This window comes from Kribbella sp. VKM Ac-2566, assembly GCF_004366005.1.
GTDB classification, from domain to species: domain Bacteria; phylum Actinomycetota; class Actinomycetes; order Propionibacteriales; family Kribbellaceae; genus Kribbella; species Kribbella pratensis.
Genome location: NZ_SODT01000016.1, coordinates 135812 through 193084, shown reverse-complemented (window position 1 = coordinate 193084; position 57273 = coordinate 135812). Strand labels below are relative to the sequence as shown.

General features: G+C 68.2%; 56 protein-coding genes (2 of these 56 only partly in view). 26 read left to right on the top strand and 30 right to left on the bottom strand.

Going from position 1 to position 57273, the window contains the following annotated elements; genetic code table 11:
• Window positions 1-1046, bottom strand: the start of a protein-coding gene (locus EV647_RS40685) for a glycoside hydrolase family 3 protein (RefSeq protein ID WP_134012880.1). The gene continues 1906 nt to the left of window position 1, outside the view; only the first 1046 of its 2952 coding nucleotides appear in the window; it begins with the start codon at window positions 1044-1046; the stop codon falls past the left edge of the window.
• A gap of 400 nt (window positions 1047-1446) precedes the next feature.
• Here EV647_RS40685 and EV647_RS40680 point away from each other — a divergent pair, with 400 nt between their 5' ends.
• The 6 genes from EV647_RS40680 (at window position 1447) to EV647_RS40655 (ending at window position 8502) form a co-directional block, all read left to right on the top strand.
• Window positions 1447-3567 carry an ABC transporter substrate-binding protein gene (locus EV647_RS40680; protein WP_166680570.1) on the top strand — a complete coding sequence of 707 codons (2121 nt, stop codon included), beginning with the start codon at window positions 1447-1449 and terminating at the stop codon, window positions 3565-3567.
• A 43-nt stretch (window positions 3568-3610) separates the two neighbouring features.
• Window positions 3611-4597, top strand: a complete 987-nt coding sequence (locus EV647_RS40675; protein WP_134012876.1) for an ABC transporter permease — start codon at window positions 3611-3613, stop codon at window positions 4595-4597.
• A gap of 6 nt (window positions 4598-4603) precedes the next feature.
• On the top strand, window positions 4604-5728 hold the full coding sequence (locus tag EV647_RS40670) for an ABC transporter permease (protein ID WP_134012874.1): 1125 nt from the start codon (window positions 4604-4606) through the stop codon (window positions 5726-5728).
• Between the two features lie 214 nt (window positions 5729-5942).
• On the top strand, window positions 5943-6890 hold the full coding sequence (locus tag EV647_RS40665; RefSeq protein ID WP_238177639.1) for an ABC transporter ATP-binding protein: 948 nt from the start codon (window positions 5943-5945) through the stop codon (window positions 6888-6890).
• A complete protein-coding gene (locus EV647_RS40660) occupies window positions 6887-7921 on the top strand; it encodes an ABC transporter ATP-binding protein (protein WP_134012872.1) in 1035 nt (344 codons plus the stop codon). Before EV647_RS40665 ends, EV647_RS40660 begins: the two co-directional genes overlap by 4 nt.
• 50 nt (window positions 7922-7971) lie before the next feature.
• Window positions 7972-8502, top strand: coding sequence for a hypothetical protein (locus EV647_RS40655; RefSeq protein ID WP_134012870.1), 531 nt, complete (start codon window positions 7972-7974; stop codon window positions 8500-8502).
• Here the strand turns inward: EV647_RS40655 and EV647_RS40650 are convergent.
• Window positions 8499-9539, bottom strand: coding sequence for a LacI family DNA-binding transcriptional regulator (locus tag EV647_RS40650; protein WP_134012868.1), 1041 nt, complete (start codon window positions 9537-9539; stop codon window positions 8499-8501). The two genes, EV647_RS40655 and EV647_RS40650, sit on opposite strands and share 4 nt — an antisense overlap.
• A gap of 111 nt (window positions 9540-9650) precedes the next feature.
• Here EV647_RS40650 and EV647_RS40645 point away from each other — a divergent pair, with 111 nt between their 5' ends.
• Window positions 9651-10679, top strand: a complete 1029-nt coding sequence (locus tag EV647_RS40645; protein ID WP_134012866.1) for a glycoside hydrolase family 43 protein — start codon at window positions 9651-9653, stop codon at window positions 10677-10679.
• A 2-nt stretch (window positions 10680-10681) separates the two neighbouring features.
• Here EV647_RS40645 and EV647_RS40640 read toward each other — a convergent pair whose 3' ends face one another.
• A complete protein-coding gene (locus EV647_RS40640) occupies window positions 10682-10963 on the bottom strand; it encodes a hypothetical protein (protein ID WP_134012864.1) in 282 nt (93 codons plus the stop codon).
• A gap of 317 nt (window positions 10964-11280) precedes the next feature.
• Here EV647_RS40640 and EV647_RS43285 point away from each other — a divergent pair, with 317 nt between their 5' ends.
• Window positions 11281-11676: a hypothetical protein gene (locus tag EV647_RS43285; protein ID WP_238177638.1), complete on the top strand. Its 396-nt coding sequence runs from the start codon at window positions 11281-11283 to the stop codon at window positions 11674-11676.
• A gap of 113 nt (window positions 11677-11789) precedes the next feature.
• Here the strand turns inward: EV647_RS43285 and EV647_RS40630 are convergent, their stop codons facing one another.
• Together EV647_RS40630 and EV647_RS40625 are read right to left on the bottom strand one after the other, a co-directional pair.
• Window positions 11790-13004: an acyl-CoA dehydrogenase family protein gene (locus EV647_RS40630; protein ID WP_134012862.1), complete on the bottom strand. Its 1215-nt coding sequence runs from the start codon at window positions 13002-13004 to the stop codon at window positions 11790-11792.
• Window positions 13004-14308 (bottom strand): acyl-CoA dehydrogenase family protein, encoded by a 1305-nt coding sequence (locus EV647_RS40625; protein WP_134012860.1) that lies wholly within the window; start codon window positions 14306-14308, stop codon window positions 13004-13006. The genes EV647_RS40630 and EV647_RS40625 overlap by 1 nt, the downstream gene beginning before the upstream one ends.
• Before the next feature lie 85 nt (window positions 14309-14393).
• Between EV647_RS40625 and EV647_RS40620 the strand changes: the two genes are divergently transcribed.
• The 4 genes from EV647_RS40620 to EV647_RS40605 are packed head-to-tail and all read left to right on the top strand — an operon-like array spanning window position 14394 to window position 18482.
• Complete coding sequence (locus tag EV647_RS40620) at window positions 14394-15380, top strand: LacI family DNA-binding transcriptional regulator (RefSeq protein WP_134012857.1); 987 nt, start codon at window positions 14394-14396, stop codon at window positions 15378-15380.
• A gap of 60 nt (window positions 15381-15440) precedes the next feature.
• Complete coding sequence (locus EV647_RS40615) at window positions 15441-16442, top strand: alcohol dehydrogenase catalytic domain-containing protein (RefSeq protein ID WP_134012853.1); 1002 nt, start codon at window positions 15441-15443, stop codon at window positions 16440-16442.
• Window positions 16439-17404 carry a Gfo/Idh/MocA family protein gene (locus EV647_RS40610; RefSeq protein WP_134012851.1) on the top strand — a complete coding sequence of 322 codons (966 nt, stop codon included), beginning with the start codon at window positions 16439-16441 and terminating at the stop codon, window positions 17402-17404. Before EV647_RS40615 ends, EV647_RS40610 begins: the two co-directional genes overlap by 4 nt.
• A 13-nt stretch (window positions 17405-17417) precedes the next feature.
• Window positions 17418-18482: a bifunctional 2-polyprenyl-6-hydroxyphenol methylase/3-demethylubiquinol 3-O-methyltransferase UbiG gene (locus EV647_RS40605; protein ID WP_134012849.1), complete on the top strand. Its 1065-nt coding sequence runs from the start codon at window positions 17418-17420 to the stop codon at window positions 18480-18482.
• Here EV647_RS40605 and EV647_RS40600 read toward each other — a convergent pair.
• From EV647_RS40600 to EV647_RS40565, 8 genes are all read right to left on the bottom strand, one after another.
• The gene (locus EV647_RS40600) at window positions 18472-19716 is read right to left on the bottom strand and encodes an RNA polymerase sigma factor (protein WP_134012847.1); all 1245 of its coding nucleotides are present in this window, start codon (window positions 19714-19716) and stop codon (window positions 18472-18474) included. The genes EV647_RS40605 and EV647_RS40600 overlap by 11 nt on opposite strands.
• A gap of 123 nt (window positions 19717-19839) precedes the next feature.
• The gene (locus EV647_RS40595; protein WP_134012846.1) at window positions 19840-20247 is read right to left on the bottom strand and encodes a TIGR03668 family PPOX class F420-dependent oxidoreductase; all 408 of its coding nucleotides are present in this window, start codon (window positions 20245-20247) and stop codon (window positions 19840-19842) included.
• Window positions 20244-21836, bottom strand: coding sequence for an NAD(P)/FAD-dependent oxidoreductase (locus EV647_RS40590; RefSeq protein WP_134012844.1), 1593 nt, complete (start codon window positions 21834-21836; stop codon window positions 20244-20246). Before EV647_RS40590 ends, EV647_RS40595 begins: the two co-directional genes overlap by 4 nt.
• Before the next feature lie 9 nt (window positions 21837-21845).
• A complete protein-coding gene (locus EV647_RS40585) occupies window positions 21846-22673 on the bottom strand; it encodes a CoA ester lyase (protein WP_134012842.1) in 828 nt (275 codons plus the stop codon).
• A gap of 1 nt (window position 22674) precedes the next feature.
• Window positions 22675-23862, bottom strand: a complete 1188-nt coding sequence (locus EV647_RS40580; protein ID WP_134012840.1) for a CaiB/BaiF CoA-transferase family protein — start codon at window positions 23860-23862, stop codon at window positions 22675-22677.
• Window positions 23859-25847 carry an SUMF1/EgtB/PvdO family nonheme iron enzyme gene (locus EV647_RS40575; RefSeq protein WP_134012838.1) on the bottom strand — a complete coding sequence of 663 codons (1989 nt, stop codon included), beginning with the start codon at window positions 25845-25847 and terminating at the stop codon, window positions 23859-23861. The genes EV647_RS40580 and EV647_RS40575 overlap by 4 nt, the downstream gene beginning before the upstream one ends.
• On the bottom strand, window positions 25844-26746 hold the full coding sequence (locus EV647_RS40570) for a ribokinase (RefSeq protein ID WP_134012836.1): 903 nt from the start codon (window positions 26744-26746) through the stop codon (window positions 25844-25846). Before EV647_RS40570 ends, EV647_RS40575 begins: the two co-directional genes overlap by 4 nt.
• The gene (locus EV647_RS40565) at window positions 26736-28034 is read right to left on the bottom strand and encodes an ADP-ribosylglycohydrolase family protein (RefSeq protein ID WP_134012834.1); all 1299 of its coding nucleotides are present in this window, start codon (window positions 28032-28034) and stop codon (window positions 26736-26738) included. Before EV647_RS40565 ends, EV647_RS40570 begins: the two co-directional genes overlap by 11 nt.
• An 80-nt stretch (window positions 28035-28114) precedes the next feature.
• On the opposite strand from EV647_RS40565, the gene EV647_RS40560 reads away from it, so the two are divergent.
• Both EV647_RS40560 and EV647_RS40555 read left to right on the top strand, forming a co-directional pair.
• Complete coding sequence (locus EV647_RS40560) at window positions 28115-29680, top strand: alkaline phosphatase (RefSeq protein ID WP_134012832.1); 1566 nt, start codon at window positions 28115-28117, stop codon at window positions 29678-29680.
• 12 nt (window positions 29681-29692) lie between these two features.
• The gene (locus tag EV647_RS40555; RefSeq protein WP_134012830.1) at window positions 29693-30499 is read left to right on the top strand and encodes a discoidin domain-containing protein; all 807 of its coding nucleotides are present in this window, start codon (window positions 29693-29695) and stop codon (window positions 30497-30499) included.
• Window positions 30500-30502: 3 nt separating this feature from the next.
• Here the strand turns inward: EV647_RS40555 and EV647_RS40550 are convergent, their stop codons facing one another.
• The 8 genes from EV647_RS40550 to EV647_RS40515 form a co-directional block, all read right to left on the bottom strand.
• Window positions 30503-31636 carry an ADP-ribosylglycohydrolase family protein gene (locus EV647_RS40550; RefSeq protein ID WP_134012828.1) on the bottom strand — a complete coding sequence of 378 codons (1134 nt, stop codon included), beginning with the start codon at window positions 31634-31636 and terminating at the stop codon, window positions 30503-30505.
• Entirely contained in the window at window positions 31636-32913 is a 1278-nt protein-coding gene (locus EV647_RS40545) for a sugar ABC transporter substrate-binding protein (protein ID WP_134012826.1), read from the bottom strand. The genes EV647_RS40550 and EV647_RS40545 overlap by 1 nt, the downstream gene beginning before the upstream one ends.
• Window positions 32914-32921: 8 nt before the next feature.
• Window positions 32922-33755 (bottom strand): carbohydrate ABC transporter permease, encoded by an 834-nt coding sequence (locus tag EV647_RS40540; protein ID WP_133788554.1) that lies wholly within the window; start codon window positions 33753-33755, stop codon window positions 32922-32924.
• Window positions 33752-34672, bottom strand: coding sequence for a carbohydrate ABC transporter permease (locus EV647_RS40535; protein ID WP_134012824.1), 921 nt, complete (start codon window positions 34670-34672; stop codon window positions 33752-33754). Before EV647_RS40535 ends, EV647_RS40540 begins: the two co-directional genes overlap by 4 nt.
• Complete coding sequence (locus EV647_RS40530; RefSeq protein WP_134012822.1) at window positions 34669-35736, bottom strand: LacI family DNA-binding transcriptional regulator; 1068 nt, start codon at window positions 35734-35736, stop codon at window positions 34669-34671. Before EV647_RS40530 ends, EV647_RS40535 begins: the two co-directional genes overlap by 4 nt.
• A 216-nt stretch (window positions 35737-35952) precedes the next feature.
• Window positions 35953-36903, bottom strand: coding sequence for a TrkA family potassium uptake protein (locus EV647_RS40525; protein ID WP_134012820.1), 951 nt, complete (start codon window positions 36901-36903; stop codon window positions 35953-35955).
• The gene (locus EV647_RS40520) at window positions 36875-37987 is read right to left on the bottom strand and encodes a GNAT family N-acetyltransferase (protein WP_134012818.1); all 1113 of its coding nucleotides are present in this window, start codon (window positions 37985-37987) and stop codon (window positions 36875-36877) included. Before EV647_RS40520 ends, EV647_RS40525 begins: the two co-directional genes overlap by 29 nt.
• An 82-nt stretch (window positions 37988-38069) precedes the next feature.
• Window positions 38070-38471, bottom strand: a complete 402-nt coding sequence (locus EV647_RS40515) for a hypothetical protein (protein WP_238175781.1) — start codon at window positions 38469-38471, stop codon at window positions 38070-38072.
• Window positions 38472-38538: 67 nt separating this feature from the next.
• On the opposite strand from EV647_RS40515, the gene EV647_RS40510 reads away from it, so the two are divergent.
• The 3 genes from EV647_RS40510 (at window position 38539) to EV647_RS40500 (ending at window position 42863) form a co-directional block, all read left to right on the top strand.
• Complete coding sequence (locus tag EV647_RS40510) at window positions 38539-39144, top strand: hypothetical protein (protein ID WP_134012816.1); 606 nt, start codon at window positions 38539-38541, stop codon at window positions 39142-39144.
• 327 nt (window positions 39145-39471) lie between these two features.
• Window positions 39472-40209: an ABC transporter ATP-binding protein gene (locus EV647_RS40505; RefSeq protein WP_134012814.1), complete on the top strand. Its 738-nt coding sequence runs from the start codon at window positions 39472-39474 to the stop codon at window positions 40207-40209.
• Window positions 40206-42863, top strand: a complete 2658-nt coding sequence (locus tag EV647_RS40500; RefSeq protein WP_134012812.1) for an ABC transporter permease — start codon at window positions 40206-40208, stop codon at window positions 42861-42863. The genes EV647_RS40505 and EV647_RS40500 overlap by 4 nt, the downstream gene beginning before the upstream one ends.
• A 140-nt stretch (window positions 42864-43003) precedes the next feature.
• Here the strand turns inward: EV647_RS40500 and EV647_RS42395 are convergent, their stop codons facing one another.
• Window positions 43004-43141: a hypothetical protein gene (locus tag EV647_RS42395; RefSeq protein ID WP_166680553.1), complete on the bottom strand. Its 138-nt coding sequence runs from the start codon at window positions 43139-43141 to the stop codon at window positions 43004-43006.
• 41 nt (window positions 43142-43182) lie between these two features.
• Between EV647_RS42395 and EV647_RS40495 the strand changes: the two genes are divergently transcribed.
• Window positions 43183-43623 (top strand): hypothetical protein, encoded by a 441-nt coding sequence (locus EV647_RS40495; RefSeq protein WP_134012810.1) that lies wholly within the window; start codon window positions 43183-43185, stop codon window positions 43621-43623.
• A gap of 113 nt (window positions 43624-43736) precedes the next feature.
• Window positions 43737-45515 carry a glycerophosphodiester phosphodiesterase family protein gene (locus EV647_RS40490; protein WP_134012808.1) on the top strand — a complete coding sequence of 593 codons (1779 nt, stop codon included), beginning with the start codon at window positions 43737-43739 and terminating at the stop codon, window positions 45513-45515.
• On the opposite strand, the gene EV647_RS40485 is transcribed toward EV647_RS40490, so the two are convergent.
• Window positions 45469-46569 (bottom strand): glutamate--cysteine ligase, encoded by a 1101-nt coding sequence (locus EV647_RS40485; RefSeq protein ID WP_134012806.1) that lies wholly within the window; start codon window positions 46567-46569, stop codon window positions 45469-45471. The genes EV647_RS40490 and EV647_RS40485 overlap by 47 nt on opposite strands.
• Window positions 46570-46611: 42 nt before the next feature.
• Here EV647_RS40485 and EV647_RS40480 point away from each other — a divergent pair, with 42 nt between their 5' ends.
• Together EV647_RS40480 and EV647_RS40475 are read left to right on the top strand one after the other, a co-directional pair.
• The gene (locus EV647_RS40480; RefSeq protein ID WP_134012804.1) at window positions 46612-47349 is read left to right on the top strand and encodes a HipA family kinase; all 738 of its coding nucleotides are present in this window, start codon (window positions 46612-46614) and stop codon (window positions 47347-47349) included.
• Window positions 47346-47720, top strand: coding sequence for a DUF3037 domain-containing protein (locus EV647_RS40475; protein ID WP_133788543.1), 375 nt, complete (start codon window positions 47346-47348; stop codon window positions 47718-47720). Before EV647_RS40480 ends, EV647_RS40475 begins: the two co-directional genes overlap by 4 nt.
• On the opposite strand, the gene pgm is transcribed toward EV647_RS40475, so the two are convergent.
• Genes pgm through EV647_RS40445 form a run of 6 tightly spaced genes read right to left on the bottom strand, consistent with a single transcriptional unit; the run spans window position 47717 to window position 53618 of the window.
• Complete coding sequence (pgm, locus tag EV647_RS40470; protein ID WP_134012802.1) at window positions 47717-49339, bottom strand: phosphoglucomutase (alpha-D-glucose-1,6-bisphosphate-dependent); 1623 nt, start codon at window positions 49337-49339, stop codon at window positions 47717-47719. The two genes, EV647_RS40475 and pgm, sit on opposite strands and share 4 nt — an antisense overlap.
• A 23-nt stretch (window positions 49340-49362) precedes the next feature.
• Complete coding sequence (locus EV647_RS40465; RefSeq protein WP_134013267.1) at window positions 49363-50832, bottom strand: fused MFS/spermidine synthase; 1470 nt, start codon at window positions 50830-50832, stop codon at window positions 49363-49365.
• Window positions 50833-50859: 27 nt separating this feature from the next.
• Window positions 50860-51216 carry an MmcQ/YjbR family DNA-binding protein gene (locus EV647_RS40460; RefSeq protein ID WP_134012800.1) on the bottom strand — a complete coding sequence of 119 codons (357 nt, stop codon included), beginning with the start codon at window positions 51214-51216 and terminating at the stop codon, window positions 50860-50862.
• A gap of 17 nt (window positions 51217-51233) precedes the next feature.
• Window positions 51234-51899, bottom strand: coding sequence for a response regulator transcription factor (locus tag EV647_RS40455; protein ID WP_134012798.1), 666 nt, complete (start codon window positions 51897-51899; stop codon window positions 51234-51236).
• On the bottom strand, window positions 51874-53043 hold the full coding sequence (locus EV647_RS40450) for a sensor histidine kinase (protein ID WP_134012796.1): 1170 nt from the start codon (window positions 53041-53043) through the stop codon (window positions 51874-51876). Before EV647_RS40450 ends, EV647_RS40455 begins: the two co-directional genes overlap by 26 nt.
• A 26-nt stretch (window positions 53044-53069) precedes the next feature.
• Window positions 53070-53618, bottom strand: coding sequence for a hypothetical protein (locus tag EV647_RS40445; RefSeq protein WP_134012794.1), 549 nt, complete (start codon window positions 53616-53618; stop codon window positions 53070-53072).
• A gap of 233 nt (window positions 53619-53851) precedes the next feature.
• Between EV647_RS40445 and EV647_RS40440 the strand changes: the two genes are divergently transcribed.
• Together EV647_RS40440 and EV647_RS40435 are read left to right on the top strand one after the other, a co-directional pair.
• Window positions 53852-54385, top strand: coding sequence for a hypothetical protein (locus tag EV647_RS40440; protein WP_238175783.1), 534 nt, complete (start codon window positions 53852-53854; stop codon window positions 54383-54385).
• Between the two features lie 110 nt (window positions 54386-54495).
• The gene (locus tag EV647_RS40435) at window positions 54496-54984 is read left to right on the top strand and encodes a hypothetical protein (RefSeq protein ID WP_134012790.1); all 489 of its coding nucleotides are present in this window, start codon (window positions 54496-54498) and stop codon (window positions 54982-54984) included.
• 77 nt (window positions 54985-55061) lie between these two features.
• Here the strand turns inward: EV647_RS40435 and EV647_RS40430 are convergent, their stop codons facing one another.
• The gene (locus EV647_RS40430) at window positions 55062-55613 is read right to left on the bottom strand and encodes a YceI family protein (RefSeq protein ID WP_134012788.1); all 552 of its coding nucleotides are present in this window, start codon (window positions 55611-55613) and stop codon (window positions 55062-55064) included.
• A 223-nt stretch (window positions 55614-55836) separates the two neighbouring features.
• On the opposite strand from EV647_RS40430, the gene EV647_RS40425 reads away from it, so the two are divergent.
• From EV647_RS40425 to EV647_RS40415, 3 genes are all read left to right on the top strand, one after another.
• Window positions 55837-56325 (top strand): FBP domain-containing protein, encoded by a 489-nt coding sequence (locus EV647_RS40425; RefSeq protein WP_133788534.1) that lies wholly within the window; start codon window positions 55837-55839, stop codon window positions 56323-56325.
• A 58-nt stretch (window positions 56326-56383) separates the two neighbouring features.
• On the top strand, window positions 56384-56638 hold the full coding sequence (locus EV647_RS40420; protein ID WP_134012786.1) for a hypothetical protein: 255 nt from the start codon (window positions 56384-56386) through the stop codon (window positions 56636-56638).
• 190 nt (window positions 56639-56828) lie between these two features.
• Window positions 56829-57273, top strand: the 5' portion of a protein-coding gene (locus EV647_RS40415; protein ID WP_134012784.1) for an orotate phosphoribosyltransferase. The gene runs 80 nt beyond the window's last position; the window shows 445 of its 525 coding nt (coding positions 1-445); its start codon is at window positions 56829-56831; the stop codon falls past the right edge of the window.

Sequence of the window (57273 nt, the reverse complement as noted above, 5' to 3'; positions counted from 1 at the left end):
CGCCCGGCCGGGTCGAACTCGCCCAGCCGGAAGCGGATCGACAGCAAGTGCTCGACCGGCTTGTCGATGTCCGCTTCGGTGAGCAGACCCTTGGCCAGCGCTTCCTTCACCGCGGCGACGGTCGGACCGCCGCTGGTGTCGTTCTCGGTGAAACTGTCGAGGCCTGCCTTGATCGCCGCGGCAGCGCCCTCTGCAGCGGTCGGGTAGTACTGCTGCAGACCACTGACGTTGCCTGCGCCCGAGGCGTCGCCGACGATCATCAGATCGTCGGCTGACCAGGAGCGCACTGTCTCTCCGAGTTCGGGTGACACGTGGGTCGGCCTGCCATTCAGAAGGTTGTACGACGCCATCACGCCGGTGGCGGCCCCCGCGGTAAGGGCCGGCTGGAACGCCTTGTACTCGTACTCGTGCAGCACTCGGGGCCGGACACTCGCCGACACGCGGGCACGGTCCGTCTCGACGTTGTAAGAGGCGAAGTGCTTCAGCGTCGGAGCCGTCTTGAGATAGCGCGGGTCGTCGCCTTCCAGGCCGCGGCCGTACGCCGTCGCGATCTCACTCGTCAACAAAGGATCCTCGGCGTAGCCCTCCTCGTTACGACCCCACCTCGGGTCACGCAACTGGTTCACCACCGGCGCCCACAGGTTCAGCCCGTTCTTCGCCGGGTCGAGCTTGTTGAAGGCCCTCGCCTCATCTCCGACCGCTGAACCGACCCGCCTGATCAGGTTCGGGTCCCAGGTGCTGCCGAGCCCGACAGCCTGGGGGAAGACAGTCGCCTTTCCCAGCCAGGCAACCCCGTGCAGCGCCTCGGTACCGGTCTTGAAGGAAGCGATGCCCAGTCTCGGTATCGCGGGCTGGTACTGGTGCAGCAGCGAGATCTTCTCGTCCAGCGTCAGGCGGCTGGTCAGGTCGTCCAACCGGACTTTCAGCGGCAGGTCGGGATTCCGGAACTCCGGAAGGGGCTCGGCCCGCGCGGACTGCCCCACCAGGAACGCGGGGACGAGCAGCAGCGCCGCGAGGGCGCCCCGGACTCGATGGCGATAGGTCATGGCGGTTCCCTTTCGGCGGTTATCGAAGCGCTTCGACTATCGAGTGAAGAAGCCGGGCCGTCAAGAGCGTGCAACCCTGGTTGCCCATCACGGGCGCTCGCTGCGGCCGCCATCCCCACGCGCGGCAGACTCGGCCTGCGGGAGTCCCCGACTCGCTGGCTTCTGTGGACCGCGGGCGTTGCTGCACGCGGACCTCCCTGCGTGGCTGCGCTGGACCGACCTCCATCGGAACTCAGTGGTGATCGATCACAGTTTGCGTATTGACCCAAAAGGTGAACGATCACTACTCTCAACACAACCGGCTGCGGTTAGCGCTTTCCCAGCGCAGATCGCCCCCAGTGCGGACCCATACCACCACTTGCGTCTCGCCCCGACGCCCTTAAGTCCAGGGAGTTCGTCCATGAGTCAGATCAGTCGACGCCACTTGCTGCGCACCGCTGCCGCAGCCGCCGGCGGCGCGATGCTCGTCGGCTGTACGAGCGGCCGCTCCGACCAGCCCGCCTCGACCTCCGCCGGCGGGGGCTCGGACAAGAAGGGCGACGCGACCGAGGCACTGAAGCGGCCGGCTCAGCTTCAGGAGTCGCCCGCGCTGAAGGGCAAGAATCTGCCGCCTGTCGAGCAGCGCGTCCCCACGAATCCCTACGTCATCCCTCACCGCTGGACGGGTGACGGCAAGTACGGGGGGAAGCTGAACATGCTCGCGTTCGGCAGCACAGGCGCTGCGAACGCCAACTCGATCGCGGAGTTCTTCTACGGCAACTCGCCGCTGCGTTTCCTCAACGACGGCCTGAATGTCGGCCCAGGACTGGCCGATCGATGGAGCTCCAACAAGGACACGTCTGAGTGGACCGTGCACTTCCGCGAGGGCCTCAAATGGTCCGACGGCACCCCCTTCACCGTGGACGACGTCCTCTTCTGGTGGGAGGACATGGTCCTCCCTGGCCACAACGCGCAGACGCCGCCGCCGTCGAACATCTCGGGCAAGGGCACCCCGGTGAAGATGACCAAGGTGGACGACCAGACGCTGAAGTTCAGCTGGGACACCCCGCAGCCACTCTTCCCCGAGCAGCTGGCCACCTACGTCAACGGAGGTCTGGGCAAGAACGGCCCCACCTGGGTGCTGCCCAAGCACTACCTGAAGCAGTACCACCCGAAGTACAACCCGAAGGTATCCAAGGACTGGGACACGCCCGGCGGTTTGTGGGAACAGAAGGCCGATTGGAAGCGCAACCCCGAGTGCCCCACGCTCGCCGGGTACCGGTGCAAGTCTTTCGACAACAACACCGGGATCGTTCTCGAGCGCAACCCGTACTACTGGGTCGTCAACACCAACGGTGACCAACTGCCCTACATCGACGAGATCAGCTTCTCGATGCAGACCAACGCCGAGGCGCTCAAGCTCAAGATCCAGCAGGGCTCGGTCGACTACTGCCAAGGCTTCTTCAACCAGCTCAGCCTCGCCGACGTGTCGACACTCTCGCGGAACAAGGACAGCGGGCACTACGACATTCTGCTGTGGAACAGCGGAGACGGCACCGGCTCGATCTTCTTCTTCAACTACGACTACGTGGCCAAGGACGAAAAGTACGGCAAGCTCATCCGCGACAAGCGCTTCCGCCAGGCCGTCTCGCTCGGCTGGGACCGCAAGGCCACCCGCAAGAGCCTGTACTTCGACCAAGGCGAGCTCACCACCGGAACCATTGGGCCTGGTACTGCCGAGTTCCATGCGCAGCCCGACGGCGAGAAGCTGTACCAGCAATGGCGCGATTCCTACCTCGGGCCCGATCCCGAGAAGGCGAAAGCACTGCTGGCAGAGATCGGCTTGAAGGACACCGATGGCGACGGCTACGTGGAGTTCCCCGACGGCGCGCCCCTGACGATCCAGGTCCCCTACTCGGCCGACATCGCCAAACCGGAGGCCGACAAGGACGAGCAACTCGTCGCTGACATGAAGAAGATCGGGCTGCGGATGAAGCGTGTTCCCGTGTCACCGGCCGCCTTCGGCGACCAGTGGACGAGCGGGCAGCTGATGTCGCACACCAACTGGGGCAACGCGAATGGCACGTCGATCATGGTGGTCCCGAACTGGCTGGTCCCGGTGAACACCCAGTACTGGGCGCCGCTCGAGGCCGCCTGGTACGCCAACAGCGCGAGCGGCAAGAACAAGGAGGAGCTGGACCTCGCGCCGATCAAGCGGCATCCAGCGCGCATGGAGCCCGAGCCCGGCGACCCGGTGGCGAAGCTCACCACCCTGTACAAGCAGGCCAAGGTCGAGGCCGATCCGGTCAAGCGCAACCAACTGGTGTGGCAGATGTTCAAGATCCACATCGAAGACGGGCCGTTCTTCATGGGTTCGACAGCCAATTTTCCCGAGGTGATCGTGAAGAACCGCGATCTTGCCAATGTCCCGGTCACGAAGAACCTCGCCCTCGGCGGCATCACCGGTCCATGGCACATCCCGGCACCGGCCACCTACGACCCCGAGTGCTGGTACTGGACGAACCCGGAGAAGCACTCGTGAGCGCATCCTGTGCTCGGCATGCCGTTGTCCCCGGGAGGGCCGCATGCTGAGCGTGGTCGCTCGCCGTGGTCTGTACATGTTGGTGACGCTCGCCGTCGTGTCCGTACTCAGTTTCGCCATCATCGCCGCTCCACCCGGCAGTGCGCTGTCGCAGAAGATTTCTCAGCTGCAGTCGCAAGGCGGCGAGGTGACCGAGGCGCAGATCGTCGCACTGAAGGAGCAGTACGGCGTCGACGACTCCTGGTTCACCCAGTACGGGAAGTGGATCACCGGATTTTGGCACGGCGACTTCGGGTTCTCCTTCACCCTCAACGAACCCGTCAGTTCCGTGATCTGGAGCCGACTCGCACTGTCCGTGCTGCTCAGCATCGGCGCATTGCTCATTGCCTGGGGCCTGTCGATCCCACTCGGGGTCTACTCCGCCACCCATCGGCATACGCTGCCCGACAGCGTCATCACCGTGATCCAGTTCATTGGCGTCGCCATCCCAGAGTTCCTCTTCGCACTCGTCGTCATGAGCCTTGCAGCCCATTACCTCGGCACCGACGTCGGCGGACTCTTCTCCAACGATTACGCAGATGCTCCGTGGGGCTGGGGCAAGTTCGTCGATCTGCTCGGACATCTGTGGGTTCCGCTCATTGTGATCGCGGCCGGATCGACTGCCTGGCTGACCCGCGTCATGCGCGCCAATCTGCTCGACGTCCTCAACAACCAGTACGTGCAGACCGCGCGTGCCAAGGGGGTGGCAGAGCGCCAGGTGATCTGGAAACACGCGGTGCGCAACTCGCTGCACCCGCTGGTGATGACCTTCGGTACGACGTTCCCGGTGCTGATCTCCGGCGAAGCGATCGTGTCGATCGTCCTGAACCTGCCGACGATCGGGCCGCTGCTGGTCAACTCCTTGCTGAACAAGGACATGTACGTCGCGGGCACCATCCTGCTCCTGCTCTCGGCGCTGCTGGTGATCGGCAACTTCGTCGCCGACCTCCTGCTCACCGTGGTCGACCCGCGCATCCGGTTCGGAGAGTGATCGGACATGACAACCACCCCAGCTCCGGTCATTGAGACGTCTCCCCCTTCGGCACCCGCCGACCCCGGCAGCGGCGCGGCCACCCTGCCGCAGTGGCGCCTCATGGCGCGCCGCTTCCGCAAGAACCGCCTCGCCGTGGCCAGTGCAATCGTCCTCGTAGTGCTCTACGCGTGCGCGATCCTGGCCCCATTCCTGTCTCCTAACTCCTACGACCAGCAGGACGCCGACCTGAAGAACGCGTCCCCAACTTCGATCACCTGGTCCGGCGGACCAGCGATCTGCAGCCGCCAGCAGCAGTTGGATACCGAGACGTTCAGCTACAAATACCGCAGCGACTGTGGGCAGTCCGTACCTCTGCGGTTCTTCGGCGAGGGGTACCACTACAAGCTGTTCGGTCTGATCCCGACCAACCGGCACCTGGTGACGGTGGACAAGCCCAACACATTGCTGCTCTGGGGCGCGGACAGCGCCGGCCGGGACGTCTTCGCCCGTTCGATGCAGGGCGCCAGGGTGTCGCTCACCATCGGCCTGCTCGGTGTTGCCGTAGGCACCTTCCTCGGCGCGACGGTGGGCACGATATCGGGGTACTTCCGCGGAGCCGTCGACACCGTGCTGCAGAGGTTCATCGAACTGTTGACGTCGCTGCCGACGCTGCCGCTGTGGCTGGCGCTGGCCGCGATCCTGCCCCAGGACATGTCTGTCACCGGCCGGTACTTCCTGATCACCCTCATCCTGTCACTGGTCGGCTGGGCAGGCCTGGCGCGGCAGATTCGCGGCAAGGTGATGTCGTACGCGGCCAGCGACTATGTCGCCGCCGCTCGCATCGCCGGCTCCTCCAGCGCCCGGATCGTTTTCCGGCATCTGATACCGAACGCATCCAGTCACATCGTCGCCACGGCGATGCTGGCCGTCCCGGCCACGATCATCTCCGAGACGTCGCTGTCGTTCCTTGGTGTCGGCATGTTGCCACCCGCGGTCAGTTGGGGGGTTCTGCTCTCGGACGCGCAGAGCGTCTCGACGGTGCAGCAGTACCCGTGGCTGCTGATCCCGGCCGCCTTGGTGGTGATCGCGGTGATTTGCTTCCAGCTGATCGGTGACGGGCTGCGCGACGCCGTCGATCCCTACGGATAAGGGGATGCCGACGAGAATCCGAACGAACGAAGCCCGACGGACCCCAACGGAGCCGGAGAACCTCACGATGAGTCAGTTGTACGCGGCAGGCGAGGACGTACACGGCACCGCCCGACACGAGGAGTCGCACCTCGACAGCAGTCCGGTGCTGTCGGTCTGTGATCTGGAGGTACAGTTCCCCACGCCACTCGGCCTGGTACGTGCCCTGAATGGTGTGACGTTCGACGTCCCGCGGGGCAAGGTACTGGGGATCGTTGGCGAGTCCGGCTGCGGCAAGAGCGTGACGGCTCGGGCGGTCCTGCAGATCATCGAGAAGCCGGGGCGCATCACCGGCGGCAGCATCACACTGCGCGGTGAGAGCGAGACGACCGAGATCACCGGACTCGGAGCGGACAGCAAGCGCATGCGTGCGTTGCGCGGCAGCGAGATCGCGATGATCTTCCAGGAGCCGATGAGCTCGCTAAATCCGGTGTACACCATCGGCGCGCAGATCGCCGAGGCCGTACTCATCCATCAGACACCCGACCGCGACGAAGCGCTGCGGCGCGCCGTCGACATGTTGCGCCAGGTGGGCATGCCACACCCAGAGGCGGCCGCGGCGTCCTATCCGCACCAACTGTCCGGCGGCATGCGGCAGCGCGCCATGATCGCCATGGCGCTTTCCTGCAATCCGACACTGCTCATTGCCGACGAGCCGACCACCGCCCTCGACGTCACGACCGAGGCGCAGATCCTCGAACTGATCCGCAACCTGCGCGACCGGGCCGGCATGTCGATCATGTTCATCACCCACAGCATGGGGGTGGTCGCCCAACTGTGCGACGAAGTGATCGTCATGTATCTGGGACGGATCGTGGAACGTGGCAGCGTCGACGACCTCTTTTACGACGCCAAGCATCCCTACACCCGCGCGCTGCTCCGCTCGATACCCCGTATCGGCGGCAACCGCAAAGCTCCGCTGGAGGTGATCGAGGGCTCCGTGCCCGATCCGCACCACCGGCTGGCCGGTTGCCCGTTCCATCCGCGATGCCCGAAGGCGATCCCCGGTCGCTGCGACACAACCGTGCCGGCGCCGAGCACCGCAGGACCGGGACACACAGTGCAGTGCCACCTCTACCAGGCCGACGAGATCGGACACCCCGAGCGGGCGGAGAACGTATGAACGAGCCACTCCTCGAAGTCGCCGGATTACGAAGGTACTTCCCCGTGCGCGGCGGTTTCCTACGCCGTCCCGTCGGCGAGATCAAGGCGGTTGACGGGGTCGATCTCACGGTGAACCGGGGTGAGACCGTCGCCTTGGTCGGCGAGTCCGGCTGTGGCAAATCCACGACCGGCCGGACGATCGTCCGGCTGGAAGAGCCGACCGCCGGCGAGGTCGTGTTCCACCACCCCGAACGCGGTCCCCTGCACTTGGAGTCCGCCAACTCCCGTACGCTGCGTGCAGTTCGCCCCCACCTCCAGATGATCTTCCAGGATCCGTTCGCCTCCCTCGACTCCCGGATGACTGTCAGCAGCATCATCGCCGAACCGCTCGTCATCAATAAGACAGCGACCGGGCAACGGCTGAAGGACCGCGTCGCGGACCTGCTGTCCCTGGTCGGCCTGCGTCCCGAGCACGCGAACCGCTACCCGCATGCCTTCTCCGGCGGCCAGCGTCAGCGCATCGGGATCGCGCGGGCGATCGCTCTCAACCCGGACCTGATCGTTTGCGACGAGGCAGTGTCTGCCCTCGACGTGTCCGTGCAGGCACAGATCCTCAACCTCCTGGAGGAGCTGCAGCGCCGGCTGGGCATCGCCTATCTCTTCATCAGCCACGATCTGGCGGCCGTCGATCATATCGCCGACCGGGTGGTGGTGATGTACGTCGGGCAGATCGTGGAGAGCGGCCCGGTCGAGCAGCTGTACAACGCGCCGAAGCACCCATACACCGAAGCGCTGCTGGCCGCAGTGCCACAGCCCGACCCCCGGGTGCGAACCCGTCCTAAAATTCTGACCGGCGATGTGCCCAGCCCTGCGAATCCGCCCAGCGGCTGCACGTTCCACCCACGCTGCCCCTACGCTCAGCCGATCTGTGCCGCGGAGACCCCGCCGCTGCTGCAGGTCGGCGAGGGTCGCGCCTCGGCCTGCCATTTCGCAGACACGCTGCCGCTCACGGGCGCCGTCGCGGCAATGCCACCGCCCGCCGGTTTGTGATGTTCGGCAAGCGTTCCCGTAATCATCAGTGGGCGTATGACAGGAGTGCCATGTCCGACGACGCACCGCAGTTCACCGGCATTACCCGCTACCACGACCTCGGAGGCCGATTCTCCTTCCGCTACCCCTGGGACTGGTCGACCGAGAGCCTTGATGAGGGCCGGGATGGAGTAATGCTCACGCCCGAGGCGAATGACCCGGGCACGTATGTTGCCGCCTGGGTCAGCAGGCTGCCGACCGTTGTGAGCGCCGACGATCTGCCAGAGCTACGAGACGCCTTCGACTCCGGTCTGGGCAGCCTGCCCGAACTGCATGTCCTTGAGGCCCACGAAGACGCAGTGGGTGGGGCGGTGACAGTGATGCGCACCGTCATGTTTCGCGACGCTGAATACATCCGGCAGCGCTGTATCCGGTCGCTCTGGGCCGGCGAGACTCAACTGGTCTTCGTGTATCAAGGCGCAACGCCTCGTGCGTACGAGTACTGGCTCTCGATGAGCAATTACTGCTGGGCCACGCTCGAGCTCGCCGAAGAGATTTGGTACAGCGCAGATCCGGAGCTGAGCCGACCGCGGCAGTCTTAACGTGACCCGACAGGCGAAGAGTCCGTGCTCTGGCGCGGCGGTGCCGTCGACTCGCGCCAAATGACCTCCGCCACCGGGCCGCTCCAGGGCTCGAGCTCGGGCCCGCCGACGGCTTTGATGAGCCGCAGCGCCGCATTACGCCCCACTCCCTCCAGGTTGATGCGGACGGTAGTGAGCGACGGAGGAAGGAACCGGCACAGCTCGTTGTCGTCCCACCCGGTCACGCTGAGGTCACCGGGCACGTCCAGGCCGCGTTCGTATGCACCACGCACCACCCCGGAGGCGACCACGTCATTTGCGGCAATCACCGCCGTGGGTAGCCGGTCGGCGTCCAGCTGCAGGATGGCCTCCACTCCGGACTCGCCTGACCAGTCACCGTCTGACACCCCGACCGACTCGAGTCCGAACCGGTCGATGGCCTCGAGGTAGGCAACTTTGCGAGCCCGGGCCGAAGCGAACGCTTGGTCGCCGGCGACGTGCAGGAACCGCCGGTGGCCGAGGTTGGCGAGGCGTTCGATCAGCTCGGTGACCGGCGTTGCGTCGGTGAGCTCACCGATGCTCCGCATGGCATCGTCGAACTCAGGCGTGACGACGACGGCGGCACCACTCGGCAAGTTGTGCCCGTTGCCCGCCGCCATCGGCGTCAGCGACAGCACTCCATCCACCTGTCCGGACCCAGCGAGTTCGAGGACACGCTCAGTCAGCGTCGCGGCGGAGCCCTCGACGCTGACGACCTCGACCACGCGTCCTGCCTCGTGGGCTGCGGCAAGGGCGCCGGACAGCAGGCGCGCCTGATTGTAGGTGGTGACGGGCATGACGACGGCGAGTCGGCCGGTACGCCGGGTACGCATCGAGCGGGCCATGAGGTTGGGCCGGTAGCCGAGCTCCTCGACGGCAACATCGATGCGCTCGAGTGTCGCGGGGCGCAGGCCCTGGCGTGACTTCAGATATCGCGAGACGGTCTGGTGAGAGACGCCGGCCAGACGAGCCACCTCCTTGATGGTGGGTCGCCTGGTCGGTGCGGAGTATTCAGTCATGGATAGGTCCCCTCGTGCCTGAGTGCACCCTATTGCCCTACGTGAAAAAGTTCATTACGGTCGTGGCAGCCAAAGTGAACGTTCACTATTCTGTACCACGGGGGAGCCTTCATGCCAGATCCGTCACCGCCCGCCTCAGCGACAGTCGAAGGCGAACCATTCGACGGCTATCTGTTCGCATACTTCACTGGAGAGGACAAACACGACGGCGAGCAGATCTACTTCGCCGCCACACGCAGCCAGGACCCGCGGCTCTGGGACACGCTGAACGGCGGACAACCGGTTCTCACTTCCACGCACGGCGAGAGGGGTTTGCGCGACCCGTTCCTTCTGCGTACGTCCTCCGGTGACCGGTTCTTCCTGCTCGCCACGGACTTGCGAATCTTCGGGAGTGCTGGGTGGCGCGCCGCCAAACGCGTCGGAAGCCTGTGCATCGAGGTATGGGAGTCGTCCGATTTGGTGAATTGGTCGTCGCAACGCCACATTCAGGTCTCCCCTGACACCGCCGGCTGCACATGGGCACCGAAGGCACACTTCGACCCGCAACGCGGCGCCTATGTCGTGTATTGGGCGTCGCGGCTGTATGCCGAAGGCGACACGGACCGCGTCGAGGAGACCCACGAGCGCATGCTGTACGCCACAACCCGCGACTTCCGAACGTTCAGTCCTCCGCAGATCTGGCACGACCCAGGGCATCCTGTGCTCGATGCCACGGTGGTCTTGGACGGCACCACCTACTACCGGTTCACCAAGGATGCACGGGCCCGTGGCTGGTCTGAACCCTGCGGCTCGTTCATCACGCAAGAGAAGTCCACGCGGTTCACCGGCGCCGAGTGGGAACTGGTCGCCGAGTCTGTCGGCCGTGGTGACGCCACGCACCCTGGCGTCAGCGAAGGCGAGGGGCCGACCGTCTTCCGTTCCAACACGGAACAGAAGTGGTACCTGCTCGTCGATGAGTTCCGCGGCCGGGGCTATGTGCCGTTCGAGACTTCTGATCTGGCTGGCGGGGTATGGCGCCACGCCGAGGGATTTCTGCTGCCGCAGGGCGCTCGACACGGAAGCGTCCTGCCGATCACGCGAACTGAACTGGGGCGAGTACGCGCACACTACGGCGCAGACAATGCCCCACTGGGCAGGTGAGGCTATGCCTGCGGTTGCGTCGCGAGTCGCCGTACGACGGCTGCGTCGCCCGCGTCCAGAACGAGTGACTCTCCGGCCTCGACCGCGGGGCCCGAGAGGAGCTCGATGCCCGCACGGTCAAGCGTGCACACTGCCTTCGTGGTGCCGTGGTTGAGGAAGAACAGACAGGTGTCTCGCTCGGTGACCTCGACCTCGCTTGGCACCTGGTGGACGGGACGCACACCGGCACGGTCAAGCACCACGGTCACGACGGTCACCACGGTCGCCAATCCCTCGTCGTCCACTTGTGAGCACGACGAAGGCCGCGATCCCCTTGCGAGTAAGGGTTTCGCTCATCGTTGACACAGCATGGTCAACCCCAGCTGGAAATCAGCTGGTTCGGGTTCGGCAGTCACGTTGAGGACGGTCCGTCGATCAGCCGCGGCCTCCTGGATCGGCTCGAACACGCGCAGCTGCAAGCGCAGAAGTCTTGCGCGCTCAAACGTTGAACTCGGTCTGTGTTTGCGGGCCGAGGAGGCATAGGTGGCGTTTGCGAAGGATCAGTGGACGAGGGCTGTCAAGCAGTCCGATGGGAAGATCAAGCGGGAGCGGGACAAAGATCGTGGGGACTATCGCGATCCGAACGCTCGACGGCGACGTCCAGGAGCATGACCTGATCTTCAGTTGGCCAGACGGTCGACACCTCAACGCGCGTCTTCATCACGAGCTCGTGTGGAAGCCCGCGCTTGCAGCGGTCGGCGTGATCCCGCCGCCGTACAAGGACAACCGTGGCCGCCGGCGATTCAAGACCGACCGTACGACCGGGCTGCACGCGCTCCGACACTACTTCGCCAGCATCACGCTCGCGGACGGGTCAACATCAAGGAGCTTTCCGAGTACCTCGGGCATCACGATCCAGGATTCACGCTGCAGATGTACACGCATATGCTGCCGTCGTCCTACGACCGCGCGCGGCAGGCAGTGGATCGTCGGCTGGAGCGACTTGCTCGGCGGCTGACGGAGCAGTCACGGAGCAGGGACGACCAGGGCCCGGATCTCGACGACATCGATCGAGGTCCCGGCCTGCTCTGAGAGGAAGTCAGAGCAGGCGGGAAGCCGTTGCGAACAAGGCTATTTGAGCTCGGCGGACGTCTTGCCCAACAGCCGGCGAGCGACGATCAGTTGCTGGATTTGCTGGGTTCCTTCGAAGATGTCGAGGATTTTGCTGTCTCGGGACCATTTTTCGAGGAGGTGGTGTTCGGAGTAGCCGAGGGAGCCGGTCAGTTCTACGCAGCGGAGGGTGATGTCGTTGGCGGCGCGCCCGGCTTTTGCTTTGGCCATGGAGGCCTGGAGGGAGTTGGGTTGGCCGTTGTCGGCCATCCAGGCGGCCTGGAGAGTGAGGAGGTAGGCGGCTTCCCAGTCGGCTTCCATGGCGAGGTACGTCGCGGCCGCGGCGGACTGCAGGTGGACGGGGCGGTCGTAGTCGATCTGTACTCCGGCGTCCGACAGCAACTCGCGGGTGAGTTCCAGGGACGCGCGGGCGCAGCCGACAGCCATCGCGGCGACGAGCGGGCGGGTGTTGTCGAAGGTCTGCATGACCCCGGCGAAGCCCTTGTCGATGTCCGCGGATCCCAGCAGATTCTCGCGCGGGACGCGACAGTTCTCGAAGCGAATCGTCGCGGTGTCGGAGGCGCGGATGCCGAGCTTGTGTTCCAGGCGTTCGACGGTCATGCCGGGCGTGTCCTTCATGACCACGAACGACTTGATCGCGGCCCGGCCGAGCGACTTGTCGAGCGTCGCCCAGACGACGACCGCGTCGCAGCGGCCGCCGGCGGTGACGAAGATCTTCTCGCCGTCGAGCACGTAGTCGTCACCGTCGAGCCGCGCGGTGGTCCGGATGCCTGCCGAGTCAGAGCCGCATCCCGGTTCGGTGATCGCCATCGCGGCCCACACGCCGTCGAAGCGCCGCAGCTGTTCGTCCGACGCGACGGACGCGATCGCCGAGTTGCCGAGGCCCTGGCGCGGCATCGACAGCAGCAGCCCGACGTCACCCCAGCACATCTCCATGATCGACAGCACCGACGACAGGTTCGACCCGTTCACGACGCCGTCCACGATGCCGTCCGGGGCGGCAGCGGTACGCCGTACGCCGGAGGCACCCGCGCCGGAACCGGTGCCCGAGGCACCTAATCCGTCGACCATCGCGGCGAGCATGTCCAGCTCGACCGGGTACTCGTGCTCGGCCAGGTCGTAGCGGCGCGAGTTCGGGCGCAGCATCTCGGCCGCGACCTGGTGCGCCTGGTTGACGAAGGCCCTGAACTTGCGAGGAGTCTCGAGGTTGATCATCAGACCAGCACCGCACCTTCCATCACGCCGATCGCCCGCAGGTCGCGGTACCACCGCTCCACCGGATGCTCCTTCACGAACCCGTGCCCGCCGAGCAGCTGTACGCCGTCGGTCCCGATCTGCATGCCCTTCTCGGCGCACAACCGGCGCGCCAACGCCACCTCCCGGGCAAAGGGGAGGCCTTGGGATGCCCGCGATCCGGCCCGGTACGTCACCAGCTTCATGCCCTCGAGCTCGATCCCGATGTTCGCGACCATGAACGCCACCGACTGCCGATGGCTGATCGGCTCGCCGAAAGCGGTCCGTTCGTTGACGTACGGCGTGACGTAGTCGAGCACCGCCCGCGCCGTACCCAGCGACAGCGCGCACCACCCGAGCCGCGACAACCGCACGCACTCGGCATAGTCCTCCACCGATCCGAGCGGGATCGCCGGAACGTCAGCGAGAATGACGCGACTCAGCGACGCGGCCCGCAGACCCATCGACGGCTCGGCCTCGATCGTGACACCGGGATGATCCGGCTCGACCACGAACAACCGCGGCCCGGCGTCGGTCTGCGCGCCGATGACGAACAGCTCCGCCTCGGCGGCCCGCGGAACCAACGACTTCACGCCGTTCAGCAGCCCGCCGGTGCACCGCGTCTGCAGCTCGAAGGGATCGAACAACGGCCGCGGCTCGAGCAGCGCCAGCGCCGCCGCCGGTACGGACGACCCGGTGAAGGCCGGCAGGTACGTCGCCTGCTGCGTCTCGTCGCCCCACAGCGAGATCGCCGTACTCACCGCGGACGGCGCCAGACACGCCACTGCCTGCCCCAGGTCACCGTGCGCGAGTGCCTCGGCGACCAGTACGCCGGTCATCGCGGATCGCTCGGTGACGATGCCGCCGAGCTCCTCCGGGACCTCGATCAGGCTCAGCCCGAGCTCTGCCGACGACTCCAGTACCTCGGGGTCCGTGGTGCACGCCGTGTCCGCGGCGGCGGCAGCGGGACGCAGTACGTCGGCGGCGAACGAGCGCACGACGTCGACCATCATCTGCTGGTCCCCGGTCGGCGTCAGGTCGAACCGCCCGGTCCCCTTCGCCGCAGGCAGCCGGGACGGCGCGGTCAGCTTCGAGGCCGCCGAGAAACGCCGGGACAGCGCGCCCGCCGTCCGGAAACCGGTCTTGGTCGCCTCGAACACCGCCCGCTCGGCCGGCTTGCGCAGCCCGAGCCGGTCGATCGCCCGCCACTGGGCCAGCCGGTTCAGCAGGGCGACCCCGACCCCGATCGCGTCCCGCCGCCCACGCGTCCGCTCCTCGATGCTCATGCCGCTACTGTAAACCGAAGTTACAACCCAGGTCACGCTTTACCCGTTGTAACCTGACGAACCCAGGCTCAGAAGGAGTGCAGCGGTGGCGGTCAGCATGTCCGACGTGGCCCGGCACGCGGGCGTCTCGCAGCGGACCGTCTCGAACGTGGTGAACAACTACGTCCACGTCTCCCCCGCGACCCGGGCACGGGTCCAGGCCAGCCTCGACGCCCTCGGCTACCGCCCGAACACGGCTGCCCGCAGGCTGCGCAGCGGCCGGACCGGCACCGTGACGCTGGCCGTCCCGACTTTTCGCGAGCGGTACTTCGCAGACCTCGCCGAGGCGGTCGTTTCCGCCGCGAGACAGCGCTCCACGACCGTTCTCGTCGAGACCACCGGCGGGCGCCACGAGACCGAACTCGAGCTGCTCCGAGGCGGCGGCGAGGTCCTCACCGACGGCGTGATCATGAGTGCGGTCTCCCTCGGCCGCACCGATCGGCGCAGTACGCACCCGGTGGTCCTGATCGGCGACCGCGAGCCGGGCAGCGCGATCGATCACGTCGGCATCAAGAACCGCGAGGCCGCCCAGGCCGCCGTTACCCATCTCCTCGACACCGGCCGCCGGCGGATCCTCCTGCTCGGCGCGAACCACGGACCCAGGCGCTCGTACCAACTGCGCAGGCAGGGCTACCAGGCGGCATTGAAGAAGTACGGAATCGAACCAGAGCCGGCGCTGGTCGTCGAGTGCGACTGGACGACCGCGGCGGCTGCCGACGCCGTCACCGCGCTGCTCGCCGAGACAGCGCTCCCCGACGGGATCTTCGCGATGAACGACTCCGCCGCTCTCGGTGCCCTCCGCGCCCTGGTCCGCGCCGGAATCGACGTACCGGGTCAGGTCTCGGTGATCGGTTTCGACGACATCGTCGAGGCGAGTCTGTCCACGCCGTCGCTCAGCACGGTCGCACCGCTGCTCGACGACATCGCGAGCATGGCGCTCGACCTGCTCGAGGAACAGTTGGACGAGGATCACGTCCCGCAGCACCGGATGGCCGGCTACGAGCTCCGCGTCCGGGAGAGCACCGGCCGCTGACGCAGCGGTCACCGGCAACCCCTTGTGGGCAGGATTTGCTACGTAGTAAATTCCGGCAGCATGACGCGTACCGCCCTCGCCCCCAAGTTCACCGGGGCCGGCACCATCGAGTTCGCGGACCACGACTACCCGGACCCCGGACCCGGGCAGCTCCTCCTCGCCGTCCAGGCCAACGCCCTCTGCGGCACCGACCGCCACCAGTACTACGACGGCTCGTCAGTCGTTCCCGGACACGAAGCCGCCGGCACCGTCCTGCAGACCGGGGACGGCACCACCACACCCGCCGGCACCCGCGGTGCCGTCTTCCTGATGGACTTCTGCGGCGAATGCCGAAGCTGCAAGTACGACGCGACGAACCAGTGCCTCGCCAAGCGCGCCGACATGGGCTTCACCCACGACGGCGGCTACGGCCCGTACGAACTGGTCCACGAGTCCAACTTCTTCCCGATCACCGACGACATCGAGATCGGCAACGCGACGATGCTGCTCGACGTGATGGGCACCAGCAGCCACGCCCTCGGTCGCGCAGCGCTGGTCCGGCAGGACGTCGAGAGCGTCTACATCGCCGGCGCCGGACCGATCGGGCTCGGGCTGACCGTGATGAGCAAGCTGAAGTACGACGTACCGGTGTACATCTCCGACTTCTCCCGCTGGCGGCTCGAGTTCGCGGAGTCGTTCGGCGCGATCCCGTTGCTCGCCGACGATCTCACCGCGGCCGGCCACCCTGACCTCGCGTTCGACGCGTCCGGCAAGGAGTCCGCCCGCCGCGCGGCGCTCGACATCCTCAGCCCGCGCGGCGCCCTGATCTGCGTCGGCCACGGCGAATCGGTCACGCTCGACGTGTCCGGCGACCTGATCAGCCCCGAGCGTGCTGTCCTCGGCAGCGAGTACTTCCGGTACGACGAGATGCCCGGCAACCTCGCGCTCCTCCAGGAGTATCAGGAGCTCATCGGACGCATGATCAGCCACCGCTTGCCGGTCGCGGACATCGCCGAGGCGTTCCGCCTGTTCATGGCCGGCGAAACGGGCAAGGTCGTAGTCACCCAGGACGGCGCCTCGTGAGGGTCGCGGTGGTCGGCGCCGGCGGCTGGGGCGAGCACCACGCGCGCATCTTCTCCCGGCGCGAGGACACCGACCTGGTGGCGGTCTGCGGCCGCACACCGGCCCGCACCCAGGCACGGGCCGCGAGGTACGGCGCGACGCCGTACACCGATCTCGACGAGATGCTGCGCACCGAGCACCCCGAACTCGTCACGGTCTGCCTGCCGAACGAGGACCACTACGACGTCACGCTGAAGCTCGTGCGTACCGGCGTACCGCTGCTGGTCGAGAAGCCGCTCGTCTTCGACCTCACCGAGGCCGACACCCTGCTCGCCGAAGCCGGCGACCGGTTCTTCGCGATCAACTTCAACCACCGGTACGCCGAACCGGTACAACGCGCGAAGGCCCTCATCGACGCGGGCGAACTGGGCGACCTGATCTTCGCGACCTGGCGCTTCGGCGGCGAAGCGAACCACGGCCGGTCGCCGCACGCCAATCTGATCGAGACCCAGTGCCACGGCTTCGACATGCTCGAACACCTCGTCGGCCCGATCTCCGCGGTCTCCGCGCACCTGACCGACAAGACGTACGGCGCGTTCAGCACGCTCGCGCTCGCGGTCGACTTCGAGAACCGCGCGGTCGGCACGATGCTCGGCACCTACGACTCGTCGTACGCCTACCCCGACACGCAACGTATCGAGATCAACGGCACGAAAGGCCGCCTCGTCATCCACGACACCGTCCGCGCGCTGACGTTCTCCAAGGCCGGCGACCCGGTCGAGCAGCGCTGGCATTCGGCGTACTTCGACGACGAGGCCCGCAACTTCGCCGGCACCTTCGACCGCCACGTCGACGCGCTCCTCACCGCACTCCGTGCCGGCGACCAACCACCCGTGCACGCCCGCGCCGGCCGCCGCGCCCTCGCACTCGCCCACGCGACCATCGAATCCCACGAGACCGGACGGCGGGTCGGCACCGCCTGAGTACGATCCGTTCATGGACCGGACCAACGCACTCGTCGAGCGGATCTTCCGGAACGCCGGAGCGGCGCTCGAGCTCTACTCCATCTACCTCGGCGAGCGGCTGGGCCTGTACCGGTCGCTCGCCCAGCAAGGCCCGGCGACGTCCGTCGAGCTGGCCGAACGCACCGGCACCAACGAGCGCTACATCCGCGAATGGCTGGAGCACCACGCAGCCAGCGGACTCGTCGACGTCGACGACGTCACCGCTGCTCCCACCGTACGGCGCTACACCCTGCCGCCCGAGCACGTGCCTGTGCTCGCTGATCCGGACCACGTCGACTACCACGGCTACAAGGGAGTCGAGCTCGCCCGGGCGGCCCGAATGCTGCCCGACCTCGTCGAGGCGTACCGCACCGGTGACGCGCCGCCGCACCAGCCGTGGGAGCCAGAAGGACGGGCGGAGTTCAACAGGCCGACGTACCTGAACCTCCTCGGCAAACAGTGGCTGCCCGCCATTCCCGAGATCGACGAGCGACTCCGCGCCGACCCACCGGCCCGGGTCGCCGACTTCGCCTGCGGCACCGGCTGGTCGTCGATCGCGATGGCCCGGGCCTATCCGCGCATCACTGTGCACGGTCTCGACCTCGACGAGGACGCCATCGCCGCAGCAACCCGGCATGCACTCGAGGCCGGACTGAGTGACCGCGTCACCTACTCGGTCGCGAACGCCTCCGACGCCTCACAGAGCGGCCGGTTCGATCTGGTCACGGTCCTGGAGGCCCTGCACGACATACCGCGACCCGTCGACGCGCTGCGGAGCGCGCGGCAACTGCTGGCGCCAGGCGGTTCGGTGCTGATCCTCGACGAACTGGTCGAGGACGAGTTCACCGCCCCGGCCTCGGAGCTCGAGCGGTACCACTACGGCTGGAGCCTGATGTCCTGCCTGCCGGATGCGATGGGCGATCCGGAGTCGGCCGCGACCGGTGCGGTGATGCGGCCGGCGACACTCCGCCGGTACGCCACCGAGGCAGGATTCCAGGAGGTGCAGATCCTCCCGTTCCACACCTCGCTGTTTCGCTTCTACCGACTCATCCCGTGAGCGCGTCGGCCTTCGCCTGTAGGTAGCGCTGTTCCGGGAGGCTCGTCGTACGGCGGGCTGCGGCCAGATAATGCTCGTGCGCCTTGGCCGGGTCCCCCGCGCGCTCGTACAGGTGCGCGCGGACCGCGTCCAGCCGATGGGTCTCCGTGATGTTCTTGTCGTCCTCGAGGGTCGCGAGCAGGTCGAGGCCCGCCTGGGGACCCTCGACCTGGGCGAGCGCGATCGCGCGGTTGAGCGTCACCATCGGGTTCGGCGCGAGCTTCTCGAGCAGCAGGTACAGCGCGAGGATCTGCCGCCAGTCGGTCTCGTCGGCGCTCGGCGCCTCCGCATGGACGGCGGCGATCGCGGCCTGCAACTGGTACGACCCGACCGCGCCCTGCTGCAGCGTGTGCAGGATCAGGTCGGCGCCTTCGGTGATCTGCGCGCGGTCCCACAACGACCGGTCCTGCTCGTCGATCGGCACCAGGCCGCCGTCCGCGGTCGTCCGCGCGGCCCGGCGCGAGTCGGTCAGCAGCATCAACGCCAGCAGGCCCGCGACCTCACCGTCGTCGGGCAGCGCGGCGCGCAGCATCCGCGTCAGCCGGATCGCTTCCGCCGTCAGCTCGACCCGTTGCAGGTCCTCGCCTGAGCTGGCCGTGTAGCCCTCGTTGAAGATCAGGTACAGCACCTGCAGTACGACGCGCAGCCGGTCCGCCCGCTCCGACTCGGGCGGCATCACGAACCGGCTGCCGGCTGCCTTGATGCTCTTCTTCGCCCGGCTGATCCGCGGCGCCATCGTCGCCTCCGGCACCATGAACGCGCGCGCGATCTCCGCGGTGGTCAGACCGCCGACCGCCCGCAACGTCAACGCGACCTGCGAGGCCGGCGTCACGGCCGGGTGGCAGCACAGGAACAGCAAGGTCAACGTGTCGTCGGTGTCCGGTGCCTCGTCCACATCGGCTGCTGGCGAAACCAGCTCCTCGGGCCCGGCCATCGCCACGACGTTGTCCTCGCGCCGCCGCCGCGCGTTCTCGCTCCGGAACGCATCGGTGAGCCGCCGCGTCGCGACCGTGATCAGCCAGCCCCGCGGATTCGCCGGTACGCCGTCCACCGGCCACTGCGTCGCCGCCGCCAGCAACGCCTCCTGTACGGCGTCCTCACACAGGTCGAACTGCCCGTGCCGCCGAGCCAGAAAACCCAGCACCTGCGGCGCGAGCTCCCGCAGCAGCCCCTCCACACTCACCCGCGCGTCCACCCCCTGTACCCTACGCGTCGATCTGCAGCACGACAGTACGTATACGCCCACTACGCCGGATCGGCGGACCCGCTGAGCGTGAGGGCCGCCGCGCCGAGCGGACACCTCCTGTCGAGCTGCCGATCAGCTGAACGACCACCCCGACCAGGCTTCGGCTCGGATCACGATCAGCGGGCCCTGCGGCGGGTCGGCGTCGTACTGGGGGTACTTGGCCACCAGCAACTCGACCGCCGCCGGGTGCTCGGGCACCACGCGCGCGACCCCGTCGACCCGGACCCACCACAGGTGCGTCCAGTCCTCGTCGTACTCGTCCACCAGCACGGCGACCTGCTCGTGAGCGGCGATGTTCCGCAGCCGCTTCAGGGCGGTCGTCGACTTCGGCTTCTGATCGATCGCGATGAACAGTTCGTCGCCATGGACGACGTACGTCACCGGCACAATGTGCGGTCGCAGGTCCACGCCCACAGTCGCCAGCCGCCCCACCCGAGCCGCCGCCACCCGAGCCCTACATGCTCCTTCGTCAAGTCTCACCGTTGGAGGTGGCGGAGGGTGGCGGTGGGGAGTTTGCGGGTCAGGGGGCCCAGGAGGGAGGCGTCGCGGAGGGCGGTTCGGGCGGCCAGGTGGCCGCAGGCTCCGTGGACGCCGCCGCCGGGATGGATGGCGGAGCTGCCCAGGTACAGGCCGTCGACGAAGGTGCGGGCGCTGCCGAGGCCGATCGTCGGGCGGAAGATCAGTTGCTGGTGGAGCTGCATCGTGCCGCCGCCGACCGCGCCGAGCCCGAGCGCGGCGTTCCCCGACTCCAGCGTGGACGGACGCTGCAGATCGCGGTCGATGACCAGATCGCCGAAGCCCGGGGCGAACCGCTCGATCGCACGTTCCATCCGGCCGGCCAGCTTCTCCGCCGAGGCGTCGTCGGCGATGCCGCGCGGCAGGTGCGCGTACGCCCAGACGGCCTCGGTTCCGTCCGGCGACCGGGTCGGATCCGACTTCGTGGTCTGGCCGATCAACAGGAACGGCTGCGACGGCACCCGCCCGGTGTCGAGATCGGCGGACAGGTGCACGAGGTCGTCGGCCGTCCCGCCGAGATGCACCACGCCGGCCGACCGCGCCTCGGGAGCCAGCCACGGGATCGGGCCGTTCAGCCGGAAGTTCAGCTTGACCGTCGGGTAGTCCCACTCGAACCGGTCGTCCAGATCCCGCCGCAGCCCGCCCGGGATGAGGGCCTGCGGCAACAACTCGCCGTACAGCACCGGCGCGGAGGTGTCCGCGACGACGGCGCGTTCGACGAGCACGGTCTCGCCGGAGGCGGTGCGTACGGCGGTCACTCGGCCAGCGGACACCTCGAGGCCGGTCACCGGCGTACCCGGGACCAGCAACGCACCCGCGCGCTCGGCCCGTCGTACCATCGCGCCGGAGAACGCGGAGGATCCGCCGGCCACGACCGGGAAGCCGACGTCCTGAGCCAGCATCGCGAGCAGCCAGCCCATCGTCCCGCTGACGGCGCCCGACAGCGGCGCGTCCGCGTGCAGCGAGTTCCCGGCGATGATCGCCGGGCCCTGCCGCCCGTCGAACAGCTCCTGGCCCATCCGGTGCATCGGCATCGCCATGAACCGCGCGAACCGCAGCAGCTCCCCCGCCGAACCGAGCTTCCGGGCCAGCTTCACCCCCGGCCCGATCGGCGGCCAGGTCGTGAGCAGCGCCTTCAGCAACGGCTCCCGGATCGACACGTACTGCTGATACAGGCGCAACCACGCGTCACCGTCGCCCGGGTGCTCGGCGCCGATCGACTTCGCGGTGTCCTCCGGATCCGGGTGAATCGCGGCCGCGGCACCGTCGGAGTCGAGCAGATGGACGAGCGGGAGCGGCGCATGCGCCCATTTCAGGCCGAACTTCTCGAGTTCCAGCGCCCGGAGCACCGGTGACGCGACCCCGAGCGGGTAGTTCGAACTGAACCGATCGCTGATCCAGCCGCCGTCCTCGGTCGAGCGGACAGCACCGCCGAACGTGTCGGCGGCTTCCAGCACCAGCACGTCCCAGCCGGCATCGGCGAGCGTGATCGCGCTCACCAGCCCGTTCGGCCCCGAACCGATCACGACGGCATCAACACTGCGCGGCAGCATAACTTGAGCCTAACTTGACCGGGCTTCGATCTCTCGCATGAGGGTGGTGAGCTCGCGGGCGCGGCCGATCATGGCGGAGTCGACCATGCGCCCGTCGGGGAGCACGATCACGCCGCCGTGGGCGACGTCCGCCTTCTCGACGGCGGCCAGCAGCGCCTCCGCCTCGGCGACCTGGAGAGGCGACGGGGTGAACGCCTCGACGATCGTGGCGAGCTGCCGCGGGTGGATCGCCGTACGGCCGACGAATCCGAGCGCGCGGCCTTCCTGCGACGTACGCCGGAGACCGTCCAGGTCCTGCACGTTCGGGTAGACCGACATCATCGGGGCGCCGAGGCCCGCGGCCCGTGACGCCGACACGAGCCGGCCGCGCGCCCAGGCGAGACCCTCAGGGCCGTCCACCCCGAGCGCACTGGACAGGTCCGCCTCACCGAGCGCGACCGCGACGACGCGCGGATCGGCAGTCGCGATCTCGAACGCCCGCTCGAGGCCCAGCGGCGACTCGATCAACGCGGTGATCCTTGCCGACGGCACCTTTTCCAGGACCGCCTGCACATCCGCCGCACTCTCGACCTTCGGCAACCGGATCCGCACCCCGGGTACGGCGGAGATCGCCGCCAGGTCGTCCGCGATCCACGGTGTGCCGAGCGCATTCACCCGGACCTCCACCGGCCCGTGGGAGTTCACCGCGATCCAGGCCACCGCCCAGCCGCGCGCGTCCGCCTTGTCGGCGACCGGTACCGCGTCCTCGAGATCGAACACCACCAGATCGGGGCCCGCGGCAACAGCCTTCGCGAACCGATCCGGCCGGTTGGCCGGAACATACAGTGCCGTCAGCACTTCACACCACTCCAGCCGCGCGCAGGGCCGCCAGCTGATCCGGCGTGACACCGATCTCGGCGAGCACCTCGTCGGTGTTCGCGCCGTGCGGCCGGCCCGCCCACTTGATCGCCCCCGGCGACTCCGACAGCCGGAACAGCACGTTCTGCATCTGCACCGGTCCGTCGAGCTCGTCGTCGTCCACGCTGACGATCGTCCCGAGCGCGGCGTACTGCGGATCGGTCATGATGCCGCGGATGTCGTGCACCGGCCCGACCGCGGCCTCGGCCTTCTCGAATTCCTCCATCACGAGCTCCAGCGGCCGCGCCGCGATCCACGAGCCGACCGCGTCGTCGAGTTCGTCGGCGTGCTGGGCCCGCTCCCGCCCGGTCGCGAACCACGGCTGCGCGACCAGGTCCGGGCGCCCGACCAGGGTCACCACCCGCTCGGCGATGCTCTGCGAGCTCGTCGACACGGCCACCCATCGGCCGTCAAGAGTCTTGTACACGTTCCGCGGGGCGTTGTTCGACGACCGGTTCCCGAGCCGCGGCTGCACGTACCCGGTCTGCTGGTACGCCGTGATGCCGCCGCCGAGCATCATCAGGATCGGTTCGATGATCGCCATGTCGATCACCTGCCCCGCCCCGGACCGATCGCGCTCGCGCAGCGCCACCAGGACGGCGTACGCCGTGGCGAGCGCGGTGATCCCGTCCGCGAGTCCGAACGGCGGCAGTGTCGGCGGCCCGTCCGGCTCGCCCGTGACCGCCGCGAATCCACTCATCGCCTCGGCCAGCGACCCGAAACCGGGACGCCGCGACCACGGCCCGACCTGCCCGAACGCCGTCACCCGCGCGATCACCAGCCGCGGGTTCGCCTCGAGCAACACGTCGGGCCCGAGCCCCCACCGCTCCAGCGTGCCGGGCCGGAAGTTCTCGACGAGCACATCATGCGACTTGACCAGATCGAGGAACACGTCCCGGCCGCGGGACAGGTCCAGCGTCGCGAGCCGCTTGTTCCGGCCGAGGGTCTTGAACCAGAGCCCGACGCCGTCCTTCGAGGCGCCGTGTGTGCGCGCGGCATCGGGCCGGGACGGGTGCTCGATCTTCGTGACGTCGGCGCCGAAGTCGCCGAGGAAGGTCGCCGCCAGCGGTCCCGCGAACAGCGTCGCCGCCTCCAGCACCTTCACCCCGTCGAGCGGAGCAGTTCTCATCCGGCGCACCTGAAGCCGATGTTCTCCGAGCGGTCGAGCCCGCCGCCGGTCAGCACCAGCTTGAAGCTGACGTCCGGCTCCTGCGGCCCACCGTCGGCGTACCAGTCGGAGCCCTCGGCAACATAGTGCGAACCGCCCTTGAGAATGCAGAACCGGCTGCGGCCGTCGCGGTGCTCGCTCTCGGTCAGGTTCCACACCAGCGGCTCGCGCCGGACGAATCCCTCTTCGAGAGCGGCGATCTGCCACTCGTCCTCGGTGGGCAGCCGGCCGCCACGCCACGCGGCGTACGCCCGCGCGTCCGGCAGGTCGACGTACGTCACCGGCTGATCCTCGGTCCCGGGGACGGGAGCACCGTCGATCCAGTGCTGCAGGAACCGGTTCGCGATCAGCGGCCGATAGCCGGTCGCCTGCACAAAGGCCAAGTACTCGGCGTTGGTCACCTCGGCAACAGCCACCGCGACGCCTGGCAACGAGACCTCACGCTCGACCGTCTGCATGTCGTGCAGGCGAGGCGGCAGCGGCTTCCATTCCTCGACGTACGGCGCGGTGTCGTACAGCCCGGTCTCGCGTCGCCGGTGCCGCACGGTCAACGTCCGCTCCCCCGCCGGTACGTCGACCGTCGGGCCGATGTTCGCGTCACCGGACACCGGCTGCGGTGCGATCCGCTCGGCCGGACGCATCGGGAACGCGGACTCGTTGACATGCGCGCGCGGCATCGTGCCCAACCGGCGGGCCGTCGCGCGGCACGAGGCGCCGGCCGTCGCGCCGACCCGGACGATCCCGGCCACGCCGCGCCCCGGCACGGTCAGGTGTACGCCGTCGTCGTCCGCGGTGATCGGCACGCCCGAGGTCACGTCGTACCAGTCGCCGACCTGGTCCTCGGACCGCAGCACGATGCCGTCGAAGTCCTCGTCGTGGCGGTTGATCAGCGTCCAGAACGTGATGTCGGCCAGGTCGAACCGGGACCCGTAGACGCCGTGGTCGCGGGCCTTCTCCGGGATCTCCGGCGTCAGCTGGATCCAGTCGCCGTTGATCAGCACCGGCGCGAACGCCCGCTGGGCGGCGACCATCCGGCGCAGCGTCGCGCGGTCGCGGGCGTTCCAGCCGACCCACGCCGAGAACACCGACTCCCAGACCAGCATGCCGACGCCGTTCACCCAGGCGGACTGCAGCTCGTCGCTGTGGTCACGATTCCACCGGCGGGTGTGGTGCATCATGTGCCGGCGCTCGAACAGGTGCGCCCGCAGCACGCCCGGCGCGTGCGTGTCGGCGAACCACTGCGCCCAGGACAGCGCGTGGTCGCTGATCCTTGCCATCGGCAACCGTGACTCGCCCTCCAGCGCGATCGCCGGGTTCGCCTGCCGGATCGCGCGGGTGAACTTCGGGTCGCCCTCCTTCAGGGTGTCCAGGAACACGCCGTCGACCGCGTAGTCCGTGACCAGGGTCGCGAACTCGTCGGCGTCCGAGCGGTCCGCCCGGCGGGTGCCGACGTCCCACGGGTTGTAGTCGAAGAAGACCTTGAGCCCGAGCCGGTGCAGGTCGTCGATCAGCTCCCGCAGGCCGGGGACGTCGCGGTAGAAGTCGAACTGGTTGCGGTCGTCGATCCCGATCACCGGGTACGCGTGCCAGAGCACGATCGCGTCGTACCCGCCGAACTCGGTGACCCCGTGCTCGACGAACTTCTCCGGCGTGAACTTCCCGGTCTCGACGTCGTAGAGCAGGTCGTCCCAGAGCCAGACGAGCGCCACCGAGTACGCCGTCTGGGTCCACTCGCGACCGGGCTCGTCGTAGTGCGATCCGTCGTACCGGGTCCGTTCGATGGCGCCGAACCGCCATTCGGCCAGTTTCGCGCGCCACCGCGGCAGGTCGGCCGGGTCCTCCGGCGCGCCGAGGATCTTGGCGTCGTCCAGGAAGGACAGGTCGGTCCCGAGCCCCACATCGACCCGGGCAGGTCGATCGATGGGCCGCGGTTCGAGCGGATTCACAGGTACACCTCCGCATAACGCGCGTCGATTGCATCCCCGTGAGGCACCGAGGAAATCGCCCCCGCGGCCTGAACACTCAATGAAGCAGCAACGTTAGCGCGTCGGACCGCGTTCGTCAGGTCGCTTGCCGTGATCGCGTCACTCGCTGACACGGCAGCCAACGTGGCGGCCAGCACCCCGCAGAACGTGTCTCCCGCCGCCGTGGTGTCGACCACGTCCACCGGTACGCCGGGAACCGTGATCTCGCGGTCACCGTTCAGGTCGCGCGTCAGGATCACCGCGCCGGCGCCGCCGAGAGTGACGACCGCGGCCGGCACCTTCTTCAGCAGCGCGGACCGGTCCGCCCCGGCGATCGCCTCGGCCTCGGTCTCGTTCACCACCAGCAGATCGACCTCGGCCAGCAGTTCGTCCGGCAGCTCGGCCGCCGGCGCCGCGTTCAGGATGAAGTACGACGAGGCGGCGGCCGCGGCTGCGACGGTGCGGAACGGGATCTCCAATTGGGAAAGCACGACTTTCGCCTGTCCGACAGCGGCCGCAGCGTCGGCCGACAGCGTCAGCTCACCGTTGGCGCCGGGCGCGACCACGATCGAGTTCTCGCCGCTCTCCTCGACCGTGATGATCGCCGTACCGGTCGGGGCCTCGCTGGTCGTCGCCAGCGTCAGATCTACGCCCTCGAGCGCCGCCCGCAGCAGCGCACCGCCTTCGTCGTCGCCCAGGGCGACGACCATCGCGGTCCGCGCACCGGCACGCGCCGACGCCACCGCCTGGTTCGCGCCCTTGCCTCCCGGGCCCCGCGTCATGGCTCCCGCCAGGACCGTTTCCCCCGGCCGTGGGATCCGCTGGACAGGCAGCACCAGGTCCATGTTCGCACTACCGACAACCACAACCTCAGGCTCCACCCCGGGCCACCTCCACAGTCCGCCGCGCCAGCTCGTCGATCGCGATCTGGTTCATCCCCGGGAGGCTGGTGGCCACCCGATTGTCCAGTGGTGCAGACCACTCTGCCGGAATCCCCCGCGTCGCGCCAAAAACCGCGCCCACCGTAGCGCCGGCCGAGTCGGTGTCCCAGCCGCCCATCACGGCACGTCCGATCGCCGTGGTGAAATCCGGAGCAGTCAGCGCGTAGGCGGTGAGTGCGGTGTTGTTCACCGCATGTACCCAATGCAGGTCGCCGTACTCCGCGTGCAAGGCGTCGAGTGCCTCGTCCAGCTCGGCATCGGCGAGGGTCAGTCCGAACCGGACCGCGCGGGCGATCGCGCCCTGTCCGCTGATCACGTCCAGGCCGGCGACCGCGGCCTCGACCGGGTCGTCGAGCACGAGAGCGGCGGCCGACATCGCGGCGACCCAGAGTGCGCCGTCGACGCCGGCGCCGGTGTGACTGAGCCCGGCGTCGACGAGCGCGAGTCGCGCGGCCGCAGTCCGGTCGCCAGGATGCGCCCAGCCGTAGGCGTCGGTCCGGATCTGGGCGCCGATCCACTCCCGGAACGGGTTCCCGACGACGGCCGCGCGGGCCGGCTCGACCCCTTCCAGAAGGTTGCGGTAGGCAACACGTTCGGCGGTGAACACGCGGCCGGCTGGCAGGTCGTTCAACCAGCTCTGCGCCACGTCGTCCGTGGTCAGCCCGGGTCCGAACCGCTCCATCATCAGCAGCGCCAGGATCGCGAAGTTGATGTCGTCGTCCTCGGGCATCCCGTCGATGACCTCGCGCAGGCTGTTCACCTTCGACCGCCGGTTCCACGGCCACCGCTGCTGCACCTCGTCCGGTACGCCGGCGGCAGTGATGTACTGCGTCAACGGCCACTGCCCGGAACTGGCCAGGATCTCCCGGATGCCCTCGCGCGGGATCTTCTCCACCGGCTTGCCGAGGAGATTTCCGGCCATTCGCCCGAGCCAGGCGTTCAACGTCCGGGTCTCGAGTTCGACCGTCTCGCCCAGCGAGGGCAACTCCGGAATCGCGGGCTCGCGCCACTCCCCTGTCCTGGCGTCGAGCACGTCCAGCAGCTCGCGAGCAAGCGCGCGCAACGCGGGCGTCGCCGGTTCGTCGGAGGCACCGGACACCGGCGCGTCCGTGGTACCGCCGGCGGCGATCCAGCGGGCCTGCACGTCGGTGACGTCAACGCCCTCCGACCGCGCCTGGACCAGTTGGTGCGGGAGGAGGTCCTCCGGCTGCACCCAGGTCATTCTCATCGGACTGCTTCCTTCCCTTGTTGCGCCAGGCGAAACGCCCACCTGGATCGTTGCATCGGCGCGGGCCGATACTTCGGCCCATGGTCACCCGCCGCAGCTTTCTGACCGCCACGGGCGCTGCCGCAGCGCTCGCGATGACCGGTAACCTCCCTGATCTCGTCGATGCAGCAGGAATACCGCATCGCACCGACAAAAGGCCGCTCTTCACCCTCGGCGTCGCCTCGGGCGATCCGCTGCCGGACGCCGTGGTGATCTGGACCCGGCTCGCACCCGGTCCGCTCGAACCGTTCGGCGGTATGGACGACCGCACCGTGAACGTCGAGTGGGAGGTCGCCGAGGACGAGACGTTCCGCAGAGTGGTACGTCGCGGCACGGCCCACGCCCGTGCGGAGTACGCCCACGCGGTGCACGTCGACGTACACGGGCTGCGTCCGTGGCGGCACTACTTCTACCGTTTCCGTGCCGCCGGTCAGATCAGCCCGGTCGGTCGGACGCGAACCGCGCCCGCGCCGTCCGACGAGCCGGTCGTGACGATGGCGGTCGCGTCCTGCCAGGCCTTCTACGACGGGTTCTACACCGCCTACCAAGACGTCGTACGCCGGGAGCACGATGTCGTGCTGTTCCTCGGTGACTACATCTACGAGGTCGGTGTCGGCCCGACCGCCGGCGTACGGAACCAGGCTGTCCCGGTCGACTTCGCCGGCGAGATCTTCACGCTCGACGAGTACCGGGCCCGGTACGCGCTGCACAAGACCGACCCCGACCTGCAGGCCGCGCACGCGGCGGCGCCGTGGATCGTCACGCTCGACGACCACGAGGTCGAGGGCAACTGGGCCGGGTACGTGTCCGAGGACGGCATTCCGCACGACGACTTCCTGGTACGCCGGGCCAACGGGTTCCGCGCGTACTGGGAACACATGCCGCTGCGTCTCGACCAGTCCCCCGACGGCCCGTCGATCCGCTTGCACCGCCATCTCCGGTACGGCCGGACCGCCGACCTCAGCGTCCTGGACACGCGGCAGTTCCGCGACGACCAGACCTCGACCGGTGGGTGGCTGCCGCCGGACGCGGTGTCGACCGACCCGGCCCGCACGATCACCGGCGACGCCCAGGAACGCTGGCTCCTCGACACGCTCGGAAGCTCCACCAGCCGCTGGAACGTCGTCGCCCAGCAGGTCGCCATAGCCCAGCTCGATCGCAAGACCGGCCCGGAGCTCGAACTGCCGATGGACACGTGGAACGGGTATGCCGCATCCCGCGACCGCGTGCTCTCCGGTGTCCGCGACCAGGAGGTGCGCAACTTCGTCGTACTGACCGGAGACCTGCACCGCAGTGTCGCCTCCGACCTGCGGGTGAACTTCGCGGACCCGTCCACTCCGGCGATCGGGACCGAGTTCGTCACCACGTCGATCTCTTCCGGCAAGGACGGTGTCGACGCGGACGCGACCGGACGCGCGCTGCTCGCCGAGAACCCGCATGTCAAGTACCAGAACGTCCAGCGCGGCTACCTCAGCTGCCGCCTCGACCGCACCGCGTGGACGTCGGAGTTCCGGATCGTCGACCGCGTCGTCACACCCGGCGGTACGGCGTCCACCCGCGCCACCCTGGTCGTCGAGGACGGCCTCCCCGGAACCCACCTCGCCTGAACGGACCACCCCATGCTTCGACGCTTGGCCCTCGTCGCCGTCCCGTTGACACTCCTCGTTGCTACCAGCAACAACCAGATCGAGGTCAGTGCCACACCACAACCGGTCGAGGTCATCCCGCTGCCGTGCTTCCCCGCCGGCAAACTCACCCTCGGCATGACCAACACCGGCCGCAAACCCACGATCGCCGACATGCGCGTCTCCGGGGACCCCGCACTCACGCTGTCCCGGCACCAGTTCTCCAGCTACCTGCCGATCGATCAGCTGGTGAAGGCGCCGCTCGAGATCACCGTCCCGCGCGGCACCGCGCCCGCGACCCACACCGTCGACCTGACCGTCGGCAAGGAGCGCCTCGAGGTGCCGGTGGTGATCAAGCCCGTCCCGGTCCGCGACAACGTGCTGCTCGGCGAGCAGGCTGTCGCGTCGTCCACCAACGGCAACATGCGGCTGTGCGGCGGCGTCGACGGCAACGCGGACTCGGCGCAGTGGGGCGCCAGCGGCTGGCACGACAACACCAAGGGTGTCTTCCCCGACACGTACGGCGTCGATTTCGTCCAACCCACCACGATCGGCCGGGTCGTACTGCAGACCCTCGACTCGACCACCTACCCCGCCGCGGTGATGGGCATCCGCGACTTCGACCTTCAGGTCCGCACCGGGAGCACCTGGACAACGGTCGCCGAGGTCCGCGGCAATGTCCAAGGCTGCGTGACCATCACCTTCGAGCCTCGTGCCGTCGACGCCGTCCAGCTCGTCATCCACGACTCCAACGACCACGGATACTCCCGGATCGTCGAACTCGAGGCCTACCACAACTGACATTCAGACCAGCGCGTCCAACGCCGCCGTACGCCGGGCCCATCGCTCGGCGTCGGCCGCTCGGATGTCCTGCACGACCGATGCCATCACCAGACCGGGCTGTACCAGGTCGGTCTTGCTCGCCTCGGCGATCTCGTCCGCCCAGTCCGCCGGTACGCCGTCCCGTCCGCTCAACGCGCCGGTGACCGCGCCGGCCATCGACGCGATCGAGTCCGCGTCGCGTCCGTAGTTCGTGCCGCCCAGCACGGCCCGGCGTACGTCTCCCTCGGAGACGAGCACGAAGCCCAGCGCGACCGGGAGTTCCTCGATCGCCTTGGTACGACTCGGGCGGCGGGCGTCCATCGACAGCTCGCGGTAGTTCGGTCCGACCGTGTCGTACGGCTCGATCGCCTTGCGCAGCACGGGAATCGCCTGTTCCCAATCGGTGAGGCCGTCGGCCGCGTCTGCCACGGCCTCGACGGCCCTCCGAGTGCCGTCCTTGGCCAGCCGCAGTGCCGCTTCGACCGCCGACGAAGCCGTTGCCCCCGGCACCATCGCGGCGGCGACGGCGGCCGCGAACACCGCGGCCGCCTCCCGCCCGTAGCTCGACTGGTGCGCACCGGCGACGTCGAGCGCCTCGGCGTACGCACCCTCGGGATCGCCCGCGTTGGCGATCCCGACCGGCGCCATGTACATCGCCGCACCGCAGTTGACGATGTTGCCGACGCCCGCCTCGCGCGGATCGACGTGCCCGTAGTGCAGGCGGGCGACCAGCCACTTCTCGGCCAGGAAGACCCGCTGCAGCAGCAACGCGTCCGCCTCGAGCTCGGGGATCCAACGGGTCCCGTTGATCATCTTCGGAACCAGCGACTCGGCGACCGCGTAGGCGTCCAGGTGCGACCGGCGTTCGTCGTACACCTCGACCAGCGCGTGCGTCATCAAGGTGTCGTCGGTGATGTGCCCGTCGCCCTTGTGGTACGGCGCGATCGGGCGAGCCGTCCGCCAGTCGTCGTACCACGGACCGACGATGCCGGTCACCCAGCCGCCGTGCCGCTCCCGGATCGCCTCCGGGGTCCAGCCCTCGACGGCTCCACCGATCGCGTCACCGACCGCGGAGCCGACGAGAGCGCCGACCGCCTTCTCTTCCAACTGGGTCATCAGTTGTTGACCTGGCCCCATCCGTCGCTCAGTTTCTTGCCCAGCGCCGCGGCGTCGGTCTTGTTCGCCAGGTACTGCTGGAACGCCGGCGTCGCGATCTGGTCCTTCCACTGCGGGTAGTTCTCCACGCTCTGGAACGGCGCCTTGGTCAGCTCGGCGCCGCTGGCCAGGATCTGCTGCCAGCCGTTCTTGCCGCCGGTCGCCTTCAGGACCGCGTCCCGGGCCGCCTGCGTGGTCGGGATCAGCCAGTCGCCCTGACCGACCGCGGCCAGGTTCTCGGCCTTCATGAAGTAGTCGATGAACTTCGCCGACTGCTCGATGTGCTTGCCCTCGGCCGGCGCCGACAGCGTCTGCGGGTTCGCGGCCTGCTTGCTGCTCGTGCCCTTCAGCGGCGGCAGCACCTCCCACTGGAAGGTCTTCGGCGCCTCCTCGAGGATCTGCTGCGCGACGTAGTTGCCGGCCACAACCATCCCGTACTTGCCGGCGTAGAACCCGGGCAGTACGTCGGAACCGCTCTGCGTCAGCGAGGTCGGGTCGATCGACTTGTCGTCGTACGCCATCGCGTGGATCCGCTTCGGCACCTCGAGCTCGGCGTCCCCGATCGTCGCCTTCGCGTCCTTGCCGGAGCCGTCGAAGAACTTCGCGTCGAAGTTCAGGCCGAGGTTCAGCATCGTCGCGGTCGGGCTCTTCAGGCCCCAGCCGAGACCGTACTTGCCGCCCGCGGTGAGCTTCTTCGCGTCGGCGGCCAGGTCGTCCCAGCTCAGCGAGTCACCGGTCGCCGTGATCCCGGCCGCCTTGAGCGCCGCCGAGTTCGCGAACACGACGTACGACTGCAGCAGGGTCGGGGCGGCGTACACCTTGCCGTCCTTGGAGACCGTGTCCCAGACACCCTGCGAGACGGCGTCCTTGGTCTCCTGGCTCAGGTACGGCGAGAGGTCCGCGAGGTAGCCCTGGTTGATGAAACCGGTGATGTCGGCGGACTCGTCGTGGATGATGTCCGGCGCGGTCCCGCCCTGGAACTGGGTGACCAACTGGTCGTGCACCGAGTCCCAGCTGCCCTGGACGTACTCGACCTGGATGTTCGGGTTGGCGGCGTTCCAGTCCGCGACGATCTTCTTCGTCGCGGCGACCGTCGTCTTCTGGAAGGCGAGGCTCTGGAACTTGAGCGTCACCTTCTCGTCCGAGGAGCCCGAACCGCCGTCGTCGCTGTTGCCCCCGCACGCGGCGAGCGTCACCAGCGCTCCCGCCGCGAGCAACGCGGTCAATACCTTCTTCATTACCTCTCCTAACCTTTGACTGCGCCGCTCAGCAGGCCGGAGGTCAACCTCCGCTGCAAGAAGGCGAAGAACACGAGACTGGGGACGGTGGCCAGCACGGAGGCGGCGGCGAGCGGGCCGAACTGCACTTGACCTTCCGCGCCCACGAAGCGGGCCAGGACCAGCGGAAGGGTCTTGAGTTGGGGGTCCTGCAACAGGACCAGGGCGAAGAAGAACTCGTTCCACGCCGAGATGAAGGTGAACATCGCGGTCGCGATCAGCCCCGGCCGGAGCAGCGGCATCACGATCGAGACGATCGTCCGGATCCGCCCGGCGCCGTCGACCGAGGCTGCTTCCTCCAGTTCGCGCGGCACCGCGGCGACGTACCCCTGCAGCATCCACAGGGCGAACGGCAGCGACCAGACCATGTAGACGATCACGACGCCGGGGATCGTGTTCGTCAGGTGCAACGGACGCAGGATCATGAACAGCGGGATCACGATCAGGATCACCGGGAACACCTGGCTGACCAGGATCCAGCCGTTCGTCAGCGGCCGCAGCCGGCTACGGAAACGGGCCAGCGCGTACGACACGGGAAGCGCGACGATCAGCACCAGGATCGTGCTGTAGACGGAGATCTGCAGGCTGTTGCCGAGACCGCGAACCAGGCCCTGTTCGTTCAGCGCGTCGCTGTAGTTGGACAGGTCGAAGTGCTTCGGCAGCAGGCTCGGCGTGATGCTTGCGAACTCCTGCGGCGACTTCAGTGAACTGGAGATCAGCCAGAGCAGCGGGAAGCCGAGGAACACCAGGTAGCAGACGACGGCGACGTACTGCAGAGCGCGAATTCCGGGACGAGTTCTCATGCCTCGCTCCGCAGCCGGTTCCGCAGGTAGAAGAACAGGAACGCGATGATGATGACCACCATCACGTCACCCATCGCCGCGGCCATCCCGAATCGGCCGTAGCGGAACGCCTCGTTGTAGGCGAACAGCATCGGCAGCATCGTCTTGCCGCCCGGACCGCCGGCGGTCAGTACGTAGACCAGGCCGAACGAGTTGAAGTTCCAGATCATGTCCAGGCTGGTGATCGCGACGATCACGGTCCGCAGCTGCGGGAGCGTGATGTTCCAGAACTGGCTCCACGTGCTCGCGCCGTCGACCGCGGCCGCCTCGTAGAGGGTGCGGTCGATCCCCTGCAGGCCGGCCAGCAGGGTGATCGTCGTCATCGGCATGCCGACCCAGATCCCCACCACGATCACGGCCGGCAGCGCCGTACCGAAGTCGCCGAGGAAGTTGATCGGGTGGTCGGTCAGGTGCAGCTTCTGCAGGAGCTCGTTGACCGGCCCGTTGGTCGGGTGCAGCAGCAGGCGCCACATGATCGCGACGACCACCGGCGGCATCGCCCACGGGATCAGGGCGAGGGTGCGTGCGACACCACGGAACCTGAGGTTCGTGTTCAGCAGCAGCGCGAGGCCGAGTGCAGCGACGAACTGCAGGATCGTCACCGACAGAGTCCAGATCACGCCGATCCGGAACGAGTCCCAGAACAGGTGGTTCTGCAGGAGTTTGCCGAAGTTGTCGAAGCCGACGAAGTTGGTCTCGACGTGCAGCCCGGCACGGGCGTCGGTGAAGCCGAGCGCGATCCCGCGGATCAGCGGGTAGACGCTCAGGATCAGCACCGGCAGCAGCGCAGGCAGGAACAGCAGGATCGCCTCGCGATTCTGCCTCGGCCGCCCACCTTTCTTCTTCACCGGCGCCGGCGCGGTCAACGTGGCCGTCACGGGGTCGACCTCCTGATGCTCAGGGACGGCTGTACGACGATTCGTCGCGGGGTCCGGTCGTTGTCCTCGATCCTTGCCAAGAGCAACTCGGCTGCCCGGCGACCGCGTTCCGCCGATCCCAGGTTCACGCTGGTCAACGGCGGGAAGCTCTGCTCGGCCAATTCGCTGTCGTCCATCCCTACGACCGCGACGTCGGCGGGCACCTCCAGCCCCGCCGCAGCCAACTCATGCATCACGCCCACCGCGAGCAGATCGTTCGCGCAGATGACGGCATCGAACGCCCCGCCCGTCGGGCGGATGGTGGTAGGAGCGGGCTCGTCACCACCTCGCCGCCGGTGGGACCGGCTGCCGGCCAGCCCGCCGGCGGCCAGCAGGTCGGGAGCGGCCGCACGTCCTGCGGCGAAAGTGAAGTCTGTTGCCTCGGCGACAGCGGCGGGCTGGAGCTCGTGTGCTTTGAGCGCTTCGGCGAAACCCTTGGACCGGGCGGCGCCCGGGACCGTGTCGGCCGGGCCGTTCAGGAACGCGATGCGTCGGCGGCCTTTCGCGACCAGGTGGTCGACGGCGAGCAGCATGCCCTTGGGCGAGTTGGCCCGGACGGTGTCGACGCCTGCTTTGGCGGGGACGTTACCGGCGACGACCACCGGCACCTCGCACTCGCGGATCGACTTGACCAGGTCCTCGTCGACGCGGATCGGGCTGATCAGCAAGCCGTCGGCGTACCCGCGCGCCATCCCCCGAACCAGCGCGACCTCGTCCACCACGTCCGGCCCGGTCGTCGTCACCACGAGCCGGTAACCGGCCGCGGAGACAACCTCCTCGACCGCCCGCATCATCGTCACGTACACCGGGTTGCCGACGTCCGCGACCGCCAGCGTCAGCTGGAACGTCCGCCCGACCTTCAGCGACCGCGCCCGCGCGTCCGGCACGTAGCCGAGCTCGTCGACCGCCCGCTGGACCCGCTCGACCATCTCCTCGGTGGCCGGCAGCCCGTTCAGCACGCGCGACACCGACGCCACCGAGACCCCGGCCGCCCGGGCCACCCCAGCGATCGTCGGACGACTCACGCCGACCTCCTGTAATCGTTCTTGTAATCGTTTACAGACCAGACATTAAACCGCAACCCAAACCCCGTCAACACCGCACCACCCCGGCAACCCTCGCCGCAATCACACCGTGACCCACAGCTCAACTTTGAGAAGCCACCAACCATCTCCGGAGCTCCGAAATGGTTGGTGGCTTCTCAAAGTCGGGACCGCGCGGGTGCGCGCGGGTGCGCGGTTCTACTCGTCGTCCTCGTCGGCGCCGGGGCGTTCGGCCCAGGGGGTTTCCTTGGCGGGGCGGACGACGATGAGTTTGTCGCCGGCGGCCAGCACCGAGACGTTCGAGTCGTAGTAGCGGTGCACCTTGCCGTCGCGGACCACCGACACGACCCGGTCGGGTACGGCGGACGGCGGCTTGCCGACCTCACGGCCGAGGACCGGGCGCTCGGCGACCTCGAGACCCTCGCCGTACGTGAGCAGATCCTCCATCACCTCGCCGAGGTTCGGGCTGACCGAGGTCAGGCCGAGCAGCCGGCCGACCGCCTCGGACGAGGTGACGACCGCGTCCGCGCCGCTCTGCCGCAGCAGCGGCACGTTGTCCTCCTCGCGGACCGCGACCACGACGTGCGCGTTCGGGTTCAGCTGCCGCACCGCCAGCGTCACCAGGACGGCCGAGTCGTCCCGATCGGTCGTCACGATCACCTCGCGCGCGGTCATCACCTCGGCGCGACGCAGTACCGTCCGGTTCGTCGCGTCACCGTGGAAGGCGGCCATCTGATCGTTGCCCGCGTCACCGATCGCGGTGGCCCGCGGGTCGATCACCACGATCTGGTCGCGCTTCACCCCGTTGCTGATCAGGGTCTGTACGGCGGCGCGGCCCTTGGTGCCGTAGCCGACGACGATGGTGTGGTCCTTCATCCGTTTCCTCCAGCGCGTGTCGCGCATGATCCGGCGACCCTCGTTGGCCAGCACTTCCAGTGTCGTACCGACCAGAACCACCAGGAACGCGATCCGCAGCGGAGTGACGATGAAGGCGTTCACCAGCCGGGCAACGGGCGTCACCGGCGTGATGTCGCCGTACCCGGTCGTGGTGAGCGTGACGGTTGCGTAGTAGATGCTGTCGATCAGCCCGACTTTGCCGTCGTAGCTGTCCCGGTATCCGTCACGGTCGACCACCACGATCAGCACCATCAGGGTCAGCAGCCCCAGCGCGACCAGAAATCGGCTGAAGAGCTGAAAGAGCGGCGAGCGCGTGCTCGCGGGCAGGTTGACCAGCAGACCGTGCGGATTGCGACCGGTGGGAAGGGGTGGCACGGTTCAGACGATATTCCACCGGCGGCCGATCCACCGCATGCGACAGGCTCCGGTCGGTCAGTGCGACACTCACCATCAGACTGTCGCCGTCCCGAACCACCCGGGACCGCATCCGCAGCCGCTCGAGGGTGCGGAGCATCGCGTGGTTCTCCGGCTGCACCATGCAGACCACCCGGTCGGCGCCGAGCGCGCGGGCCTCGCCCACCACCTGGCGCAGCAGCCGCAGCCCGAGGCCCTGTCCCTGCCAGCCGTCCTCGACCAGTACGGCGACCTCCATCGTCGTACTGCCCAGCTCCTCCCACGGCGCCGCCGTCGCCATCCCGATCACGGCATCGTCGACGCAGGCGACGATCGACACGCCGCCGGCCGGCGCGGACAGGTGCCGCGCGGTGCGGGCGGTGAGCTTCGGCATCGGCACGTGGTACCGCCGGGTGCGGCTCTCGTACGAGCACCGGTCGTGCATCGCGACGACGGCGTCGGCGTCCTCGACGGTCGCGGTCCGCAGCTCGGGTACGCCGCCGCTCCCGGGCCGCGGGCCCTCCGGCGTGTCGAACCGCTCGGCCAGCCGGCCCGCGATCTCGACCAGCACGTCCGCGCGGGCCCATTCGGCCGGCGTGTACTCGTCGAACCCCTGCAGGTTCCCCAGCTCGTCGTCGACCGACACCGGGTCGTCGATCAGCCGCAGTACGGCGCGCAGGTACCGCGCCGGCGCGTCATGGAGTACGTCGGCCTGGCACGGGCGGACCGTCGTACGGCCACAGCCGGCCTCGGCGACCAGCGCCTTCAGGTCGTCGGCGGTCCAGCCGATGCCGGTGGAGACGACCAGCTCGTCGACCGCACCGGTCTCGGAGGTGAAGACCTCCAGGTGAAGGATGTTGATGTCGTCCGCACCACACCGTGCAGCGAGTTCGGCCAGCGCACCGGGCCGGTCGGCGAGTTCGGTCCTGATCTTCCAGAGCATGCGGACGCCCTCCCTCGTGGAAACGTCCTTCCACTGTGCGCCCCACCTGTTGCCCGGCCGGGTCCGGAATGTTACGCCCGCGTCAACGTTTCCGGCGGATCTTGGGGAGGATCGTCTGCTTGTGTGCCGCCAGGACGGCGGCTGATTCGCGCTTGTCGAGGTCCGCGTGCCGCAGCAGCTCGGGATAGCTGCTCTGCGGTACGACGGGGTACGTCGTCACGATCGCGTCGCCGGAGAACACGAAGAAGATCGCTTGACCGTCCTTGATCACCTTCAGCAGGGACCCCTCCCGCACGGTGAGAGCGTGCTCGACGGCCTTCCGGCGTGCGGTCCGCTTGGCCCACGCGGCCTGGACCGCCTGCTGCGCGGGCTCCCGACCGTGCCGCACCGCCTCGACGACGAGCGGCCCGTACCGCACGCCGTACTTCACCAAGTTCTTCGCCAGCTTGCTGCTCTTGCCCGCACCAGCCGCTCCACCCGCCATACGTCGAGCGTACTGACCGGAGCGGGTCGGCATGCGGAGGTTCGTGCGGTCAGGCACCATGGAGGCCGTGAGTACCCCGAATCCGCGCCGGCCGATCCTGCCCGGGAACAAGCTGTTCGAGTCGCTGCCCGGTGCCGCCGATCCGGCGACCGTGACCGAGGCCGCGCACCGGACCGCCGAGCTGCTGGTCCGCGGGGTGCGCAAGTCCGAGGACACCGAGGTGCACGCCCGGGTGGTGAAACTCGCCGACGAGTACGGCCTCGACGAGCTCGCCGAACTGTGGTCCGACTCCCCCGCCGACTCGCTGCCCGGGGCGCTCTGGCGGCTGTACGTCCTGCGCTCCTGGGTGCACTCGAACGCCGAGGCCGTGTCCCGCGAGTTCGCCGGCGGCCGCAAGTACGCCGAGGTGCACGCGGTCGTCGCAGGTGTCGCCGAGCCGCCCGGTCCGGCCGAGGTGCGGGACATGGTCGACGCCGTACTGCGGGGTGTCGCGACCGGTGATTTCGCGACCACCCTGGACCGGGCGGCCGCGTTCGCGCGGATCGTGGCGACCGGGCGGGCGCACCTCGCCGACGACGGCCATGAGCAGGTGCTGTCGGCGTCGAAACTGGTCGAGACGGCTGATCAGCTGCAGACCGCGGCCCGCGCCGAACGCGCCGGAAGCCTGTGGTAGTTGCGTCGGGCGTCAGGCGGTGTTATAGCATCTCGCCGCCTGGAATCCCAACAGGACAAGGGGTTTGGGCACCCGCTACACTGTTCGAGGTGTCGGGCCGGTGCAAGCCCCGGGTCCCAAATTAAGCCGCTACGAGCGGCCACGCGCCGTGAGGCGCTTCCCGGTCCGGCACCCTTTGACTCCCGCCTCGCCGCCACTGAAGCTGTGCAGTTCAGGGTCAGGCCCGGGAAAACCCCCTATCGATCCAGCCCGAAGACGAGCAGACTCGGTGGAAGTTGTTGACCGGTCTGCTGGGGGGCCGCTGATCAGCCAGGGAGGGCGATCGGCATGGAGGGGACAGACTCAGTTGTGCACGCGAAGGGTGTTGTGCGTGTGTACGGCGAAGGTGACACCGCTGTCCGTGCGCTGCACGGAGTGGACGTGGAGATCGAATCCGGGCAGCTGACGGCGGTGATGGGGCCGTCGGGGTCGGGGAAATCGACGCTGATGCACATCCTGGCCGGTCTGGACCGGCCGACGTCAGGCTCGGTGACGATCGACGGTATCGAGATCACGACGCTGGGCGACGACGCACTGACGAAGCTCCGTCGTCAGCACATCGGCTTCATCTTCCAGTTCTTCAACCTGCTGCCGATGCTCAGCGCGCGGGACAACATCCTGCTGCCGCTGACGATCGCCGGCGAGAAGGCGGATCCGGAGTTCTTCGACACGCTGGTGGAGCGGGTCGGTCTCGCCGATCGTCTCGCGCACCGGCCGGCCGAGCTGTCCGGCGGTCAGCAGCAGCGGGTCGCGATCGCGCGAGCCCTGGTGTCGCGTCCGACCGTGGTCTTCGCCGACGAACCCACCGGCAATCTCGACTCCCGGACCAGCGGCGAGATCCTCGACCTGATGCGGTCCTCGGTCGAGACGTACGGGCAGACGACGGTGATGGTGACGCACGACGCCAAGGCGGCCGCGATGGCCGACCGGGTGCTGTACCTGGCCGACGGCGAGATCGTGAAGGAGACCGGGCGGTCCAGCCAGCACGAGATCCTGCAGATCATCGACACGCTGGACCTGCAGTGATCAGGTTCGCGCTGCAAGGACTGCTCGCTCGCAAGCTACGGACGGCGCTGACCGCGATCGGCATCGTTCTCGGTGTCTCGCTGATCTCCGGCACCTACGTCCTGACCGACTCGATCTCCAGCGCGTTCGACTCGATCTTCAGCCAGAACTACAAGAACACCGACGCCGCGATCACCGGCAAGTCCGCGTTCGACCTGTCCGACGACGGGACCCAGCAGGCGCCGCCGTTCCAGGCCGACCTGCTGCAGAAGGTCCGCGACCTTCCGGAGGTCGGCGCCGCCGGCGGAGCCGTGAACGGCGAGGCCCAACTGATCGGCAAGGACGGCAAGGCGATCGTCTTCGGCGGCGCACCGAACCTCGGTTTCAGCGTCGATCCGTCGCTGCCGCAGTTCAACTCGCTCACCCTGGTCAAGGGCGGCTGGCCCGGAGCCGGCGAAGTGGTCATCGACACGAAAACCGCCGCGGAGAAGGGCTTCCAGGCCGGCGACACGATCGGCGTCCAGGCCCGCGGCGCGGTGCGGCCGATGCGGGTCTCCGGACTGGTCAGCTTCGGGGCGGTCTCGTCCATCGGCGGCGCGACCCTGGCCGGCTTCGACCTCGGTACGGCGCAGCGGCTGTTCGACAAGACCGGGAAACTCGACCAGATCCTGATCTCCGCCAAGAAGGGTGTCGACCGGCCGCAGCTGCTCGCCGCGGTCCAGAAGGTCCTGCCGCCCGCGACGCAGGTCCGCAGTGCGGAGGACCAGGCCGCCGAGGACGCCGCCGGGACGAGCGAGTTCCTGAGCTTCCTGCAGACGTTCCTGCTGGTGTTCGGCGGGATCGCGTTGTTCGTCGGATCGTTCGTGATCGCCAACTCGCTGTCGATCACGATCGCCCAGCGCACCCGCGAGTTCGCGACGCTGCGGACCCTCGGCGCCGCGCGCAAGCAGATCCTCGGCACGGTCGTGCTCGAGGCGCTGGTGACCGGCATCGTCTCGGCCGTCGCCGGGTTGTTCCTCGGACTCGCGATCGCGACCGGGCTGTTCAAGCTGTTCGACGCGATCGGATTCACCCTGCCGAACAACGGCCTGGTGTTCCGGACGCGGACGGTCGTCGTAGCTCTCATCGTCGGCGTGGTCGTGACCGTGCTGGCGAGTCTGCGGCCGGCCATGCGAGCCACGCGCGTACCGCCGATCGCCGCCGTACGGGAAGGCGCGGCGCTGCCACCTGGACGGTTCCACAAGTATCGGTCCGCGGGTGCCGTGGTAGTGGCCGTGGTGGGAATCGGGACGATCCTCGCCGGGCTGTTCGTCGACGGTCTGGCGACCAGGACGCTGCTGATCCTGCTCGGCCTCGGCGTCCTGCTGCTGTTCGTCGGTATCGCGGCGTTCTCGGCGCGGCTCGTCCGGCCGATGGCCGCCGTGTCGGATCCGGTGGCGCGCTGGTCGGTCGTCGTACTGACCGCCATCGCCTGGCCGTTCATCCTGTTGCCGCTCTGGCTGATCCGCCGGCTGTTCGGGCGGCCGGCCGAGTTCCCCGGCGTACTCCCCGATGGCCCCGCCGTCACGCTCGGTGGTCAGAACAGCCGGCGCGACCCACGCCGTACGGCGTCGACCGCCGCCGCGCTGATGATCGGGCTCGCACTGGTCACGCTCGTCGCGACCCTCGGCGCGGGGATCATCAAGCCGTTCGAGGACGCGGTCGACAAGATCTCCAGCTCCGACTACGCGCTCACCGCGCAGAACAACTTCAGCCCGTTGCCGCCGACAGTGGCCGCCGCGGCGGCGAAGATACCGTCGGTCACCGAACTGACCAGCGTTCGCGCCGGCCAGGCGCGGGCGTTCGACAAGACGATCTCGGTCACCGCGATCGACGAGACGGCGCCCAAGCTGCTGCGGTTCGACTGGCGCTCCGGCTCCCAGGCGTCGCTGTCCGAACTGGCGGCGAACGGTGCGATCGTCGACTCCGGCTATGCGGACGAGCACTCCCTCGCCCTCGGGTCGACGTTCCAGATGCAGACGGTGACCGGGAAGCTGCTGCAGCTCACGGTGCGCGGGATCTTCAAGCCGCCGGCAGGTGGGTCGCCGTTCGGCAACGTCACGATCTCCACCGGCACCTTCGACTCCACGACCACCCAGCCGCAGAACATCTACAGCTTCCTGAACATCGAAGGCGGAGTGACGCCGGCGAACACCGCCACACTGAACGCCGCCCTGGCCTCGTTCCCGAACGCCAAGGCCGTGACCATCGAGCAGTTCAAGGACAATCAGACCGACGGCATCAAGAGCTTGCTGAACGTGCTCTACGTGTTGCTGGCGCTGTCTGTCCTGGTGAGCCTGTTCGGCATCGTGAACACCCTGGTCCTGACCGTCTTCGAGCGAACTCGCGAACTCGGCATGCTGCGCGCGATCGGCCTGACCCGCGGGCAGGTGAAACGGATGATCCGCCAGGAGTCCGTGATGACGGCGCTGATCGGCGCGGTGATCGGAATCGTCCTCGGTCTGGTGCTCGCGTCACTGCTGGCCGCACGGCTGGACGAGATCAGCTTCACCGTCCCGGTCGGCCAGCTGGTCGCGTTCGCCGTCGTCTCGGTCGTCGTCGGCATCGTCGCCGCCATCTGGCCGGCCCGGCGCGCGGCAAAGCTGGACCCACTCGAGGCGCTGCAGTACGAGTAGTTCTACCGACGATCCCGAACCTGTGCACTGCTAGCGTCGCCGGCTGTGAAGCGAATCGCCGCCCTGTCACTCATCGTGATCCTGGCCGGATGTTCGACCGTCGAGTCCAAGGACATCCGGACCAGCGGGATCACCGCCAACTACGTCGTCTCGCTGCCCGAAACGGCCGATGCGGCCAGCGTGAGCGCGTCGTACCGGGTCGGCACGCTCACCTTCGTGGAGCTCGGCGAGGGTGAGTCGGTCACGGCGTCCGGCGGCGGCAAGGACGTCACGCTCAAGCATCACCGCTCCGCCGGGGTCACCGACTACGGCGGCCGGCGTGGTCGACGCGGGGACCGAGATCACGTTCAACCTCACCCGCGGGAAGGACGACGACTCCGCACCGCGGTCGACGGTGAAGCTGCCCGAACGCGTGCGGCTCACCGCTCCTCTGGCCGGTACGACGTACTCGCGTCGCGCCACGATCCCGGTCCGCTTCGACAGCCGGCCCTCCGAGCAGCTGTCCATCCTCACCTGGGCCGGAGAATGCATCCAGACCGGCAGCCTGGAACTGGAGCCCGGCCGTACGTCGGCCGGCATCCCCGCCGGCTCGATCCGTCCCTCCACGGAAACGCCGACACCCGGCGTCAAGCCGGCCACAACGTGCCCGGTCGACGTCACACTGACCCGCCGTACCGAGGGCACGCTGGACGAAGCTTTCAAGGGCGGCCACATCACCGCGGAGTCCCAGTCCGTACGGCGGATCACCTCCGCACCGTAGCCGTCTGGTAACCGGTGGTCCGCTTGGTGGCTACCTTTGCGAGGACGTGGGTATGCCTGTGCACGACAGCCTCGGGCTGTGTCCGCCCATAACCCCTCCGGAAGGACCCCCTCATGCGCCGCCTTCCCCGCGCACTGCTCCCGTGCGCGCTGATCGCCGGACTACTGCTTCCGGCCGCTCCGGCCGCCGCTACGCGCGGTGACTTCGACATCCAGGCCCACCGCGGTGGTCTCGGCCTGACCGTGGAGAGCACGATCGCGTCGTTCTCGCACGGTCTCGAGCTCGGCGTCAGCACGCTGGAGCTCGACGTGCAGATCACCCAGGACGGGTACGCCGTGGTGACCCACGACCGCAAGGTCACGGGCAGCAAGTGCCGCGACACCGCGCCGTACATCCCGGGCGACCCGGAGTACCCGTACGTCGGCAAGTTCATCAACACGCTGTCGCTGAACCAGGTGAAGCAGCTCGACTGCGGCTCGCAGACGCTGCCGAACTTCCCCGGCCAGCAACCCGACCCGGGTGCCCGGATGCCCGAGCTGCGGGACGTCTTCGCGCTCGTGCACCGTTTCCACGCGTACGGCGTGAAGCTGAACGTCGAGACCAAGGTCGAGGCGGGCGCGCCGTCGGAGACCGCGCCGCGCGAGCAGTTCGTCCAGGTGGTCGCCCAGGAGATCCGTAAGGCGGACATCGCCCGGCAGGTGACGATCCAGAGCTTCGACTGGGGTTCGCTGATGCGGATGCGCCAGGTGATGCCGCAGCTGCCGCTGGTCGCGCTGACGAACTACGACTTCCTGCAGGTCGGCCAGCCGGGCAAGTCGCCGTGGCTGGGCGGTATCGACATCGACGACTTCGGCGGTGACCTGGTCAAGGCGACCAAGTCGTTCGGCGCGTCCGCGATCTCGCCGGTGCACGGTTTCCCGCAGGACGGGAGGGTCACCGACCCGACGTACCAGCCGTATGTCACCGCCGAGATGGTGAAGTCGGCGCACGCGGCAGGGATGAAGGTCATCCCGTGGACCGTGGACGACCCGGCGACGATGCAGTCGCTGATCGACAAGGGCGTCGACGGGATCATCAGCGACTACCCGGACCGGGTGCGGGACGTCGCCCGGGCCAATCACTTCAAGCTCCCGAAGTCGTACGACGCTCCAGCGGTCCGGGCGCTCCCGTCGGCGCACGCGCACAACGACTACGACCACCGGCGGCCGCTGCAGGACGCGCTGGACCGTGGGTTCAACAGCGTCGAGGCGGACGTGTGGCTGATCGACGGTGAACTCCGCGTCGCGCACGATCTGGAGGACGCGAAGCCCGGCCGCACCCTGGAGAGCCTGTACCTGAAGCCGCTGGCGGACCGGGTCCGCGAGAACCACGGTCAGGTGTACAAGCGCGGTGGCGGGTTCCAGTTGCTGATCGACATCAAGAGCGACGGACCGTCGACGTACGCCGCGGTCGACAAGGCGCTGGCGAAGTACCGCGGGATCAGCACGATCTTCGTCGACGGACGGGTGTTCACGGGCGCTGTCACTTCGGTCATCAGCGGCAACCGCCCGCTGGACGACATGTTGGCGCAGAAGATCCGGTACGCCGGGTACGACGGACGCCTCGCCGACCTGCAGTCCGGGATGCCGGCGTCCTTGATGCCGCTCGTCAGCGACAACTGGACGAACGTGTTCACCTGGCAGGGCGTCGGGCCGATGCCCGAGAACGAGAAGACCAAGCTGCACGACATCGTGGTCACGGCCCACCACGCCGGCTACAAGGTCCGCTTCTGGGCCACCCCCGACGTACCGGGCGCCGCTCGTGAGGCCCTGTGGCGCGAGCTCGTCGCCGCCGGCGTCGACTACATCAACACCGACGACCTGCACGGCCTCGAGGACTTCCTTCGAGGCTAGGCGGTCTGACCTCCGTGAGGGCGACCAGGTCGTCGCCCTTACGGAACGCCTTCCGCTGTTTGATCGCACCGTTGCCCTCACGCAGCGACCGTTCGACGCCGTCGCGCACCAGCTCGACCGCGTCGAGCATCTGCAACGCAGGCTCGACGTGCAGCAGCAGCTTCTCGATCACCTGGGCCATCGGCATCGCCTCCGCGCTCAGGACGTCGAGGCCCTGCGCAGTGAGGCCGCCCCGAGCAGCCAGCCAGTACGCGGCCCGCAGGACCTCCGGCTCGAGCGTCGGGCCTCTCGTGCCGTCCTCCAGCGCAGTCAGAACGATCGCGCGGACCAGGGTCGCGATCAGCACCGTCTCGTCCACCGTGAGCGGGATGTCGCTGACGCGGACCTCCACCGTCGGCAGGTGCGACGACGGCCGGATGTCCCAGTAGACCATCTTCTCGTCGATCAACGTGCCGGCCGCCATGTGCATGGCGACCAGGGCGTCGTAGTGCTCGGCCGACTCCAGGTACGGCGGCGGACCGGCGCTCGGCCACCGCGTCGTCATCAGCCATCGCCAGCTGGCGAATCCGGTGTCCTGACCGAGGTAGATCGGTGAGTTGGCACTGAGAGCGAGCAGAACCGGCAGCCACGGCCGCAGGTGGTTGCTGACCTTGGTGGCAGCCTCCTTGTCCGGCACGCCTACGTGGACGTGGCAACCGCAGACGCCTTGCTCTCGCGCCAGCAGCCCCCACTCGCGGACCAGCGCCTGGTACCGCGGCTTCCTCGTGATCAACTGCGCGGCCCGTCCGTGCGGCGGGACTGCGATCGCCAGCAGCCGAGCGCCTTCCTCTGCGGCCGCGGAGGCCAGATGGGAGCGCATCCGGAGCAGGTGGCCGCGGAGCTCGTCAGCCGCCGTACAGACCGGCGTGTTGATCTCAACCATCGCCCTGGTCAGCTCGAGCGCGACATCCAGCTCGCCCACGTCCGCGACGACAGCCTTGCTCCGCGGCAGCGGGTCACCGGTGGCGGACACGAGGAGTAGTTCTTCCTCGACGCCGAAGGAGGGAAGCTTCACCCTGGACAGGTACCCGTTCGCTAACGGGTTAGGCTCTCCGGCGTGAGTTTGCCTGTTGTCACCGCCACGCGGTACGTGCTGCCCTTGCGTGAAGGAGGGTCGTTGCCCGGCGTTGTCGAGGGCAACGACCTCGGCACGTACGTGATCAAGTTCCACGGCGCCGGGCAGGGCCCGAAGGCGCTGGTCGCCGAGGTGATCGTCGGTGAGCTGTTCCGCCGGCTCGGCCTGCGGGTGCCGGAGCTGAAGCTGATCGAGCTCGATCCGGCGATCGGCAAGTCCGAACCGGACTTCGAGATCCAGGAGCTGCTGATCCGCAGCGCCGGGCTGAACCTCGCCGTCGACTTCCTCCCGGGCTCCTTCGGGTACGACGGATCAGCCGGCAACCCGGGTGACGAAGCGATGGCCCGGATCCTCTGGCTGGACGCGTTCGTCGCCAACGTGGACCGGTCGTGGCGCAACACGAACATGCTGGTCTGGCACAAGAACCTGTGGCTGATCGACCATGGCGCCGCGCTGTACTTCCACCACTCGTGGATGTCGGCGGAGAAGTTCGCATCGCTGCCGTACGACGCCTCCGACCATGTGTTCTCGGTTGCGGTCCCTGGCGTCGCGAAGGTGGACGCTGAGCTGGCCGCGGCGATCACGCCGGAACTGTTGACCGAGGTGATCGGGCTGGTGCCGGACGAGTGGCTCGGTGAAGGCGACCGGGAGCGGTACCTGGGTCACCTGCTGGCGCGGTTGGAGAACCGGGCCGCGTGGATTCCGGGAGGTGCGCAGTGAAGCCTTTCGACTACGTGATCCTGCGGGCCGCTCCGCGCATCCAGCGGGGTGAGTTCATCAACGTGGGCGCTGTCCTGTACTGCCGAGCTCTGGACTACCTGGGTGCCGGCTGGGATGTGAATCCGGAGCGGCTCAAAGCACTGGACCCCGCAGTGGACGTCGACGTTGTGTGTGCGTCGCTGGATCAGATTCGAGCGATCTGTGCGGGTGACGCTGCGGGTGGACCGGCAGCGGGCACCACGATCAGCGAACGCTTCCGGTGGCTCGCTGCGCCGCGCAGTACCGTCGTACATCCCGGACCGATCCACAGCGGGATCACTGAGGATCCCGCTGCGGACCTGGAACGGCTGCTCGACTCCTTCGTGCGTTAAGCGAGTGCTGCCGACACGACGTCGCGGGCCTGTTCGAAGACCTGCTGCAGGTGCTCGGCGCCCTTGAACGACTCGCCGTAGATCTTGTAGAGGTCCTCGGTGCCCGACGGGCGAGCGGCAAACCATGCCGACTCGGTAGTGACCTTCAGCCCGCCGATCGCCGCATCGTTGCCAGGAGCGTGCGTGAGCCGGTCAACGATCGGCTCACCGGCTAGCTCGGTCGCGGTGACCGCATCCGCCGACAGCGCGGCCAGCTTGGCCTTCTGGTCGCGCGTGGCCGGTGCATCGACCCGCGAGTACGCCGACGCACCGAACCGCTCCACCAACTTGGCGTGGGCCAGTGACGGCGTCTCGCCGGTCACCGCGGTGATCTCGCTCGCCAGCAACGCCAGCAGGATCCCGTCCTTGTCCGTCGTCCACACCGTGCCGTCGAAACGCAGGAAGCTCGCACCGGCCGACTCCTCTCCCCCGAAGCCGACCGAGCCGTCCACCAGACCAGGTACGAACCACTTGAAGCCGACCGGCACCTCCCACAGCCGCCGGCCCAGGTCCCCCACCACGCGGTCGATCAGGGACGACGAGACCAGCGTCTTGCCGACAGCGACGTCCGGGCCCCACTGGCGGTTGCTGAACAGGTACGAGATCGCGACGGCCAGGTAGTGGTTCGGGTTCATCAGTCCGGCGTCCGGCGTGACGATGCCGTGCCGGTCCGCGTCCGCGTCGTTCCCGGTCGCCACGTCGTACTTGTCCCGCTGCGCGACCAGCGAGGCCATGGCGTACGGCGAGGAGCAGTCCATCCGGATCTTGCCGTCGTGGTCCAGCGTCATGAACGACCAGGCCGGGTCGACCCGCGGGTTCACCACGGTCAGGTCGAGGTCGTGCCGTTCGGCGATCGCGGCCCAGTAGTCCACGCTCGCACCGCCGAGCGGGTCGGCGCCGATCTTCACGCCGGCGTCGCGGATCGCGGCCAGGTTCAGCACCGACGGCAGGTCGTCGACGTAGTGCCCGACGAAGTCGTAGTTCCCTGCCTCCTCACGCGCCTGCTCGAACGACTTGCGGCGTACCTCCCGGTTGTCGCCCGCGATCAGCTGGTTGGCGCGGTCCGCGATCCACTTGGTCGCGTCGGAGTCGGCGGGGCCGCCGTGCGGCGGGTTGTACTTGATTCCGCCGTCGCGCGGCGGGTTGTGCGACGGCGTGATGACGATGCCGTCCGCGTCGGCACCCGCGCCGCGATTGAGGCGCAGGATCGCATGCGACACCGCAGGCGTCGGTGTGAGCCGGTCGGCGCTGTCCACGAGCGTCTGTACGTCGTTACCCGCCAGCACCTCGAGTACGGTGCGCCAGGCCGGCTCGGACAGGCCATGGCTGTCCCGGCCGACGAGCAGCGGACCCGTCGTACCCTGACCGGCCCGGTACTCGCAGACGGCCTGCGTGATCGCGAGGATGTGCGCCTCGTTGAAGGCGCTGTCGAGGCTCGAGCCGCGATGTCCCGACGTACCGAAGACCACCTTCTGGGCCGGGTCGTCCACGTCCGGGGTGAGGTCTCCGTACGCCGCCAGCATGGCGTCGACGTCGACGAGGTCCTCGGGCTGTGCGGGCTGGCCTGCGCGTGGATGCATGACCACATGCAATCACAAGACGGTCAGCCGCTGTACGGCGTGAGCAACTGGTCGACGGGCGCATAGTCGTCGGTCAGCACCGGCGCGTTGCCGACGAAGCTGTCCGGCCGGTCGAGGACGCCCATCGAAGGCTCGAGCTGGCCCATGATCGCCGGTACGTCGATCGGCTTGTCGGACGCCGCCACCACGAAGTTCCCGCCGCTGTGGCTGGACAGTTCGTCCTTGCGCGCGATCACCGCGACGTACGGGAAGACCGCCTGCGCCGTCTTGATCTCGGCCTTCGCGAACTTGGCGGCGCCGTAGTCGATGACGTTGATCAGGTAGAGCCCGTCTGGTCGCAGTACTCGTCGTACGTCCGCCACTAGCTCGCGGGTGGTGAGGTGCCAGGGCACGGAGAGCCCACTGAAGGCGTCCATCAGTACCAGGTCCCGGCTGTCCGTCTCCTCGTCACGTACGCCGAGCCGGCCGTCCTGCACCGTAACCGTCAGGTCCGGACCGGTCTGGACGCCGAGCTCCCGCTTGTCGAGCTCCACCACGGCCTTGTCGATCTCGTACACCTGGTGCTTGCTGCCGGGCCGTGTCGCCGTCACGTACCGCGTCATGGTCAGACCGCCACCGCCGACGTGCAGCGCGTTCAGCGGCCGTCCCTCGGCCCAGGTGCCGTTGATGGCGGCCGCGAAGCTCTTGATGTACTCGAACTCCAGGTACGTCGGGTCCTTGAGGTCGACGTACGAGTGCCGCGCTTGGTCGAGGTACAGGGTCCGCCCACTCTCCCGGTTCGGGTCCGCGACCACCCGAGCGCAGTGGTACGCCGTCTCGACCTCACACGGCCGCGGCGCGACAAGGGTCAGCGTGGCGCCGACGACCGCGAGAGCGACCGGCTTCACCGCTGCCTGCACACCACGCAGCAGGAAGGTCAGCGCGGCTCCGACGACCACCAGTGCGGCGCCCAGGGTCAGAACGATCGTGCTGATCGGAACCGTCGCCACGAACACGAACCCGGTCAGCACAGTGCCGACGATGCCGCCGACCGTGGCGTACGCGGACAGCCGGCCAACGACGGTTCCGGTCTGAGCCAGTGTGGCCAGCCGTAGCTTCGTCACCATCGGTGTGACGGCCGCCAGGAGCGACGCGGGCGCGAACAGCGTGACAGCAAGTACCAGGAACACCAGCTCGCTCGCGCCACCCCGGAGCGCTTCACCCGTCCAGCGGACCACCGGGAGGATCAGCATCACCAGCGCCCCGCTGAGCAGGAACAGTGGGCCGAGTGTCCGGTGCGGCGGCACCACGTCCGCGAAACGGCCACCCAGTGCCGCACCGGTCGCGATCGCGGCCAGCGCGACTCCGATGACCGCGGTGTTCGTCTCCAGCGTCAGGCCGATGTACGGCGCCACCAGCCGGAGCGAGACGAGCTCCAGGACCATGACGGCGGCCGAACTCCCGAACGCCAGCGCAATGGCCAGCTTCTGCCCAACCGGCCCACCCTCACCCATGTACACCCGCGTAACCCTATAGAACGCTCAGACCTCGTCGAGGCGGGCGATGAGGGTCTTCGGAGCGATCTGGCGGTACGCCGTCTCGACGAGATCCTCGAAGTGGGCCCAGTCCACGTCGACGTCCAGGTACACGCCGAGCCAGCCGCGGTGGCCGACGTACGGCGGCCTGTAGAAGTGCTCCGGATCGTCCGCGACCAGCGACTCCTGCACACCAGGTGGCGCCGCCATCCACACACCGAGGCGGTCGTCGTGGTGGTGGTCGGCGTACATCACGAAGGTCTTCTTGTCCCGGACGAACCAGGTCGGCTCACCATGACTCGGCCGCTCGGTCACCTCGGGCAGTGCGAGGCACAAGCTGCGTACGTGTTCCAGAACATCCATCTACTCAGTGTCCCTGCTCAGTGCCTCGGGCCAGGGATCACCACACCCGCCTCGTACGCGTAAACGACCGCCTGTGCGCGATCACGCAGGTCCAGCTTGGTCAGGATGTTGCTGACATGCGTCTTGACGGTCTGCTCGGCCAGCACCAGTTCGTCGGCGATCTGCCGGTTGGACAGTCCACGGGCGACCAGTCGCAGTACGTCGGTCTCTCGCGGCGTCAACCGGGCCGGTGCGGTCAGTACGACGGGTTGCGCGCGAGCGAAGTCCTCTACCAGTCGCCGGGTGACGGACGGCGCCAGGAGCGCGTCACCGGCCGCGACGACTCGCACTGCTGCAGCCAGCTCGTCCGGGGTGGAGTGCTTCAACAGGAAGCCACTGGCACCGGCGCGGAGCGCTGCGTACACGTAGTCGTCCAGGTCGAACGTCGTCAGCATCACGACCCGCGGCGGCTCGCCAGGTGTCGAGTCGGCGAGGATGCGCTGGGTCGCGGCGAGCCCGTCGAGCACCGGCATCCGGACGTCCATCAAGATCACGTCCGGCGTCAGCTCGGCGGCCAACTCGACCGCGCGGGCGCCGTCGCCGGCCTGTCCGACGACCTCGATGTCGGGTTGCGCATCGAGCAGCGCACTGAACCCGGCCCGCACCATCTCCTGGTCGTCAACCACCAAGACCGTGATCGCCACTGCCCACCTCCTCTACCACCGGAATGAACGCCCGCACCAGATAACCGCCTTCAGGGGTCGGCCCGGTGCTCAGAGTCCCGTCGACGAGGGCCACCCGCTCCCGCATCCCAGTCAGACCATGCCCGCTCCCCGGCGCCGGTACGACGGGCCGCGGCGGCTTCTCGTTCTGCACGATCACTTCCAGCTCGCCCGCAGTACGCCGTACTGCCACCTCCACGGCCGCGTGCAAGGCGTGCCGTACGGCGTTGCTGAGCCCCTCCTGCACGACGCGGTACGCCGTCAGCTCGACAGCAGGGTCGAGCCCGGTCGGCACGTCACCCACCAGCCGCACATCTGCTCCAGCCCGCCGCGTGCTCTCGACGAGTTCAGCCACCTGGCCCAGACCAGGCTGCGGTCCCATCTGCGGTTGCTCGACCGGCTCGCGCAGCAAACGCAGTACGCGACGCATCTCGGTCAGCGAAGCCCGTGCTTCGTCAGCAATGCCCGTGAACTCCTCACGAACGGCGTCCGGTACGTCGGGCAGCCGGTGGGGCGCACTGTCCGCGCGGACCACCACGACGGACAGGTGGTGAGCCACGACGTCGTGCAGCTCGCGGGCGATCCTGGCCCGCTCCTGCAACCGCTCGCGTTCTGCACGCTCGGCCTTGCTGATCGTCTCCTGCTCGGCAAGTCGACGGTTCGTGTCGGCCCGCGAACGGAGGAGGTCGCCGACCACTCCCGCTACGCCCGACAGCACCGCCATGGTGATCAGACCGGGCCAGCTGCCGCGGTCCGGTGCCAGCCCGAGCGCAATGACACCCAGGGCCTGCGTCGCCACCCACCAGCCGACCAGTTCCCGTCGGCCGAGTCCACGCGCACCGGCGATCGCAATGACGAGCGAATGCCCGAACGCTGACGTCGTACCCCACGGCCACGGTTCACTCGAGCTGACTGGACTCGTCAGCGCAGCCATGACAGCAGTGGTGACGAGCGAGACCACCACTGCGGCCCGCGGCCGCAACCACGACAGGCTCAGCGACAGCGCCCGTGCAATCGCCAGGCTCAGCACAGCCGCGATCGGTACGTCGTAGTGCTGTGCGAGATCCATGAGAGTCAGCACCAGCAGCGCGGCGACGGCCAGCCCGGCGCCCCACGGCCGCCTCATCGGTATCTGCACGGGTTGGACCTTACTCACAGCTGCTGCAGCCAGGACCAGAAGAACGCCAGGCTACCCGCCGCCAGCACGATAGTTGCCGGAAGCACCCACTTGTTCGTCCCCTGCACCAGGAGCGTGTGCACTGCCGCAATGCCGCGCAGCGCGAACAGGAACACGACAATGCACGGTACGGCGATCAGACCGTGCGCGGCCCACGCTCCAGCTCGCGTCGGTCCGCCCCACGTCCCTGGCTGAACCGGACCATGCTCGACGAGCCCCCAGAACGGGCCGCGAACCAGAGCCAACACCATGAGCAGCATCACGAACCAGTTGGTCAGTCCGAGCACCGCACTGAGTAGCCCGTACCCGAAGGTCCGCGCGTTGCTCATCGACTGCGCACCACGTGCACCGAGACGGCGCCATCGCCTCGCTGCGGTTTCCTCCTCGCCCAGCATCGCGTCCGCCATTGCCTGTACGCCGGCTGGCACCAGCAGCGCGTCGTACAGCAATGTGCTGCCCAGGCGTCGCAGGGTGTGGGGGCGGCCGGCGCTGGGTGCCGTGGGGCGGGTGAGTACGTCCGTCATCGTCATCTCCTCGGTCTCAAGTCCTGAGATCGAGGCTAGGAATTCGCGGCCGCCGGCACCTCCAGCCACGGAGCCGATCCGGAACCAGTACCCGGGTAGGGGTCTCCTGTGATTCAGGTCACAGTGACCACGATGCGTGTCGCGGCGTTACACGGTCAGTGCCGAGCGGTGTGCTACGCCGCCGACGGCGCGAGCGGTGAGAGTCCAACAGGAGGTACTCGCACACCATGCGCATGCGGAACCTGGTTATGACCGCCATGCTGACCCCGGTTTTGCTGCTCCCCGGCTGCGGCAACGAGGCCGACAGCAATGTCGCCGCGGCGGTTCCGGCGGCGCACAAGGCGGCCCGGACCACGACCACCGACGATGCGGCCGGCTCCGACGACCCCGTGCTGAACGCGTACTACACGTACCGCGTCGCACTTGACGTGATGATGCGCAGCGGGGGCGGCAAGACCAAGCAACTGGAGCCGACGATGACGCCGGCGATGTTCCAGGCGATCAGCGCGCAGGCGAAGTACTTCCGGACCCACAAACTGCGCAACACCGGCAGCACCAAGGTGCTGTGGGCGAAGCGCACGTTGGCGGCGAACGGCGTCATCGTCAGCGCCTGCTACGACACCTCCGCGGCGCGCACCGTCAACGTCCGCGGTCGCGGCGTACTGCCGAACACCACCCCGACCCGCTGGCTCGACCAGATGCGCGTCCTCAACCAGCAGTCCCGCTGGATCGTCGACGGCGGCACCACCACCCCCAACGCCTGCTGAACACCTCCCATTTATGGCAGTGGGATCACGATTGCGCGGCCCCCGGATTCCTCCGCCCAGGCGCGGGCAGACTCACTGACAAGTGCCGGAACAGGTCGAGGGGTCCACCGATGATCGACACGAGTATTGGGCGTTGGCTGCCGTTCCTCGGCCGCCGCCGTACGCCGGAATCGCTGCGGCCACGCGGCACGAGTTCCCGGGTCAGCCGGCTCGCGGCGCAGTACGACGTCGAGGTCGACGCCGCCCTGCAACGCCTGTGGCCGAAGGCGCGGATCTACCACGACCGCGAGTTCACCCGGGACCGCGCCGACTTCCTGCTGGTCGTCCGCGGCCGCGGCGTGATGATCGAGACCAAGGTCAAGAGCGACCCGGGGCTGTTCCGCGGCTCGACCCTTCCGCCGCTGCTCGACCGGCTGCAGCGTGACGGCCGGCGGCTCGTCGTCCTCGTGAACCAGGGCGACCCCACGCCGGCCCGCGACCTGATCAGCACCAAGCTCGGCGACAAGGGCCGGATCGTGGTCTGGTCCGGTCCGCACCACGACACCGAACTCCGCCAGGCCGTCGAGTCACTCCTCCAGCAAACCACCCGCCACGCCTGACCAGCGGGACCCGGAACAGGCAATGGGGACCCTGCACAGGCAACTGCCAGTGCACGGTCCCCATCAGGTGTTCCTAGTCAGGCGTTCTTGATCGCCGAGACCTCGAGCTCCAGCGTGACCTTCTCGCTGACCAGTACGCCGCCGCCCTCGAGCGCCGCATTCCAGCTGACGCCGAAGTCCTTGCGGTTGATCACGACCGAGCCCTCCAGGCCGAGCCGCTGGTTGCCGAACGGGTCGGTCGCCGTCCCGGTGTACTCGAACGTGACGTCGACCGACCTGGTGACGCCGCGGATCGTCAGGTCGCCGGTCACCACGAACTCGGCGTCGCCGGCCGGCTTCACGGCGGTCGACACGAAGGTGATCTCCGGGTTCTCGTCCATCGCGAGGAAGTCGTTGCTGCGCAGGTGCTCGTCGCGCTGGCTGTTGCGGGTGTTGATGCTCTTCGCCTGGATCGTCACCTTCCCCGACGAGTTCGCCGGGTTCTCGCCGTCGATGTGGAACGAGCCCTCGAACTCGTCGAACGCGCCCCGAACCTTGGTCACCATCGCATGCCGGGCACTGAAGCCGATCCGGGTGTGGGAGGCGTCGAGGGTGTAGTCACCGCTGAGCGCGGCGTACTCGCTGGACATCGCGGATTCCTCCAGAAAGGTAGTTGAAGTTTAGATAGTACAGAGTTCACCCTTAACGCTCAGAAGTCCACCCCACACCCGGCGTGTCCGAGTCGTGGACCCGATCGAACCGGGAAATGGACACGACCCCAGAGCCGACTGTTGCCTGAGGCAACGGAGTTAACCGGTTGCGCCGGCCCGGGCCGGGCTTGTCTCATAGGTGCTCGAAGATCGGAGGACCGTCGTGGAACCGCTCAGCGCCGAGGACATCAGGCGCTCGTTCGTCAATTCGTCCAAGAGCCAGGTCAAGGCGATGGCGCTGCCGCCGAGGTTCACCGAACTGCCCTGGGAGTCGCTGGACTTCCTCGGCTGGCGTGACGGCAAGGCGCCGAACCGCGGCTACCTCGTCGTACGGCGGGACACCGGCGTCACCGGGATCGCGGTCAGCACCCAGACGTCGGGCGCCGCGCGCCGGTTCGCCGGGCTGTGCGACCTGTGCAACACCGCGCATCACGTCAGCGACGTCGCGCTGTTCGTGGCCCGGCGAGCGGGTTCGGCCGGCCGGGAGGGGAACACGGTCGGGATGTACATCTGCGCCGACCTGGCCTGCTCGCTGTACATCCGCGGCCTGAAGGACCTCGACCTGCCGCAGGGCGAAACGGCCGGCCCGGACGTCCGGGCGAAACGCCTCGCGACTCGCCTGGAGAGTTTCGTCCAGCGCGTCCTCGCCTGACGTCCGGAGCACTACCCTTGTGGTGCACAACGGCCCGCGGAGTACCAGGGAGAGCGCGATGACCGAGTTCCGGATCACTCACGAGATCCACCAGACACACCCGGACATTCGCGAGCGGCTCACCGCGACCACGATCGAGGCGATCAACGAGTCCAGCGCCCGTTCCGCCGAGGACGCGGCCCGGGTGCTGCGCCACAAGCTCGGCGAGATCGGCGTGGAGATGAGCGACGACGCCTGCCTGTCGGCGATCGAACGCATCCGCTCCGGCAAACAGCTCCGCTTCGAAATCGAACCCGTCCCCGACGAGGACTGATCCACAACCCTCCACCCGAAGGGGTATCCACGCAACTGGAGGGTTGCCCACTGAAAATCCGAGGGGGCAACCCTCCGGGTCGGTGAACAACCCTTCAGGTCGGTGAGCAACCCTTCAGGTCGGTGGGCAACCCTTCGGGTCGGGGGGCAACCCTGCGTCGGGCGGCGGGGTGGCAGGTAGGGTGCGGGGCGTGGAGCTTGCTGAGTTGGGGCGTCGGATATATGCGACCGCACATCTGACCGGGGAGTTCCTGCTCCGGTCCGGGCAGACGACGACGGAGTACTTCGACAAGTACCGGTTCGAGGCCGATCCGGTGCTGCTGGACGAGGTGACCGCCGCGATGGTCCCGCTGATCCCCGACGGCACGGAGGTACTGGCCGGGCTGGAGATGGGCGGTATCCCGGTCGTCACCGCGCTCGGGCGGCACACCGGCCTGCCCTGCGCGTTCGTCCGCAAGCAGGCGAAGTCCTACGGCACCTGCCGGCTGGCCGAGGGCGCCGAGACCAAAGGCCGCCGGGTCACGATCGTCGAGGACGTCGTCACCACCGGCGGCCAGATCGTCCTGTCGGCGAACGAACTCCGCGCCCTGGGCGCCACGATCACCGACGCCCTCTGCGTCATCAACCGCAACCCCA

Bases quoted from the DNA above. Each gene is read 5' to 3' on its own strand.
- EV647_RS40660 (WP_134012872.1), top strand. From the start codon at position 6,887: ATGAACGAGCCACTCCTCGAAGTCGCCGGATTACGAAGGTACTTCCCC.
- EV647_RS40420 (WP_134012786.1), top strand. From the start codon at position 56,384: ATGACCGAGTTCCGGATCACTCACGAGATCCACCAGACACACCCGGAC.
- EV647_RS40655 (WP_134012870.1), top strand. From the start codon at position 7,972: ATGTCCGACGACGCACCGCAGTTCACCGGCATTACCCGCTACCACGAC.
- EV647_RS40445 (WP_134012794.1), bottom strand. From the start codon at position 53,618: ATGACGGACGTACTCACCCGCCCCACGGCACCCAGCGCCGGCCGCCCC.
- EV647_RS40650 (WP_134012868.1), bottom strand. From the start codon at position 9,539: ATGACTGAATACTCCGCACCGACCAGGCGACCCACCATCAAGGAGGTG.
- EV647_RS40505 (WP_134012814.1), top strand. From the start codon at position 39,472: ATGGAGGGGACAGACTCAGTTGTGCACGCGAAGGGTGTTGTGCGTGTG.
- EV647_RS40675 (WP_134012876.1), top strand. From the start codon at position 3,611: ATGCTGAGCGTGGTCGCTCGCCGTGGTCTGTACATGTTGGTGACGCTC.
- EV647_RS40560 (WP_134012832.1), top strand. From the start codon at position 28,115: ATGGTCACCCGCCGCAGCTTTCTGACCGCCACGGGCGCTGCCGCAGCG.
- EV647_RS40515 (WP_238175781.1), bottom strand. From the start codon at position 38,471: ATGGCGGGTGGAGCGGCTGGTGCGGGCAAGAGCAGCAAGCTGGCGAAG.
- EV647_RS40615 (WP_134012853.1), top strand. From the start codon at position 15,441: ATGACGCGTACCGCCCTCGCCCCCAAGTTCACCGGGGCCGGCACCATC.
- EV647_RS40435 (WP_134012790.1), top strand. From the start codon at position 54,496: ATGATCGACACGAGTATTGGGCGTTGGCTGCCGTTCCTCGGCCGCCGC.
- EV647_RS40465 (WP_134013267.1), bottom strand. From the start codon at position 50,832: ATGGGTGAGGGTGGGCCGGTTGGGCAGAAGCTGGCCATTGCGCTGGCG.
- EV647_RS40450 (WP_134012796.1), bottom strand. From the start codon at position 53,043: ATGAGGCGGCCGTGGGGCGCCGGGCTGGCCGTCGCCGCGCTGCTGGTG.
- EV647_RS40580 (WP_134012840.1), bottom strand. From the start codon at position 23,862: ATGAGAACTGCTCCGCTCGACGGGGTGAAGGTGCTGGAGGCGGCGACG.
- EV647_RS40645 (WP_134012866.1), top strand. From the start codon at position 9,651: ATGCCAGATCCGTCACCGCCCGCCTCAGCGACAGTCGAAGGCGAACCA.
- EV647_RS40440 (WP_238175783.1), top strand. From the start codon at position 53,852: ATGCGGAACCTGGTTATGACCGCCATGCTGACCCCGGTTTTGCTGCTC.
- EV647_RS40630 (WP_134012862.1), bottom strand. From the start codon at position 13,004: ATGATCAACCTCGAGACTCCTCGCAAGTTCAGGGCCTTCGTCAACCAG.
- EV647_RS40590 (WP_134012844.1), bottom strand. From the start codon at position 21,836: ATGCTGCCGCGCAGTGTTGATGCCGTCGTGATCGGTTCGGGGCCGAAC.
- EV647_RS40545 (WP_134012826.1), bottom strand. From the start codon at position 32,913: ATGAAGAAGGTATTGACCGCGTTGCTCGCGGCGGGAGCGCTGGTGACG.
- pgm (WP_134012802.1), bottom strand. From the start codon at position 49,339: ATGCATCCACGCGCAGGCCAGCCCGCACAGCCCGAGGACCTCGTCGAC.
- EV647_RS40540 (WP_133788554.1), bottom strand. From the start codon at position 33,755: ATGAGAACTCGTCCCGGAATTCGCGCTCTGCAGTACGTCGCCGTCGTC.
- EV647_RS40565 (WP_134012834.1), bottom strand. From the start codon at position 28,034: ATGAGAATGACCTGGGTGCAGCCGGAGGACCTCCTCCCGCACCAACTG.
- EV647_RS40550 (WP_134012828.1), bottom strand. From the start codon at position 31,636: ATGACCCAGTTGGAAGAGAAGGCGGTCGGCGCTCTCGTCGGCTCCGCG.
- EV647_RS40460 (WP_134012800.1), bottom strand. From the start codon at position 51,216: ATGGATGTTCTGGAACACGTACGCAGCTTGTGCCTCGCACTGCCCGAG.
- EV647_RS40520 (WP_134012818.1), bottom strand. From the start codon at position 37,987: ATGCTCTGGAAGATCAGGACCGAACTCGCCGACCGGCCCGGTGCGCTG.
- EV647_RS40670 (WP_134012874.1), top strand. From the start codon at position 4,604: ATGACAACCACCCCAGCTCCGGTCATTGAGACGTCTCCCCCTTCGGCA.
- EV647_RS40525 (WP_134012820.1), bottom strand. From the start codon at position 36,903: ATGGTGCTGATCGTGGTGGTCGACCGTGACGGATACCGGGACAGCTAC.
- EV647_RS40680 (WP_166680570.1), top strand. From the start codon at position 1,447: ATGAGTCAGATCAGTCGACGCCACTTGCTGCGCACCGCTGCCGCAGCC.
- EV647_RS40605 (WP_134012849.1), top strand. From the start codon at position 17,418: ATGGACCGGACCAACGCACTCGTCGAGCGGATCTTCCGGAACGCCGGA.
- EV647_RS40430 (WP_134012788.1), bottom strand. From the start codon at position 55,613: ATGTCCAGCGAGTACGCCGCGCTCAGCGGTGACTACACCCTCGACGCC.
- EV647_RS40625 (WP_134012860.1), bottom strand. From the start codon at position 14,308: ATGAGCATCGAGGAGCGGACGCGTGGGCGGCGGGACGCGATCGGGGTC.
- EV647_RS40490 (WP_134012808.1), top strand. From the start codon at position 43,737: ATGCGCCGCCTTCCCCGCGCACTGCTCCCGTGCGCGCTGATCGCCGGA.
- EV647_RS40555 (WP_134012830.1), top strand. From the start codon at position 29,693: ATGCTTCGACGCTTGGCCCTCGTCGCCGTCCCGTTGACACTCCTCGTT.